Origin of the sequence: Achromobacter sp. D10, from assembly GCF_035282245.1 — a bacterium.
Taxonomy (GTDB): domain Bacteria; phylum Pseudomonadota; class Gammaproteobacteria; order Burkholderiales; family Burkholderiaceae_B; genus Achromobacter; species Achromobacter insolitus.
The window spans coordinates 509,392-566,850 of the sequence record NZ_JAYJLE010000002.1 but is presented as its reverse complement, the minus strand read 5'-3'; the positions used below and the strand labels follow the sequence as shown (position 1 = coordinate 566,850).

The 57,459-nt window shown below is 66.0% G+C and carries 48 protein-coding genes and 1 pseudogene (2 of these 49 cut by a window edge); 21 read left to right on the top strand and 28 right to left on the bottom strand.

Features of this window, described 5'->3' with window-relative positions; genetic code table 11:
* Together VCS63_RS09460 and VCS63_RS09455 are read right to left on the bottom strand one after the other, a co-directional pair.
* On the bottom strand, nt 1-176 hold the 5' end (the start) of the coding sequence (locus VCS63_RS09460) for an NADH-quinone oxidoreductase subunit A (protein ID WP_006217959.1). Its footprint begins 184 nt before the window's first position; the window shows 176 of its 360 coding nt (coding positions 1-176); its start codon is at nt 174-176; its stop codon lies beyond the left edge, outside the window.
* A gap of 290 nt (nt 177-466) precedes the next feature.
* Nucleotides 467-1,579, bottom strand: a complete 1,113-nt coding sequence (locus VCS63_RS09455; protein WP_063959860.1) for a porin — start codon at nt 1,577-1,579, stop codon at nt 467-469.
* 478 nt (nt 1,580-2,057) lie between these two features.
* Between VCS63_RS09455 and VCS63_RS09450 the strand changes: the two genes are divergently transcribed.
* The 3 genes from VCS63_RS09450 to VCS63_RS09440 are packed head-to-tail and all read left to right on the top strand — an operon-like array spanning nt 2,058 to nt 3,546.
* A complete protein-coding gene (locus tag VCS63_RS09450; RefSeq protein ID WP_042797607.1) occupies nt 2,058-2,672 on the top strand; it encodes a TetR/AcrR family transcriptional regulator in 615 nt (204 codons plus the stop codon).
* Complete coding sequence (locus VCS63_RS09445) at nt 2,669-3,112, top strand: PaaI family thioesterase (RefSeq protein WP_042796775.1); 444 nt, start codon at nt 2,669-2,671, stop codon at nt 3,110-3,112. The genes VCS63_RS09450 and VCS63_RS09445 overlap by 4 nt, the downstream gene beginning before the upstream one ends.
* A complete protein-coding gene (locus VCS63_RS09440) occupies nt 3,109-3,546 on the top strand; it encodes an NAD(P)-binding domain-containing protein (RefSeq protein ID WP_042796774.1) in 438 nt (145 codons plus the stop codon). Before VCS63_RS09445 ends, VCS63_RS09440 begins: the two co-directional genes overlap by 4 nt.
* Here the strand turns inward: VCS63_RS09440 and VCS63_RS09435 are convergent.
* The 7 genes from VCS63_RS09435 to axyZ form a co-directional block, all read right to left on the bottom strand.
* Nucleotides 3,517-4,284, bottom strand: coding sequence for a phosphatase PAP2 family protein (locus VCS63_RS09435; RefSeq protein ID WP_063642046.1), 768 nt, complete (start codon nt 4,282-4,284; stop codon nt 3,517-3,519). The two genes, VCS63_RS09440 and VCS63_RS09435, sit on opposite strands and share 30 nt — an antisense overlap.
* A gap of 39 nt (nt 4,285-4,323) precedes the next feature.
* Nucleotides 4,324-5,106 carry a metallophosphoesterase family protein gene (locus VCS63_RS09430; protein ID WP_063642047.1) on the bottom strand — a complete coding sequence of 261 codons (783 nt, stop codon included), beginning with the start codon at nt 5,104-5,106 and terminating at the stop codon, nt 4,324-4,326.
* The gene (locus tag VCS63_RS09425; protein ID WP_042797606.1) at nt 5,103-6,077 is read right to left on the bottom strand and encodes a diacylglycerol/lipid kinase family protein; all 975 of its coding nucleotides are present in this window, start codon (nt 6,075-6,077) and stop codon (nt 5,103-5,105) included. Before VCS63_RS09425 ends, VCS63_RS09430 begins: the two co-directional genes overlap by 4 nt.
* 80 nt (nt 6,078-6,157) lie before the next feature.
* The gene (locus VCS63_RS09420; RefSeq protein ID WP_175199282.1) at nt 6,158-7,957 is read right to left on the bottom strand and encodes a gamma-glutamyltransferase family protein; all 1,800 of its coding nucleotides are present in this window, start codon (nt 7,955-7,957) and stop codon (nt 6,158-6,160) included.
* Nucleotides 7,958-8,098: 141 nt separating this feature from the next.
* A complete protein-coding gene (locus tag VCS63_RS09415; RefSeq protein ID WP_323879434.1) occupies nt 8,099-9,601 on the bottom strand; it encodes an ABC transporter substrate-binding protein in 1,503 nt (500 codons plus the stop codon).
* 212 nt (nt 9,602-9,813) lie between these two features.
* Nucleotides 9,814-10,710: a LysR family transcriptional regulator gene (locus tag VCS63_RS09410; RefSeq protein WP_063642050.1), complete on the bottom strand. Its 897-nt coding sequence runs from the start codon at nt 10,708-10,710 to the stop codon at nt 9,814-9,816.
* A gap of 46 nt (nt 10,711-10,756) precedes the next feature.
* Nucleotides 10,757-11,395, bottom strand: coding sequence for a multidrug efflux transcriptional repressor AxyZ (axyZ, locus tag VCS63_RS09405; RefSeq protein WP_042796769.1), 639 nt, complete (start codon nt 11,393-11,395; stop codon nt 10,757-10,759).
* 227 nt (nt 11,396-11,622) lie between these two features.
* On the opposite strand from axyZ, the gene VCS63_RS09400 reads away from it, so the two are divergent.
* Genes VCS63_RS09400 through oprZ form a run of 3 tightly spaced genes read left to right on the top strand, consistent with a single transcriptional unit; the run spans nt 11,623 to nt 17,357 of the window.
* Nucleotides 11,623-12,834 (top strand): MexX/AxyX family multidrug efflux RND transporter periplasmic adaptor subunit, encoded by a 1,212-nt coding sequence (locus VCS63_RS09400; RefSeq protein WP_323879431.1) that lies wholly within the window; start codon nt 11,623-11,625, stop codon nt 12,832-12,834.
* 6 nt (nt 12,835-12,840) lie between these two features.
* Nucleotides 12,841-15,978: a multidrug efflux RND transporter permease subunit gene (locus VCS63_RS09395; RefSeq protein WP_112966504.1), complete on the top strand. Its 3,138-nt coding sequence runs from the start codon at nt 12,841-12,843 to the stop codon at nt 15,976-15,978.
* Nucleotides 15,975-17,357 (top strand): multidrug efflux RND transporter outer membrane subunit OprZ, encoded by a 1,383-nt coding sequence (gene oprZ, locus VCS63_RS09390; protein WP_175199283.1) that lies wholly within the window; start codon nt 15,975-15,977, stop codon nt 17,355-17,357. Before VCS63_RS09395 ends, oprZ begins: the two co-directional genes overlap by 4 nt.
* Before the next feature lie 4 nt (nt 17,358-17,361).
* Here oprZ and VCS63_RS09385 read toward each other — a convergent pair whose 3' ends face one another.
* The 5 genes from VCS63_RS09385 to VCS63_RS09365 form a co-directional block, all read right to left on the bottom strand.
* On the bottom strand, nt 17,362-18,018 hold the full coding sequence (locus tag VCS63_RS09385) for a helix-turn-helix transcriptional regulator (RefSeq protein WP_042796766.1): 657 nt from the start codon (nt 18,016-18,018) through the stop codon (nt 17,362-17,364).
* A 53-nt stretch (nt 18,019-18,071) separates the two neighbouring features.
* Nucleotides 18,072-19,517: an efflux transporter outer membrane subunit gene (locus VCS63_RS09380; protein ID WP_175199285.1), complete on the bottom strand. Its 1,446-nt coding sequence runs from the start codon at nt 19,515-19,517 to the stop codon at nt 18,072-18,074.
* Nucleotides 19,518-19,532: 15 nt separating this feature from the next.
* Nucleotides 19,533-22,637 (bottom strand): MexW/MexI family multidrug efflux RND transporter permease subunit, encoded by a 3,105-nt coding sequence (locus VCS63_RS09375; RefSeq protein ID WP_280134615.1) that lies wholly within the window; start codon nt 22,635-22,637, stop codon nt 19,533-19,535.
* Nucleotides 22,638-22,653: 16 nt separating this feature from the next.
* Nucleotides 22,654-23,787: an efflux RND transporter periplasmic adaptor subunit gene (locus VCS63_RS09370; RefSeq protein ID WP_323879427.1), complete on the bottom strand. Its 1,134-nt coding sequence runs from the start codon at nt 23,785-23,787 to the stop codon at nt 22,654-22,656.
* A gap of 177 nt (nt 23,788-23,964) precedes the next feature.
* Nucleotides 23,965-25,935: a BCCT family transporter gene (locus VCS63_RS09365; protein ID WP_042796764.1), complete on the bottom strand. Its 1,971-nt coding sequence runs from the start codon at nt 25,933-25,935 to the stop codon at nt 23,965-23,967.
* Between the two features lie 145 nt (nt 25,936-26,080).
* Here VCS63_RS09365 and VCS63_RS09360 point away from each other — a divergent pair, with 145 nt between their 5' ends.
* A complete protein-coding gene (locus tag VCS63_RS09360; protein ID WP_042796763.1) occupies nt 26,081-26,461 on the top strand; it encodes a VOC family protein in 381 nt (126 codons plus the stop codon).
* 18 nt (nt 26,462-26,479) lie between these two features.
* On the opposite strand, the gene VCS63_RS09355 is transcribed toward VCS63_RS09360, so the two are convergent.
* Nucleotides 26,480-27,103 carry a TetR/AcrR family transcriptional regulator gene (locus tag VCS63_RS09355; RefSeq protein ID WP_063642057.1) on the bottom strand — a complete coding sequence of 208 codons (624 nt, stop codon included), beginning with the start codon at nt 27,101-27,103 and terminating at the stop codon, nt 26,480-26,482.
* A 130-nt stretch (nt 27,104-27,233) separates the two neighbouring features.
* Here VCS63_RS09355 and VCS63_RS09350 point away from each other — a divergent pair, with 130 nt between their 5' ends.
* Genes VCS63_RS09350 through VCS63_RS09340 form a run of 3 tightly spaced genes read left to right on the top strand, consistent with a single transcriptional unit; the run spans nt 27,234 to nt 33,048 of the window.
* Nucleotides 27,234-28,430 (top strand): efflux RND transporter periplasmic adaptor subunit, encoded by a 1,197-nt coding sequence (locus VCS63_RS09350; RefSeq protein ID WP_416379183.1) that lies wholly within the window; start codon nt 27,234-27,236, stop codon nt 28,428-28,430.
* Nucleotides 28,427-31,600 carry an efflux RND transporter permease subunit gene (locus tag VCS63_RS09345; protein ID WP_323879423.1) on the top strand — a complete coding sequence of 1,058 codons (3,174 nt, stop codon included), beginning with the start codon at nt 28,427-28,429 and terminating at the stop codon, nt 31,598-31,600. Before VCS63_RS09350 ends, VCS63_RS09345 begins: the two co-directional genes overlap by 4 nt.
* Complete coding sequence (locus tag VCS63_RS09340; protein ID WP_076815860.1) at nt 31,597-33,048, top strand: efflux transporter outer membrane subunit; 1,452 nt, start codon at nt 31,597-31,599, stop codon at nt 33,046-33,048. The genes VCS63_RS09345 and VCS63_RS09340 overlap by 4 nt, the downstream gene beginning before the upstream one ends.
* Nucleotides 33,049-33,105: 57 nt before the next feature.
* On the opposite strand, the gene VCS63_RS09335 is transcribed toward VCS63_RS09340, so the two are convergent.
* On the bottom strand, nt 33,106-33,876 hold the full coding sequence (locus VCS63_RS09335) for an IclR family transcriptional regulator (protein WP_063642325.1): 771 nt from the start codon (nt 33,874-33,876) through the stop codon (nt 33,106-33,108).
* Between the two features lie 257 nt (nt 33,877-34,133).
* Here VCS63_RS09335 and VCS63_RS09330 point away from each other — a divergent pair, with 257 nt between their 5' ends.
* From VCS63_RS09330 to VCS63_RS09290, 9 genes are all read left to right on the top strand, one after another.
* Nucleotides 34,134-35,147 carry a tripartite tricarboxylate transporter substrate binding protein gene (locus VCS63_RS09330; RefSeq protein WP_323879420.1) on the top strand — a complete coding sequence of 338 codons (1,014 nt, stop codon included), beginning with the start codon at nt 34,134-34,136 and terminating at the stop codon, nt 35,145-35,147.
* On the top strand, nt 35,147-36,031 hold the full coding sequence (locus VCS63_RS09325; RefSeq protein WP_323879419.1) for a polysaccharide deacetylase family protein: 885 nt from the start codon (nt 35,147-35,149) through the stop codon (nt 36,029-36,031). Before VCS63_RS09330 ends, VCS63_RS09325 begins: the two co-directional genes overlap by 1 nt.
* Nucleotides 36,028-36,795 carry a polysaccharide deacetylase family protein gene (locus VCS63_RS09320; protein ID WP_076815866.1) on the top strand — a complete coding sequence of 256 codons (768 nt, stop codon included), beginning with the start codon at nt 36,028-36,030 and terminating at the stop codon, nt 36,793-36,795. Before VCS63_RS09325 ends, VCS63_RS09320 begins: the two co-directional genes overlap by 4 nt.
* Nucleotides 36,796-36,934: 139 nt before the next feature.
* Nucleotides 36,935-38,071: a C45 family peptidase gene (locus VCS63_RS09315; RefSeq protein WP_323879605.1), complete on the top strand. Its 1,137-nt coding sequence runs from the start codon at nt 36,935-36,937 to the stop codon at nt 38,069-38,071.
* A 37-nt stretch (nt 38,072-38,108) separates the two neighbouring features.
* Nucleotides 38,109-39,674 (top strand): ABC transporter substrate-binding protein, encoded by a 1,566-nt coding sequence (locus VCS63_RS09310; RefSeq protein WP_323879416.1) that lies wholly within the window; start codon nt 38,109-38,111, stop codon nt 39,672-39,674.
* 424 nt (nt 39,675-40,098) lie between these two features.
* Nucleotides 40,099-40,737, top strand: coding sequence for a GntR family transcriptional regulator (locus tag VCS63_RS09305; RefSeq protein WP_063961072.1), 639 nt, complete (start codon nt 40,099-40,101; stop codon nt 40,735-40,737).
* A gap of 1 nt (nt 40,738) precedes the next feature.
* A complete protein-coding gene (locus VCS63_RS09300; RefSeq protein WP_323879413.1) occupies nt 40,739-41,236 on the top strand; it encodes an ureidoglycolate lyase in 498 nt (165 codons plus the stop codon).
* A 24-nt stretch (nt 41,237-41,260) separates the two neighbouring features.
* Complete coding sequence (locus tag VCS63_RS09295) at nt 41,261-42,187, top strand: allantoinase PuuE (protein ID WP_063642063.1); 927 nt, start codon at nt 41,261-41,263, stop codon at nt 42,185-42,187.
* Between the two features lie 43 nt (nt 42,188-42,230).
* A complete protein-coding gene (locus VCS63_RS09290; protein ID WP_323879410.1) occupies nt 42,231-43,229 on the top strand; it encodes a tripartite tricarboxylate transporter substrate binding protein in 999 nt (332 codons plus the stop codon).
* A 42-nt stretch (nt 43,230-43,271) separates the two neighbouring features.
* Here VCS63_RS09290 and VCS63_RS09285 read toward each other — a convergent pair whose 3' ends face one another.
* The 7 genes from VCS63_RS09285 to VCS63_RS09255 all read right to left on the bottom strand — a co-directional run bounded on the left by VCS63_RS09285 (nt 43,272) and on the right by VCS63_RS09255 (nt 51,183).
* Entirely contained in the window at nt 43,272-44,831 is a 1,560-nt protein-coding gene (locus VCS63_RS09285; RefSeq protein ID WP_042796749.1) for an ABC transporter substrate-binding protein, read from the bottom strand.
* Between the two features lie 175 nt (nt 44,832-45,006).
* Entirely contained in the window at nt 45,007-45,627 is a 621-nt protein-coding gene (locus VCS63_RS09280; RefSeq protein WP_063961070.1) for a GntR family transcriptional regulator, read from the bottom strand.
* Nucleotides 45,628-45,718: 91 nt separating this feature from the next.
* Nucleotides 45,719-47,374 (bottom strand): ABC transporter ATP-binding protein, encoded by a 1,656-nt coding sequence (locus VCS63_RS09275; RefSeq protein ID WP_323879407.1) that lies wholly within the window; start codon nt 47,372-47,374, stop codon nt 45,719-45,721.
* Nucleotides 47,374-48,192 (bottom strand): ABC transporter permease, encoded by an 819-nt coding sequence (locus VCS63_RS09270; RefSeq protein WP_042796748.1) that lies wholly within the window; start codon nt 48,190-48,192, stop codon nt 47,374-47,376. Before VCS63_RS09270 ends, VCS63_RS09275 begins: the two co-directional genes overlap by 1 nt.
* Nucleotides 48,189-49,133: an ABC transporter permease gene (locus VCS63_RS09265; RefSeq protein WP_042796747.1), complete on the bottom strand. Its 945-nt coding sequence runs from the start codon at nt 49,131-49,133 to the stop codon at nt 48,189-48,191. Before VCS63_RS09265 ends, VCS63_RS09270 begins: the two co-directional genes overlap by 4 nt.
* A 58-nt stretch (nt 49,134-49,191) precedes the next feature.
* The gene (locus VCS63_RS09260; RefSeq protein ID WP_042796746.1) at nt 49,192-50,061 is read right to left on the bottom strand and encodes a hydrolase; all 870 of its coding nucleotides are present in this window, start codon (nt 50,059-50,061) and stop codon (nt 49,192-49,194) included.
* Nucleotides 50,062-50,265: 204 nt separating this feature from the next.
* On the bottom strand, nt 50,266-51,183 hold the full coding sequence (locus VCS63_RS09255) for a DUF808 domain-containing protein (protein WP_063642067.1): 918 nt from the start codon (nt 51,181-51,183) through the stop codon (nt 50,266-50,268).
* A 171-nt stretch (nt 51,184-51,354) separates the two neighbouring features.
* On the opposite strand from VCS63_RS09255, the gene VCS63_RS09250 reads away from it, so the two are divergent.
* Entirely contained in the window at nt 51,355-51,663 is a 309-nt protein-coding gene (locus VCS63_RS09250) for a DUF1272 domain-containing protein (protein ID WP_063642068.1), read from the top strand.
* On the opposite strand, the gene ytfE is transcribed toward VCS63_RS09250, so the two are convergent.
* Nucleotides 51,660-52,340, bottom strand: a complete 681-nt coding sequence (ytfE, locus tag VCS63_RS09245) for an iron-sulfur cluster repair protein YtfE (protein WP_063642069.1) — start codon at nt 52,338-52,340, stop codon at nt 51,660-51,662. The genes VCS63_RS09250 and ytfE overlap by 4 nt on opposite strands.
* Nucleotides 52,341-52,492: 152 nt before the next feature.
* Between ytfE and norR the strand changes: the two genes are divergently transcribed.
* Entirely contained in the window at nt 52,493-54,022 is a 1,530-nt protein-coding gene (gene norR / locus VCS63_RS09240) for a nitric oxide reductase transcriptional regulator NorR (protein ID WP_042796743.1), read from the top strand.
* Between the two features lie 6 nt (nt 54,023-54,028).
* Here the strand turns inward: norR and VCS63_RS09235 are convergent, their stop codons facing one another.
* From VCS63_RS09235 to VCS63_RS09220, 4 genes and pseudogenes are all read right to left on the bottom strand, one after another.
* Nucleotides 54,029-54,997 (bottom strand): tripartite tricarboxylate transporter substrate binding protein, encoded by a 969-nt coding sequence (locus VCS63_RS09235; protein ID WP_063642070.1) that lies wholly within the window; start codon nt 54,995-54,997, stop codon nt 54,029-54,031.
* 44 nt (nt 54,998-55,041) lie between these two features.
* Entirely contained in the window at nt 55,042-56,031 is a 990-nt protein-coding gene (locus VCS63_RS09230) for an MDR family oxidoreductase (RefSeq protein WP_063642330.1), read from the bottom strand.
* Nucleotides 56,032-56,109: 78 nt separating this feature from the next.
* Nucleotides 56,110-57,252 (bottom strand): annotated as a pseudogene (locus VCS63_RS09225) (acyl-CoA dehydrogenase family protein); the annotation flags it as partial.
* A protein-coding gene (locus VCS63_RS09220; protein WP_063642071.1) for a CaiB/BaiF CoA transferase family protein crosses the window boundary here: on the bottom strand, nt 57,249-57,459 show its end. 998 nt of this gene lie beyond the right edge of the window; 211 of the gene's 1,209 nt are visible here — the last part of the coding sequence; the start codon falls outside the window, past its right edge; it ends in the stop codon at nt 57,249-57,251. The gene VCS63_RS09220 and the pseudogene VCS63_RS09225, both read right to left, overlap by 4 nt.

Below are 57,459 nucleotides of genomic sequence, written 5' to 3'. Positions count from 1 at the left end.
ACGTCAAACTTCATGCGAGCGTCTTCGAAGGCCTCGAAACCGCATTCGTACGGCGAGAGCTTCTCGGCGTAAGGACGCCGCGGGCCAAGGAGGGAGCCGGCCGTTAGAAGCGCGAACCCGATAAGGGTGGCCACTACGATAAACAGCAGGACGGGAAAATACTGTTGCAGGTTCATTCAGGCGTCCGTCAAATGCGCAAACCTTAGGATTGTAGCATTCGCGCGGTTACTTCTGGCTGAACTCTGTAGCTCGAACAGCAGGCGAAAGACAGCATTCCTCTAATGGAACAATGGCTGCTTTCAGCACCGGTGCGCAAGCATACCGCAGTCCGCCAACGTCCGCACAAACCCACGTAAAAACACAGGCGCAAAAACGAAAAAAACCACCCATGAGGGTGGTTTATACGAACGGGCCGAAGCCCGTTCGTGCACTTTAAATCCAGGCAGAGCTTGCGCCCTGCTTTGGATTAGAAGCGGTGACGGATACCGACGCCGACGGCGGTCGACTTGACGTCTTCGATGAAGGCGTAGTTCTTGGCGTACGAACCGTAAGCGTACAGGTTGGTGCGCTTGGACAGGTCGTAGGTGTAGCCCAGCGAGAAGACGTTCATCGTCTCGTCAGCACCGTTGATACGGTCGTTGCTGGGGTCAACCATTTGCCACGAACCGAACAGCTTGCTTGCGCCGCCGATCGGGGCAGACAGGCCGACCATGTACGAGTTGGCCTTGAAGCCGTCAGCAAAGATGTTGTTGCCGAAGTTCAGGGTACCAGCGTTGGTGCTCGTGCCTTGGCCAGCGAACCAGCCGTCGGTCGTGCGAGCGTAGGCCAGAGCCAGCTTCACGACTTCGAAGTCATACGAACCGCCGATGGCGTACATACGCGGGGTAGCGTCGGTCAGAGCGGTCGGCAGCTTGTTCGAAGCGTTCAGCTGATCGTACGAGAAAGCGACGTTCAGCGGGCCGTTGACGTAGCGCAGACCGGTGGTGATGGCGCGGGTGTTGTCAGCAGTGCGGAAGCCCGATTGAGCGCCGTTGTTGTCGTCAGCGTTGAACGAGTAGCCAACGCCGAACTGGAAGCCGCTGAACGACGGGGTCTGATACATGACCATGTTGTCGTAGCGTTGCGTGTTGGCAGCGCTCATCGAAACGCCGATGTTAGCTTGACCGAAGCCAGCGCCGAACGGGTCGATCGAGCCGAAGTACTTCGACGCGATGTTGGTTTGGCGACCGAAGTCCAGTTGGCCCCAGCTGTCGCTGGCCAGACCGATGGTGGCTTGACGACCGAACAGGCGGCCGCCTTGAGCGGAGTTGCCGTTACCGGAGTTGAAGCCCGATTCCAGTTGGAAAACAGCGCGCAGGCCGTCACCCAGGTCTTCCGAACCACGCAGACCCCAGCGCGAACCGTTCTGGACGCCGTTGATCATGCCGAAACGGCTGCCGTTGATGGCATCGGGACCGCCGCTGATCTTGTTGTAGCCGAGGCCCGTGTCGATGATACCGTACAGGGTGACAGACGTTTCTGCCTGGGCGACACCGGCAAAACCGGCGAGCAGGGCGGCAGCGAGCAGAGTCTTTTTCATTTAAGAAATCTCCGTTGATTTGAGTGACAAGAGCAGCAATCCAGCAAACCAGCCTGCCGCCCCCCTAACTCCGCGAAGGGAAGTTGACGCTATTGCATCAAAAATCAGGGGGGCTGGCTATGGTCGGCGCCAGAAAAGTGCAGGTTTACGACAGCCTTGTTGGGATATTGCAACAACTCTTGGAGGCCCCGGGCGATCGCACTAGGGCTTACCCTTGGTTTTGAGGCCAAGCACCTATTCATGCGACTTTCAGCCCTGCCCCCAATTATTCGGATGAGCTGGATACCATCCCAAGCGGCAAATTTCGGACCATTTCCGGTGCCATTTGGGCATGGCCGCAGCGCAGGACGCAGCACCGCAACCCCGCTTTCCCCCTGACGACGACGGATGGGCCGGAAGCCGTCCGCGCATTTTGATAACGTTGTTATTTATAAAAATCGCCGATATGATCGAATCGTCGATTTCAGCGTTCATCCCCATGCCTACGCCCTCCTCCCGCACCGACCGGTCCGAACGCCTGAACGCGCTGCGCCGCCAACTCGTTCTTGACGCCGCCCAGCGCGTATTCGAGCGAGACGGCCTGGAAAAGACCACGATCCGCGCGATCGCCAAGGAGGCGGGTTGCACCACCGGGGCGATCTATCCCTGGTTTGCCGGCAAGGAAACCATCTATGGGGCGCTGCTGGAGGAATCGCTGGAACGCCTGCACGCCCATCTGTCCGAGGCCGCGACCGGCGGCGCCGGAGCATCGGCCGCGCGCAATGCGATCAACGCGTTCTTCGGCTACTACGCAGAACGGCGAACCGATTTTTCCCTGGGCATGTACCTGTTCCAGGGGCTGGGGCCACGCGGCCTGGGCCGTGAAATGGACGAAAGGCTCAACGCCCGCCTGCGCCAGTGCATCGATCTGCTGGGCCTGGCGCTGGCACGGACCAAATCCTGGGAGGCGGCGGTGATTGCCGTCGAGCAGATGAATCTCTTCACGTACCTGATGGGACTGTTGCTGCTGCTGCATACCCGCCGCCTGAAGTCCCTGGGCCAGCATGCGCAAGCGCTGCTGGACAATTATTGCCTCGCCCTGGAGCAACGATGACCGCAACCGACCTGGACACCCCGGCCGACGCCCCCCTGATCAGCCTGACGGACTTCCACATCCTGCTGGCCGACCAGCATCCCTTTTCCTTGCTGCTGGGCATAGACGTGCTGCGCATTGGCCGCGGCACCGCGCGCGCCGTGCTGCCCGCCCGCGATGCCCACCAGCGGCTGGGAGGCATCGTCGCCGGTCCGATGCTCATGGGGCTGGCCGACCTGACCATGTACGCCGCGGTGGTGGGCGCCACCGGGCAGGCGCACGCGGTAACTGCCAGCCTGACGATCAACTTCCTGCGCAAGAGCCCCGCAGGCGCCATCTATGCCGACGCCCGGCTGCTGAAAGTGGGCCGGCTTTCCGCGGGTGAGGTGATCCTCACCGGCGAAGGCTCGGACGAACCCTTGGCCCATATCGTGAGCACGTGGTCGGTGCCCAAGCCATGAGCATGCGAGTCAGCATCGTCGGCATGGGCAGGACCGGCACGCTGGCCGCGCAACGTCTGCTGGCGGCCGAGCCGGACATCGCACTGACCCTCTACGACATAGAACCCGGACGCTGCGAGGACTTCCGCGGCACCGCCACGCTAGCGACTTCGGCCCGCGAGGCGCTGGAGGAATCGGACACCATCGTGCTGGCATTGCCACGCGAGCGTGAGATCGACCGCACGCTGGAGCGCTTCAGCGACGGCAATGTAACGGCGCCGGTGGCGGGCAAACTGATCGTGGACCTGGAGCCCCCGTGCGCCGAGCGCGCGCGCAGCCTGGACCAGGCCATTGTTGCTGCGGGCGGCCGCTATACCTGCGCGCCTTTGCAAACGAGCGCCGATGCCCCCGGCGCGGAAGCGCGTTTACTGAATGCGCTGGCGCGGGTCGCATGATGCGCGCAGCCGCTGCGCCGCCGCCACGCACAACGCCAGCCAGGCCAGGCTGACCGCGAAGCCCGCCAGCACGTCGCTGGCAAAATGGACCTGCAGCAGGATGCGGCTGAGTCCGATCGCCATGATGAGCGCCGCCAGCAGCGCGATGCCGGGCAGCCGCCAGGAAGGCGGCGCCAAACGCCACAGCAGATAGCAGGCCATGCCATAGACCGCCATCGCCGCCGACGAATGGCCGCTTGGAAAACTCCACCCCGCGGCGCTGGCATAGCCATGATCGTGCTCGGGGCGGACCCGTTCGAACGCATGCTTGAGCAGCCAATTGAGGGCCCCGCCCACGCCGGTGGCGACCGCGCACACCAGCGCCAGCCGCCAGTCGCCGCGCCACAACAGGAACAGCGTCATCAGCACGCTGACGCCCGTCAGGAATTTCCGGTCGCCCAGGTAAGTGAACCAGGACAGCAGCCACAGCAACGGCGTCGACATGGACATGCTCAGGGAACTGGCCAGGGCCCTGTCGAAGGCGACCACTACCCCTTCGCTTTCTATCGCGAAAGCCAGGACCAGAAAGAGCGCCAGCGCGGCGCACGTGCCCGTCATGAAGAAGATCGCGCGGCGGCGGCCGGGCAACCCCAGGCCGCAGCGCGCGAAGACGTACGCCGCCGCGCCCGCCAGCAACGGCAGCGCGAGAAATAGCTGCAAGGCATGCGCCGCAGCCCACGCCGCAAAGGCATCCGTCATGAAAAAGCGCCCGTCACGATGAAGTTCCCACCCCTCTCATTACAGCCCGACCTGCGTCCTGTCCACCGGTGCAAAAGCATGCGCCCCGGCGGCGTAGTCCCAGCGCTCGACATGGCAAGCGCCCTGTTCCTCGCGGGTAATGACATTGACCGAATTGGGTATGTTGCCGCGCACACGGCGCGAGCAGGTCGTCCCCGCCTGGACGATCCAGCCACGAGAGGGAGCGGAAGGATCGAGCGGCAGCACATAGGGCAGATGGATGTGTCCACCCAGGATGAGGTCGACGCCTGCCTGCGTCCAGGCCGCCAGCGCACGCTCGCGCCCGTTCAGCAAATTGGACAGATCGGACTCCACTTTGGCACGCACGGGATGGTGGGCCACCACGATGCGCAACTGTCCCGGCTTGGCTTGGCGCAGCCGCTCCGCGACCCGGGCGATCTGGCCGTCCGATATCTCGCCGTCCTTGCGCCGGCGCGGACGCGTGGTGTTGACGCCGATGGCGAGCAGGCCGGCGTTCTCGTACACGGGTTCGAGCACCGGCCCCAAGGCCCGCTTGTAGTTGCCGTAGGGGTTCAGCGCGCGGGCGAACACATTGAACAAGGGAATGTCGTGATTGCCCGGCACCGTCAGCACCGGCAACGACAGGCGTTCGATGAATTTGCGGGCGGCTGCAAATTGGCCGCGCCGCGCGCGTTGGGTGATGTCGCCGCTGAGAACCACCAGATCGGGCGCAAGGCTGCGGGCCAGGTCCAGCGCGGCCTCGACGACGGGTTTGCGTTCAGTGCCGAAGTGGGTATCGGAAAAATGCAGGATACGGGTCATGAACGGTCCAGATATTGCGAGTCCGCCGGCACCACCAGCGGCAGCCGTTCCTCGGCCACTTTGAATTCCAGCGGCGTATCCATCCAGGAGATTTCGCCGTCCATCGCCACCTTGACCCGCCGGCGTCCGCGCACCGCTACCGTCAGCCGGTCGAAGGCAAAGCTAACCACGTGTTCAGCCTCGCCCAACCTGCTGAACAGGCCGCGCAGGAGCAGGCCGTACAACGCCAGCGTGCCGACCGGCCTTGCAGCCATGGCAATCAGCCGGTTCTGATCCAGTTCGGCGCAATCAATGCCGATGTGTTCCAGTTGAAGCTTGTTGTTGCCCACCACCAGCGTAGGCGAACGCAGGTTGCGGGCCTGCCCGCCGTGATCCAGGAGCAGGCTCAACTGGCGCGGCGCGCGCAGCAGGGTCACCAGACCCGACCATAGCGCCACCAGCCGGCTGCGGCCGTACTTCTGCTTGTAGGCTTCGCGGTCCTCGAGCAGTTGCGGGTACAGGCCAAGGCTGGCATTGACCAGGAACAGCCGGCCGTTGAGCATGCCGACCTGCACCGGCCTGGGCTGTCCCAGCAGGAAGCCGCGCAAGGCGACCTCGGTGTCTTGTGAGATGCCGTAGCTGCGCCCGAAATAATTGAATGTTCCCTGGGGCAGGATGCCAAAAGGCACCCCTTTGCCCAGCACCACGCTGGCGACGGCATTGAGCGTGCCATCGCCGCCCGCCGCGATGACCACGCCCTGCCTCTCCTGCGCGAGCGCGACCGCCGCCTCGGCGGTGTCCGTCAGGCGCGACGGATCTTGCACGGGCATCAGTTCGTAGTGGCGCCCCGCCTCGTCGAGAATGCGGCGGATCGTGTCCTGCAGGATCTGCGCGTCGCCGCGCCCCGATCCTGTATTGAGGACGATGAAAAGGGGTTCTTGTCCCGTCAGGGAGCGGACAGTTGCTGCCGGGTTCTGCTGGGGTAGCGTCATGCGACAAACATACCCCATGCCGGCAAAGCGCCGCAACAAGGCCGGCGGCGGGCGGCGCCAGGCGCGCCCGCCGCCGCCGTTCAGCGGCCGATGGCGTAGGCCTGCATCAGGCGCGGCGTAGCCGCCGCGTGCAGCAGGCCGTCGGGGTCGCGCGAGGCCGCAGTCAGGCGGCCCACCGACCATTCGGGGACTTCCTCGATCTGGTGCCCGCGCTGGCGCAACGCCTCGATGACCTCGGGACCGAAGCTCGCCTCCACGGCCAGATGCCCCGGCTTGCGGTCCCGCGGATAGAAGGACGTCGGGAAATGCATGGTGTGGGACATGGGCAGGTCGATCGCTTCCTGCAGATTCAGTCCATGGTGCACGTGCCGCAGGAAGAACAGCAACTGCCATTGCTCCTGCTGGTCGCCGCCAGGCGTGCCAAATGCCAGGTAGGGCTTGCCATCACGCAGCGCCAGCGATGGCGTCAAGGTGGTGCGCGGACGCTTGCCCGGCGCCAGCGTGCCTGGCAGCCCCTCTTCCAGCCAGAACATCTGCGCGCGGGTGTTCAGGCCGAAGCCCAGTTCGGGAATCACCGGCGAGGACTGGAACCATCCGCCCGAAGGCGTGGCCGAGATCATGTTGCCCCAGCGGTCGATGACGTCCACGTGGGTGGTGTCGCCGCGCTTGGCCGAGGCGCGCATGTCAGCCAGCGTGGGCTCATTGGTGGCGCTGCCGGGCGCGGAGACCTTGGACAGGCGTTCCAGCGTGTCCATGACGCGTTTGACCTGCGCCTCGAAACCCGGCACCTGCCCGGGCAGGAGGTCTTGGGAGGCCGACTCGCCGATGAGCGCGCGGCGTTCGGCGTTGTAGGCGTCGGACAGCAGGTGATCCAGCGGCACATCGACGAAAGCCGGATCGCCGTAATAGGCTTCGCGGTCGGCGAAGGCCAGCTTCATGGCCTCGGTAACGCGGTGCACGAACTCGGCGCTGGTCGGGCTGACGCCGGCCAGGTCCATTTCCCTGAGCAGCGCCAGCGTCTGCAGGAAAACGGGCCCCTGGCTCCAGGCTCCCGCCTTGGCCACGGTGTAGCCGTGATAGTCGTAGGTGACCGGTTTGTCGTAGCTGGCCGACCAGCCCGCCAGGTCGTCGGCGGTGATGACGCCCCGGTGGGTGGTACCGCTTTCGTCCATGACGTCGGTACCGCGCGCGTATCGGTCGATCTCCTCGGCCACGAAGCCGCGGTAGAACGCATCGCGCGCGGCCTCGATCTGGCGCTCGCGGTCGGCGCCGGCGCTTTCGGCCTGCTGCAGCACGCGGGTCCAGGTGCGGGCCAGCGCCGGGTTGCGGAACAGCTTGCGGGCCTCCGGCACCTTGCCGCCGGGTACATATACCTGCGCCGTCGTGGGCCAATGGGTCTGGAAGAAATCCTTCAGGCCCGCGATGGTATTGGAGATGCGCGGCATCAGCGCATGGCCATGCTCCGCGTAATAGATGGCGGGCTCCAGGACGTCGCGCACGCGCATGCTGCCATGGTCGCGCAACAGCAGCATCCAGGCATCGAAAGCGCCTGGAATGACGGTGGCCAGCAGGCCGTTGCCGGGGATGAGCTTGAGTCCTTCAGCGCGGTAGCGCTCCAGCGTGGCGCCCGCGGGCGTGGTGCCCTGGCCGCACAGCACCTCGACGCGGCCAGTGCGCGCCGAATAGAACACCGCGGGCACTTCGCCCGCGGGGCCCACCAGATGGGGCTCGACCACCTGCAGCACGAAGGCCGAGGCAACGCAGGCGTCAAAGGCGTTGCCGCCGCGCTCCAGCAGCGACATGCCGGCCGCGCTGGCCAGCCAATGGGTGGAGGTCACGACGCCGAAGGTGCCGAGAATTTCAGGACGGGTAGTGAACATGGCTCACCCCCTGCCCGCTACGTAGGTACTGTTGTTCAATTGCGCACGCAGTGCGCTGGATGGCATGTCCACGTTCTATCTCACAAAAGGTGTCGGACATCAGGAAGGACCGTTAAAGAGACACCGTCCCTCCTGACCGATTTACTTCTTGGCGACGCTTACGCCCTTCAGGCGGATCAGGCCGTCGGGGTAAGGCACGAAGCCTTCGATCTTCTTCTGCACGCCAAAGGTCCACGGCAGATAGAACAGGTAGATGATGGGACGCTGTTCCTGCATCGTCGCCAGCACCTGGTCGTACATGGCGCGACGCTTGGCGTTGTCGGATTCCGCGCGCGCGTCATTGAGCAGCTTGTCCACGCCGGCATCGCAGAACTTGCCGTCGTTCAAGTTGCCCTTGCAGCTCACGTACTGATGGATATTGCCGCTGGGATCGACACGGCCCGACCAGCCGCTCTGCCCGACTTCGAAATCGCCGCGCGCAAGCGAGGACTGCAGGGAGGCAAACTCCACCGGACGCAGGGTGATGTCGAAACCCGCTTCGGCGCCCATGGCCTGCACCAGTTCGAATACCTGCTGCATGGTGGTGTTGTTGCCAAAGGTGATTTCGAATTTGACGCGGTCAAAGCCCGCTTCCTTCAGCAAGGCCTGCGCCTTCTTTGGATCGCGCCCCTTGTGTTCGAAGGCGGTGTTGTAGGCGAAGCTGGCGGGCGGGAACGGCTGATAGGCCGGCTGGAACATGCCTTCGCCGATCACCTGGTTGAGCACGTCGCGGTCGATCGCGAGATCCAGCGCCTGGCGCACGCGCTTGTCCTTGGCCAGGGGATTGTTGGCGCGCGCGCCATTGCCCTGGTTCACGGAAATGGACTGGAAGCCCAGCCCGGTCACCGGAGCCAGCGCCAGGTTCTTGTCGTCCTTGACAGCCTTGGCATCGCTGGGCGCCACGCGCTCGATGATGTCCAGGTCGCCCGCGCGCAGGTTGTTCAGGCGCACGGTATTGTCGGGAATCGGGGTATAGACCAGGCGGTCGAAATGATAGTTGGCCGCATCCCAGTATTTGGGAAATTTTTCGAGCACGATGCGATCATTCTGCACGCGCTCCTTGAACTGATACGGACCCGAGCACACCGGCTTGCCGCCAGGATCCTTGTCGAAGCTGGCAGGCGACATCATCATCCCGGCACGGTCCGACAGCTGCGAAAGCAGCGAAGCGTCCGGTTCGGACAGGTTCAACACCACGGTGGAGGCGTCCGGCGCCTCGACGCTGGCGACCGTGGCCAGCTCGCTCTTGCGGTTGCTGTCGGGCAAGGTGCGCGCGCGATCCAGGTTGGCCTTGACGGCCGCGGCGTCAACCGGTGTGCCGTCATGGAACACGGCGTCGGTACGCAGCTTGAACGTCAGCACTTTGTGGTCGGGGCTGATCGTCCAGGATTGCGCCAGCTGCGGCACGATCTTCAGGTCCGGCGTGATCTCGACCAGCTTGTCGCACAGGGAGGCGAAGACGATGCGGCCCACGAACGTGCGCGCGCGCACCGGGTCCAGCACATCGGGGTCGTCCTGCAGGCCGATACGCAAGGTGGATTGGGCTTGCGCCAATCCGCTGGCCAGCATTCCCGCCATGGCCATGGCGAGGCAAAGTTTACGCATGAAAGATCTCCGTCGGTTCAGGTCGGCCTGGTTCCCCGCGCGGACGCGCCGCCTGGCATGGAGGAACAGACCCGAGCCGTGCTGCATCGCCGGGTCCATCCCCCGCTGCGCACGTTCTTGTTGGATTCTGCGCCAAGCGCGCGGCGATTGTATAGAGCGGTGGCTGTCGAACGCCTAAATACCCGCCGGGCGGCCGCCTTGCGGACGCGCTGTCAGGGAATGCGGCAAGGCGCGGCGAAATCCACGGCGGCCTGGACCTCGACGCGCAGCTTGCCCACCAGCGGCCGGGCATCGTCGCGCCGGTACTGGAAGGCATAGGGCAAGGCCGCCAGGGGCGGATCCCCCTCCAGCACGCGCAAACTTCCTTCGGCCTGCAGCGCGCTGGCCCAATGGCTGGGGAGCAGGCCGACACCGGTGCCTTCAATGAGGAGGCCGACCACCGCCCCCCAGTTGTTGCAGCAGAGGCGTTCGCCGCCGGCCTCGCGGCCCGCCAGCCAGTCGTCGATGATGCGCGTAGTGCCGGCGCCCGCCGGTAGCGTAACCAGCGGCAGGCGTTCGAGTAGCGCCGGTGTCATGTGCGTGGCGCCGTCGAGCACCGCCGGGGCGGCCACCCAGGAAAAGTGGGCCTGGCCGATGGAGGTGGAGGCGATGTTGGGCCGCGAGGAACGGCCCGCAATCACGGCGAAGTCCAGTTCGCCATCCGCCACGCGCTGCTCCAGCACCTGGCCGATGTCCACATAGGGCTCCAGCACCAGGTCCGGATAGGCGGCGCGCACGCCTCGAATCAGCCGCGGCAGCCAGGTGAGCGCGGTGAGCTCGCCCACCCCGAAGCGGCAGCGGCCGCTGAGCCCCGCGCTCTGCGCCAGCGAGGCGCGGATCTGTTCCGCCGAAGCGAGCAGGTCGCGTGCCTGCGGCAGCAGGCGTTGGCCCACGTCCGTCAGCACCGCCTTGTGGCCGCTACGGTCGAAGAGGGACTGGCCCAGGCCTTCCTCGAGCTCGGTGATGCGCTTGGACAGCGACGACACCGACAGGTGCAGGCGCTCGGCCGCCACGGCGAAACTTGCGCAGGTGGCGGCCCAGTAGAAGGCTTCGAGTTGCTTGAGGGTCATGCCTGGATTGTATGAGGCGTCCGGCTCCCGGCCGACCCTGGGAAAATCAGGCGGCTTTCGGCGTCAACAGGTGCGCGGAAAACCGGAGGGTGTCGATGGCAGCGCGGAGCATGCGCTCGACGCGCGGCCACATATCGCCCTTGAGGCGATCGGACCAGCAGATGCTGTCAAACACCCCGTCGACCAGGGCGTGCAGATAGAGATTGGACAGGCGCACATCCAGTGCGCGCGGCAGGTCTTCGCGCTTGACCGCGGCACGCAGCAGTTTTTCGGAGGTACGCAGGGCATGGCGCTCCCACAGGTCGCGGCGGCGCAGAAGCGGCGCATTCTCATCGCTGTGTTCGCATTTCAGGTACAGGATCTCCAGCACGCGCTGCACGGATCCTTCCTGTGCATAGATCTGGATGTATTGCCGCATGGAGGTATAGAGCGATTCCAGCGCCTCGCCCTCCGTCGACACCTGGGTGAGCGGAGCGGCTTCGCCGAGCGCGCGGTCGCACATGGCGATACAGACGTCGATCTTGTTCTTGTAATGGCCGTAGACGGCGCCCCGGGATACGCCCGCGTGGTCGGCAATGTCGCTCATCGTGGTACCGGCCACTCCTTTGGACAGGAACACGCGCTCCGCCGCATCCAGGATGCGGTCGCGGGTGCGTTGGGACTCTTCTTTCGTCTTGCGGGCCATGCTGGGGACCTCCTTCTTAAAAAAACGGGCTGCAAAAAAACGGCGGCTCCGAACCGAGAAGCCGCCTTCTTCGACACTGTGAATAAGTGTGAAGCGGGGAGCATACTTCTGAACAAAATAATTAATCAAGCATGACGGATTAAATGATAGACTCGCTTCCCCACGCGGGAAAGTCGGCGCCTTTCCCCACATAAGCCCCAGCGCGGGCCCATCACGACACTATAAAAATGAAGCAAAGAGTCCCTCTACGCACGTTCGTCCTATCTGCCGTATTAATTCTTATTACTGGTTGCTCGAAACCGGAAACCCAACCAGCCGCCGACGCCCCGGCGGAGATCGGCGTCATCATCGCGGCGGCCACGCCCACCAGCGTCGCCACCGAGCTGCCGGGCCGGCTTGAGCCCTATCGCGAGGCCGAAGTGCGCGCGCGCGTGGCCGGCATCGTCACGGCACGCCTGTACGAGGAAGGACAGGACGTGGCGCGCGGCGCAGCCCTGTTCCAGATCGATCCCGCGCCCCTGCAGGCCGCGTACGATTCCGAGGCCGCGAACCTGGCGCGCGCCCAAGCGAACCTGTCCGCCGCCGCCGACAAGCTGCGGCGCTACGCCGACCTGGTGTCGGACCGCGCCATCAGTGAGCGCGACCACGCCGAAAGCGTCGCGCAGGAACGCCAGGCTCGCGCCGAAGTCGCCCTGGCCCGCGCCAACCTGCAAAGCGCAAAGCTGAAGCTGGACTATGCGCGCGTTACCTCGCCCATCGACGGCCGGGCACGGCGCGCCCTGGTCACCGAAGGCGCCCTGGTGGGCGAAGGGCAGGCCACGCCGCTGACGGTGGTGCAGCAGATCGATCCCATTTACGTGAACTTCGCGCAGCCCGCCGCCGAGGTGATGCAACTGCAGAAGCAGATCCGCGCGGGGGCCCTGGAAGGCGTGGCGCCCGACCAGGTACAGGTACGGCTGCTGCTGCCCGACGGCAGTGAATATGGTCGCGGCGGCACGCTGTCCTTCGCCGACCTGGCGGTGGATCCAGGCACGGACAACGTGACGATGCGAGCGTTGTTCGAAAACCCGGGCCGCGACCTGCTGCCCGGCATGTACGTGCGGGTGCGGCTGGAGCAGGCGATCAACCGCGACACCTACCTGGTGCCGCGCAACGCTCTGCTGCGCAATGCCGACGGCGCGCACGTGCTGGCCGCCGGCCACGACGGCGAGCTGAAGAAGATCGCCGTCACCGCCGAGCGGCTGCAAGGCCCGAACTGGGTCGTCACGCAAGGACTCACGGGCGGCGAACGCATCGTCGTCGAGAACGCCGCGCACCTGGCGGCGGGGCAGAAAATCAAACCGGTGGAACGGGCGGCGCCCAGCGCGCAACCCCTGGCCCACGGGAACCCGGAAGGCGGCAGCCAGGCAAGGACGCCCGCTCCCGGCCAAAAAGGATAAACCGCAATGGCGCGTTTTTTTATCGATCGCCCCGTCTTCGCGTGGGTGATTTCCCTGCTCATCGTGCTGGTCGGCCTTCTGTCGATCCGCGCGCTGCCGGTGGCGCAGTATCCCGATATCGCTCCGCCGGTGGTCAACGTGGGCGCCAGCTATCCCGGCGCCTCGGCCAAGGTGGTCGAGGAAGCCGTCACCGCCATCATCGAACGCGAGATGAACGGCGCTCCCGGGCTGATGTACACCTCGTCCAGCAGCGACTCGACGGGCTGGGCCAGCATCAACCTGACCTTCAAGCAAGGCACCAATCCGGACCTGGCTGCGGTGGAAGTGCAGAACCGCCTGAAAGCGGTGGAGCCGCGCCTGCCGGAATCGGTGCGCCGCGACGGCGTGCGCGTGGAGAAGGCGGCCGACAACATCCAGCTGGTCGTATCGCTGAAGTCGGACGGCAGCCTGGACGACATCCAGCTGGGAGAGCTGGCCGCCTCCAATGTGCTGCAGGCGCTGCGCCGCGTGGAAGGCGTGGGCAAGGTGCAATCCTTCGGGGCGGAAGCTGCCATGCGCATCTGGCCCGATCCGGCCAAGCTGACTGCCATGTCCCTGACCCCGGGCGACATCGTCTCGGCGCTACGCAGCCACAACGCGCGGGTGACCATCGGCGAACTGGGCAACCAGGCGGTGCCGAAAGACGCGCCGCTGAACGCCAGCATCGTCGCGGGCGAATCCCTGCGCACGCCCGAGCAGTTCGGCAACATCCCGCTGCGCGCGCAGCCGGATGGCGCCACCTTGCGCCTGAAGGACGTGGCGCGGGTCGAGCTGGGCGGCACCGACTACATGTACCTGTCGCGCGTAAACGGCATGACCGGCACCGGCCTGGGGATCAAGCTGGCGCCGGGCTCGAACGCGGTGGACACCACCAAGCGCATCCGCGCCACCATGCAGGAACTGGCCCAGTACTTCCCGCCGGGCGTTACATGGGACATTCCCTATGAGACCTCCACCTTCGTCGAGATCTCGATCAAGAAGGTGCTGATGACCCTGCTCGAAGCCGTGGCGCTGGTTTTCTGCGTGATGTACCTGTTCATGCAGAACCTGCGCGCCACGCTGATCCCCACGCTGGTCGTGCCGGTGGCGCTCCTGGGCACCTTGGGCGTGATGCTGGGGCTGGGCTATTCCATTAACGTTTTGACGATGTTCGGCATGGTGCTGGCCATCGGCATCCTGGTGGACGACGCCATCGTGGTGGTGGAAAACGTCGAACGCATCATGGCGGAGGAAGGCCTGCCGCCACGCGAAGCCACGGTGAAAGCCATGGGCCAGATCAGCGGCGCCATCGTGGGCATCACGGTGGTGCTGGTGTCGGTGTTCGTGCCCATGGCCTTCTTCGACGGCGCGGTGGGCAATATTTACCGTCAGTTCGCCGTGACGCTCGCCGTGTCGATCGCTTTTTCGGCCTTCCTGGCGTTGTCGCTGACGCCGGCGCTGTGCGCCAGCCTCCTCAAGCCCATCGCCGCGGGCCACCACGAGAAGCGCGGTTTCTTCGGCTGGTTCAACCGGGCGTTCGCGCGCCTGACCGCGCGCTATACCGCGCGGGTCTCGGGCGTGCTCGCCCGCCCCGTGCGATTCGGCCTGGCTTATCTGGCGGTCATCGCCGCCGTAGCGCTGCTGTTCGCGCGGCTGCCCTCCTCCTTCCTGCCGGACGAAGACCAGGGCAGCTTCATGGCCATGGTCATCCTGCCGCAGGGATCGCCGCAAGCCGAAACCATGGCGATGGTGAAGGAAGTCGAGCGCTACATGATGGAGAAAGAACCCGTCGAATACGTGTATTCGGTCAATGGCTTCAGCAACTACGGCAGCGGGCCCAACTCGGCAATGTTCTTTGTCACGCTGAAGGATTGGAAGGAGCGCCGAGGCGCTGGCCAGCATGTAAACGCCGTGGTGGAACGCATCAATGCCGCCTTCGCCGACCGCAAGAACGTCATGGTGCACGCGCTGAACTCGCCGCCGCTGCCGGACCTGGGCTCGACCTCGGGATTCGACTTCCGCCTGCAGGACCGCGGCGGATTGGGCTACGAGGCACTGACCCAGGCCCGCCAGCAGCTGCTGACGGCCGCGTCCCGCCATCCCGCGCTCGCGGAGGTCGTCTTCGCGGGCCAGGAAGATGCGCCGCAACTGGAGCTGCGAGTGGACCGCGACAAGGCCCAGGCCATGGGCGTATCGGTGGACGAGATCAACACGGCGCTGGCGGTGATGTACGGGTCTGACTACATCGGCGACTTCATGCTCAATGGCCAGGTGCGGCGCGTGACCGTGCAGGCCGACGGCAAGAGCCGTGTCGACATGGAAGACGTCTCCCGCCTGCATGTCCGCAACCTGCAGGGGCAGATGGTGCCGCTCTCCGCCTTTGCCACCCTGAAATGGTCGATGGGGCCGCCGCAGCTCAACCGCTACAACGGCTTCCCCTCGTTCACCATCAACGGGGCGGCGGCGCCCGGACACAGCAGCGGCGAAGCGATGCGCGCCATGGAGACGCTGGCGGCCGAACTGCCGCGCGGCATCGGCTTCGACTGGTCCGGACAGTCTTATGAAGAAAGGCTCTCCGGCAACCAGGCGCCCGTGCTGTTCGCCCTGTCGGTGCTGGTCGTGTTCCTGGCGCTCGCCGCGCTGTACGAAAGCTGGTCCATCCCGCTGGCGGTGATCCTGGTGGTGCCGCTGGGCGTGATCGGCGCGGTGCTGGGCGTGACGCTGCGCGGCATGCCCAACGACATCTACTTCAAGGTGGGCCTCATTGCCACGATCGGCTTGTCGGCCAAGAACGCGATCCTGATCGTGGAAGTCGCCAAGGACCTGGTGCGCGACGGCCAGGGCATCGTGTCCGCCACGCTGGAGGCTGCGCGGCTGCGGCTGCGGCCCATCGTGATGACCTCCCTGGCCTTTGGCGTGGGCGTGCTGCCGCTGGCGCTGGCCACGGGCGCCGCCTCGGGCGCCCAGGCCGCGATCGGCACGGGCGTGCTGGGCGGCATCGTCACCGCCACGGTGCTGGCCATCTTCCTGGTGCCGCTCTTCTTTCTTATCGTGGGCCGCGTGCTGGGCATGCGCGTCCGCCCCTCGCGTCCGGAAGGCCGCGAAACGCTGGAGACCTCGCCATGAAGGCTATGGCAATGACCCTGCTTGCGCTGGCTTTGGCCGGTTGCTCGCTGGCCCCTAAGTACGAACGCCCCGCCGCGCCGGTTCCCGATGCCTACGGCACGCCCGCCCAGGACGGGCAGGCCGCCGTGCCGCAGGATTGGCGCGCCTACTTCAATGACCCTGCGCTGCAGGCCTGGATCGACGCCGCACTGAAGAACAACCGCAATCTGCGAGTGGCGGCGTTGCGTATCCAGGAAGCTCGCGCCTTGTACGGCGTGCAGCAGGCCGACCGCCTGCCCTCCATCGACGGCACGGGTGAATTCAGCCGCGGACGGGCAGCAGAGCCCGGCCAGCCTCGCATGCCGGTGGCGGACCGCTACCGCGCGGCTATTGGCATCGCCGCTTTCGAACTGGATTTCTTCGGCCGCGTAAAAAGCCTGAGCGATGCCGCGCTGTCGCGCTACCTGGCCAGCGAGGAAGCGCACCGCGCGGCTACGCTGTCGCTGGTGTCGGAGACTGCCGCGGCGTACTTCAATCAGCGCTCGCTGGCGGAGCAGTTGCGCCTGACCGAGAGCACGCTGGCGCTCCGCGAAGCCACGCTCAAGCTCACCCAGCGCCGCTACGACGCAGGGCTGGAAACGGCCGTGGGGCTGCGCACCGCGCAGATGCTGGTGGAATCCTCGCGCGCCACGCATGCCGAGCTGAGCCGGGAGTACCGCCAGGCCGTCCACACGCTGGGTTTGCTGGCAGGTGACTTCACGTTGCCACCGGACACCGATGCCGTCACGCTGGAAAGCCAGAGCTTGACACCGCTGGCCGCAGGCCTGCCCTCGGCCCTGTTGATCCGCCGTCCGGACCTGCGCCAGGCCGAGGATACGCTGCGGGCCGCCAATGCCGACATCGGCGCGGCGCGCGCGGCGTTCTTCCCTTCCGTGCAGTTGACGACCGACATCGGCACCACGGCCGGCAGCTTCTCGGACCTGTTCGGGTCGGGCACGGGCACCTGGACTTTCGCCCCCAAGCTGACGCTGCCCATCTTCAATGCCGGCCGCAACAGCGCCAACCTGTCGCTGGCCGAAGCGCGCAAGGACATCGCAATAGCGCAGTACGAAGGCAGCATCCAGCAGGCTTTCCGCGAAGTGGCCGACGCGCTCTCCGCGCGCGATACGCTGCGCGCCCAGATCGACGCCCAGCGCAAGGTGCGCGACGCCGATCGCGACCGCCAGCGCCTGACCGAAAGGCGCTACGAGCGTGGCGTGGCCAGCTATCTGGAAATGCTGGAAGCGCAGCGCAGCCTGTTCGAGTCCGAGCAGGAATTCATCCGGCTGCAGCAGCGGCGGCTGGTCAACGCGGTGGAGCTATACAAGGCGCTGGGCGGCTGGGAGCAACCCGGCACGTGACCCGTCATTGGGCCTTGTCGATGCGGTAGGCGCAGCGGCGCGCCCCTGTGAGTATGTGTTCTTCGCGCCGGACCCGGACGTCGTCGCCGAGAACCTTGTGGAAGAGCTCCAGTTCACTGCGGCAAAAGCCCATACAGGCTTTTGCCGCGGAACAGATCGGGCAATGGTTCTCGATGAAGAGGAAGTCCGGACCGTCCTTGCGCAGCTCGGCCATATAGCCTTCGGCGGACCGGACTTCAACCAGCCGCTCCAGCCGGTCCTTCAGGCTGCGGGCCCCTTGCATCGCCTGCCGATAGCCGTTGAGCATGGCCGCCTCGCGCGCCTGGATCAGCTTTTCGACGCCCTCTTCGCCAAACACCTGGCGGATGGCGCCGATCATCTGCACCGTCATTTCGGCATGCGTATCCGGGAAGCGGCCATGCCCGGCATCCGTCAGGAACCAGATCTGCGTGGGGCGACCCCGGCCCGCGCTATGGCTTTCCGAATCCACCAGCCCCTCCGCGTGCAAGCGGGTCATCTGCTGGCGCACGGCTTCGGCCGTCACGTCCATGGCCCGGGCGATGACGGCGACAGACTGCGGGCCGCGCGTCTTCAGGGTCATGAGGACGCGGTCCGCAGGTTGGTGCTCCCAGACGACGGGATGGGACGGGCTGTCAGACATGGATGTGGATTCTCCGGATATTCGCCTATGGTGCCACGAACCGCGCCGGCCGGTCAGCCGGCGGCCCCAAGCTGATCCGCCGGCGGCGCTTCCCATCCGCCGCCTAGCGCCTTGTACAGCGCGATCAGCCGGGTATAGGACTCGGTTTCGGCCACGGCGACGGCGTCCTGGGCGCGCAAAAGCGTACGCTGCGCGTCCAGCACCGTCAAATACGGGGCGCTGCCTTCGCGGTAGCGCAATTGCGCCAGCTCTGCCGCCCTGCCGCTATGGGCTGCGGCCTGCACCAGGCTGCCCAGGCGCTGCTGCGTCTGGCCGTACTCCGTCAGCGCGGCCTCTAGTTCCTCGACCGCGCGCAGCACGGTCAGTTCGTAGCTGGCAACGGCGCCGTCCGCGCGCGCCACGGCGCCGCGCTTGCGTGCCAGCGCCGTAGGCAGGTGGAATGCCGGCCAGTTGGCATTGGCCGCCACGCTGAACGCGCGGCTGGCCGACGAACCGAAATCCGCGCCGCGCAGAGCGACAAAGCCCAGGAACCCGCCCAGGTCTATACGCGGATACAGCTCCGCGGTCGCCACGCCCACATCCGCATTGGCGGCTGCCATGCCGCGCTCGGCCGCCAGGACATCGGGACGGCGTGACAACAAGGCGCTCACGTCGCCAATCGGCAGGCGGGTTTCCAGGGGTGCCAAGGCCTTGCCGGCATCCAGTTCGCCCAGTTCCACCGGCCGCAGGCCCGCCAGCACCGCGATCCGGTACTGCGCCAGCCGCCGGGCGGCGATCTGCACCGGCACGCTGGCCTGCACGGTCTCCAGTTCGGCGCGCGCACTGGCCAAGTCGCCCTCGTCGCCGCGGCCGGCCGAGACCATGGCCTGGATCACCCGCAAGCTGTCGCGCTGGCTTTCCAGGTTGGCGCGCGCCACCGCCAGGCGTTGCTCCGCGCCCCGCAGCTCGAAGTAGTTGCGCGCGACTTCCGCGGCCACCACGATACGGGTCTGGGCCAGATCCGCGACCTGCGCCTCGCTACGCGCGGCCGCCCCCTCGGCCGCCCGGCGCAAGCGGCCGAATAGGTCCAGCTCCCAAGTGGCATCAAAGCCCGCCCGGTAGCTCTGCGCCAGGTTGCGCTGGCCACTGGCGCCGGCATTGGCCTGGGAAAGACTGCGCTCGTAGCCTCCTCCCAGCGTGACCGTGGGCAACTGGTCCAGTTCCTTTTCGTCCAGCACCGCCCGCGACTCCGCCAGGCGCGCCTGCGCGATGCGGATGTCCAGGTTGCGGGCCAGTGCCAGTTCAATCAACCGGTCCAGCTGCGGGTCCTGCAATTGTTTCCACCAGTCGCGCTGCAGCCGGTCGGTGGAGAACAGCCCCTGCTCCGGGCTGGCAAGCGTCACCGGCGCGGATTCGGGCTTCTGATAATCGGGTCCGACAGCGCAACCGGCCGTGGCCAGCGCGGCCAGCAGCACGGCCGCGCCACGGCGCACGCGTAGGGAAAGTTTTGAGTGCTTCATGATCGGTTCCTTCGGCTAGGCGGCGGTGCCAGGCACGGCGGCGTCCTCGGCCTGGGCCAGCGCCAGTTCCCGTGCGCGCGGCGTATCGTGGGCCGCGCGGTGGTCGCGGGCGAATACGGTATAGACAGTAGGCAGCACGAACAGCGTGAACAACGTGCCCACCAGCAGGCCCACCACGATGACCAGGCCCAGGCTGTAGCGGCTGTGCGCGCCCGCGCCGCTTGCGAACAGCAACGGGATCAGGCCCATGACCATGGCGGCGGTCGTCATCAGAATGGGACGCAGCCGGATGCGCGCGGCCTGCTCCATCGCAGTGCGCCGGTCCAATCCCTGGTTCACCTGCATCTCGTTGGCGAACTCCACCATCAGGATGCCGTGCTTGCTTATCAGGCCGATCAGCGTCACCAGGCCGATCTGCGTATAGATGTTGACGGTTGCCATGCCCAGCGCCAGCGGAATCAGCGCGCCGCAGATCGACATGGGCACGCTCACCAGGATGATGAAAGGATCGCGCAGGCTTTCGTACTGCGCCGCCAGCACCAGATAGATCACGATGATGGCGAAGATGAAGGTGATCATCAGCGCCGAGCCCTCCTGGCTGTACTGGCGCGCATCGGACTGCCAGTCGTAGCTGAAGCCGGCCGGCAACGCCTGCGCCTGGCGCGTCAGGAATTGCACCGCGTCGCCCATGGTGACGCCCGGCATGGGAATGGCCTGGAACGTGGCTGCGTTGAGCTGGTTGAACTGCGTGAGCTTGTTGGGCTCCACGCCCATGGACACGGTTACGATGTTCGACAGCGGCACCTGCGCGCCGCTGGCGCCCTTGACGTAATAGCGCGCCAGCGATTCAGGCGAAATGCGTTGCTCGCGCAGGCTCTGCGGAATCACGTCGTAGGAACGGCCGTCCATGCCGAAGCGGTTGACGTAGTTCTCGCCCACCAGCACGGCCAGCGTATCGCCGATGGCCTTCATGGTGACGCCCAGGCTATTGGCCTTGGCGCGGTCCACCTTCAGCTGCACCACGGGATTGTTGTAGTCCAGGTCGCTGTCGACCACCATGAACAGCCCGCTTTCGCGCGCCGCCTTCTTCAGCTCTTCCATGGCCTCGTAGACGACCGGATAGTCGGACGCGCTCATGATGACCATCTGCACGGGCAGCCCGCCGGTCGATCCTGGCAGGGACGGCAGCTGGAAGGCGAAGATATTGCTGCCTTCCACCTGGTTGGCCATGGCCTGCATGTCGGCCTGGATCTGGTCGGCGGAACGGTGGCGCTTTTCCCAGGGCACGAAGTCCACGCCGCCTATGCTGTTGGACACACCGTCGGAGCCGTTGATCAGCCAACGCCCCTGCTGTTCAGGCAGGGTCTTCATCACGTCGTCCCACTTGTGGCCGAACTTCTCCACGTAGTCGATGTTGGCATGTTGCGGCGACTTGATGGCGGTCAGCACGGTGGACTGGTCCTCGACCGGCGCCAGTTCGCTCTGCGCGGCGTTGTAAAGGAATGGCAGGCTGGCCAGCACTGCCACGGCGACCAGGCCGGTCACCCAGCGATGGTGCAGCGATATGTCCAGAACGCGGCCGTAAGCGTCGCCCAGGCGCCCGAAGAAATGCTCGGCGCGGCGAGCCATCCAGCCTTCGGAAACGCGGTTATCCAACAGGAACGAGCTCATCACGGGCGACAAAGTCAAGGCAATGACGCCCGACACCACCACCGAGCCCGCCAGCGTGAAGGCGAACTCCTTGAAGAGCGTCCCGGTAAGCCCGCCCATCAAGCCGATGGGCGCGTAGACCGCGGCCAGCGTGATCGTCATCGCGATCACCGGCCCCGCCACTTCGCGCGCGCCGATCAGGGCCGCGCGCACCGGCGACTTCCCTTCTTCTATGTGGCGATGCACGTTCTCCACCACGACGATCGCGTCATCCACCACCAGGCCGATGGCCAGCACCATCGCCAACAAGGTCAGCAGGTTCACGCTGAAGCCAAACAGCGCCATGATGGCGGCCCCGCCCAGCATGGACAGGGGAATGGTCAGCACCGGGATCAGCACGGCGCGCAGAGAGCCCAGGCACAGGAAGATCACCACCACCACGATGGCGATGGCCTCGATCAGCGTGCGCACCACGCCGTCGATGGACGCGCTGATGAAACGGGCCAATTCGAACGGCACCTGCACGCTGGTGCCCGGCGGCAGGTTCTGCTTGATGTTGGGCAGCAACTCGTTCAGGCGCTTCACGATCACCAGCGGATTGCCCACCGGCGTGGCGTTCAGCCCGAAGTACACGGCAGGCTCGCCGTCCATCAGGCCGCTGGAATCCGTGGACGCGGCGCCCAGTTCCACAGTGGCCACGTCGCCCAGGCGCACGATCGCATCGCCCTCGCGCTTGACCACCATATCGCGGAATTCCGCGACGTTGACCAGGTCCGTATTGACCTGGATGTTGGAGACGACATACAGGCCCTTGGCCTGCCCTGGCGCCGCCTGCACGTTGTTGTCGCGCAGCGCTTCGGCCAGCTCGCCCGCGGAGATGCCGCGCGCGGCCATCCGGTTCGGGTCCAGCCACACCCGCATGGCCAGCTTCTGTCCTCCGTACAGTTCCACGCTGGCCACGCCATCGATGGACGACAACTGGGGCTGCACCACGCGCGACAGATAGTCAGTCAGGGCAGCGAGAGACAAGGTGCTGCTGGAAAAGCCCACATAGGCGACCGCTGTCGCCTCGCCGGCAGACTTGACGAGCACGGGATCGTAGACGTCTTGCGGCAAGCGATACTTGACCTCGTTGACCTTGGCCATCACCTCGGTCATGGCCTTGTTGGAGTCGGCGTTCAGCTTCATGCGCACCGTGATCACGCTGCGGCCCTGGGTGGACGAGGATGACAGATAGTCGATGCCTTCCACCGTGGCCACCGATTGCGCGATGGGCTGGGTGACGAAGCCTTGCATCAGGTCGGGCGAAGCGCCCGGGTATTGGGTGGTGATCGTGATGGTCGTGCTTTCGGTCAACGGATATTGCCGTACCGGCAGCCCGCTCAGGGCCTTGATGCCCAACAGCAGGATCAGTGTGCTGACCACCAGCGCCAGCACCGGCCGGCGTACGAAGAGATCGGTGAATTTCATGTGCTTCTCCGCGATCTCACCGGATCTGGGCCAAGGTTTGCTTCGCGGCATCCAGCGCCACGGTGTCCTCGGCGCTGACCTCCACCGCCGCGCCGTTGTGCAGGCGCAGTTGGCCCGACGTCACCACCTGATCGCCCGCTTGCAATCCTTCGGTCACGACGACACGGCCGCGTACCCGCTCCGCCGTCTTCACGTAGGCCTGCCGCACGGTCGGCGCGGACGCTTGCTCGCCCGCCTTGGGCGGATTCAGCACGTAGACGGAATCGCCATAAGCGCTATAGCTGACCGCCGTTTCGGGCACGGTGATCACGTCGGGACGCGCGGGCAGGCCGATCTGGCCCTGGGCGTACATACCTGCCGCCAAGGCGCCGTCGGGGTTGGGCAGGGTCGCCTGCACCCGCACGGTACGCGACCCCGCATCCACCTGCGGCTCCACGGTGCTGACGCTGCCTTCGAAGACGCGTCCCGCGTGGGCATCCACCATGACCGCTACCGGTTGCCCAATGCGCAGCGTGCCCATGGCCTGTTCGGGCAGGATGATGTTTGCGTACATGGAGGAAGCGTCGGTCAGCGACACCAGCGGATCGCCGGCGCGGGCGAATTGGCCCAGATTCACGCGCCGCACGCCCAGCACGCCGTCAAACGGCGCCTTGACGCGCTTTTGTTCGATCAATGCCTGCACCCGCTTGATGTCGCCCGCAGCCTGGTCGTAGTCGGCCTGGGCCTGGTCCAGCTGTTCACGCGTGGCGGCCTGCTGCGGCAACAGGCGACGCGTGCGGTCCAGCAAGGCGCGCGCGTTGCGCGCCTGCGCCTGCAGGCGCGCCAACTCGCCTTGCTCGGGGGCATCGTTCAACTGCACCAGCAACTGGCCGGCCTTGACCTGCGCGCCAGACGCGAACAGGATCCGATCGACCCGGCCGTCCACTTCGGCCGCCACCTGCACCTGGCGCGCCGCTTCCAGCGAGCCGATGCCGCTCAGGGTCACGGGGAAGTCCGCCAGGCGGGCCGTGGCCACCGCGACTTTGGCAGGCGCCATGGCCCAGCCGCCCTTCTGCTGCGCGCCCCCGTACTTCCAGTACAGCCCGCCGCCCACCAGCGCTACCGCCAGCGCCAAGGCCCCCGCGGCCCACGCTCCTGAATTCGCCTTCATGATTGACTCGCTATTTATCAAAGAATGTTCTTGGATAATCCACGATATCGGGCATTTCGTCAAAAGGGTTAATCCAATCCCTGGCATAGCGGCGAACTATGACCCGCAAGCCCCTGCAACGCGTATGGGCAAAAAAAAACCGCCAGCGAGCTGGCGGTGTCATGGGGCGCGGCGCGGTCAGGTCCGCACCATATGCAGGTAATGGCGGTGGCGCTCGTATTGGTCCAGGATGTCGCCGATCACGGCATCGCGGCTCCAGCCCATGATGTCGTAGTCTTGCCCGCCTTCCCGCAGGTGGACCTCGGCGCGGAAGTACTTGCGTTCATCCTCGTCCGCCGCTTCCTCGGGGGTGAGGCTGGGACGCACGAAGGCTTCCGGCTGCACGGCATAGGAAAAATCCAGATGCTCGCCATGCGAAACCTCCATGATCACGCCTTCGTCGTTGCCGTGTTCGCGCACGTCCACTTGATAGCCCTGCTTGCGCAATTCGTCCGCCACGTCTTCGAGCGCGGGGCGCACCACGTCTCCGATGAAGCGCTGCACATGGGCGCGGCGCGGCATCATGACCATGTTGCGCAAGCGCCGCTCCCAGGACTGCCCGCCACGCGCGGGACGCGACAACGTCAGCGACTGGTAGCGGATGCCACGCTTGGTCGCGTCCAGCTTCAGCGCCTTGAAGAGGCCCCACAGGGACAGCAGAAGGATGATGGAGAATGGCAGCGCGCTGGCGATGGTGGCGGTCTGCAAGGCGGTCAGGCCGTCGGCCAGCAGCAGCGCGATCGCCACCGCGCCCATCAGCACCGACCAGAAGATGCGTTGCCACACGGGCGTGCGATCCGAGCCGCCGGACGCCAGCAGGTCGACCACCAGCGCGCCCGAGTCGGCCGAGGTGACGAAGAACACCGCCACCATCGCGATGGCGACGACGGACAACACCCCGCTCCAGGGCAATTGCTCAAGAAAGGCGAACAGCGCCAAGGAAGAATCGGCCTGCACCACTTCGGCCAGGCCCTGCACCTTGTCGACCAGGATCATGTGAATGGCGGTATCGCCGAACACCGTCATCCAGAACAAGGTGAAGCCGGCCGGCACCAGCAGCACCCCGGTGACGAATTCGCGAATGGTGCGGCCGCGCGAGATGCGCGCGATGAACAGGCCGACGAAGGGCGACCACGCGATCCACCAGCCCCAGTAAAACAAGGTCCAGCCACCGATCCAGTCGGTAGGTTCGTAGGCGTACAGGTTGAAGGTCTTGTTGACGATGTCCGACAGGTAGGCGCCGGTGTTCTGCACGAAGGTCTGGAACAGGAACACCGTGGGGCCGACCACCAGCACGAACAGCAGCAGCACCGCGGCCAGCACCAGATTGGTCTCCGACAGGATGCGGATGCCCTTGTCCAGGCCGCTGGCCACCGACAGGGTCGCCAGGCCGCAAGTCACGATGACCAGGATAATTTGCGTGGTCACGCCCACCGGCGTGCCGAACAGGTGGTTCAAACCGCTGTTGATCTGCGCCACGCCCAGGCCCAGGGAAGTGGCCACACCCAGAACCGTGCCGATAATGGCGAAGATGTCCACCGCATGTCCGATGGGACCGTGGATGCGGTTGCCGATCAAGGGATACAGCGCCGAGCGCAAGGTCAGCGGCAAACCGTGCCGGTAACTGAAAAATGCCAGGATCAGCGCCACCACTGCGTAGATGGCCCAGGCGTGCAGCCCCCAATGGAAGAACGTGATCTTCATCGCTTCGCGGGCTGCGACGGCCGTGCCTCCTTCGCCCACGGGCGGCGATATGAAGTGCATCACGGGCTCGGCCACGCCGAAGAACATCAGGCCGATACCCATGCCTGCCGAGAACAGCATCGCGAACCAGGTGAAGTTGCGGTAGTCGGGTTCGCTGTGGTCCGGCCCGAGCTTGATGTCGCCGTAGCGGCTGACCGCCAGGAACACCACCGCGATCAGAATGATGGCTACGACCAGGATGTAGAACCAACTGGCGTTGCCCAATATCCAGCCCTGCACGGATTCAAACAGGCTTTGCGCCGCCTTGGGCGCCAGGATGGCGAATCCGACCAGCAGCAGCGTGAACACGGCCGCGGGAAAGAACACGGGGCGATTGATGGTGGATGATCGGGTTTCTGAAGTCATGCAGCAGCTCCTTTCGCCCGAGGGTTGGAAAATCCAGCGAGCGCCCCCCTCAGTCCGGCCGCGCGCCGCAAGTATTACTATCACGGCGCAAGGCCGTCTGACAATCTGAAACCTCAAACCGGGCCGGCCTCAGGAGAGATATCCCATGATCGATCACCTGGACCATCTGGTCCTGACCTGCACCGACCCCGACGCCACGGTGGACTTCTACACCCGGATCCTGGGCATGCGCCTGGAAACCTTTGGCGAAGGCCGCCAGGCGCTGCGCTTTGGCAACCAGAAGATTAATCTGCACGTCCGTGGCCGCGAGTTCGAACCCAAGGCCCACCTGCCCGTGCCGGGCGCGCTGGACCTGTGCTTCATTGCCGACAGGCCGCTGGACGAGGTGATCGCCCAGCTTGCCCGCGAGGGCGCCCAGATCATCGAAGGCCCGGTGCCGCGCACTGGCGCCACCGGCAAGATCCGCTCGGTCTACCTGCGCGACCCGGACCTGAACCTCATCGAAATCTCGGAACTGCTGGCCTGAGGCTGCCGTCCGGCCACGCTACTGCGGGCTGGATTCGCCAAAGACCACGCTGCGGAAGAAACCGGCCAGCACGGCCTCGGTCATTTCGGGCGTGACGGCCTGCGGGTCGAAGGCATAGCTGAACTGCATGCCATCCGACAGGGCCAGCAGGCCCAGCGCCAGCTGTTCCGGCGGCATGCGTAGCGGCGTACCGACGCGTGCCGAGAACTGGCGGATGTATTCCGTGGTGGCTTCGCGCAGTTCCCGCATACAGGCGGTGAAACCCACCCGGAAATCGGGATCGCGGGCCGCCTGGAGCTTGGCTTCCATCCACAACAGGAAGCAGTCGTTCTCGCGGTAGTGCGTGGAGTAGTACTCCAGCACGCGGGCTTCCATCTGCGGACGCGATTCGCCGTCCTCGAAAATGGCGCGCATGTCGCTCATCACGCTTTCGTGATCGCGCCTGAGCAACTGCAGGAAGAGTTCGGACTTGCTGGTGAAGTTGGAATAGAAGGCCCCACGCGTATACCCAGCCTGCTCGGCGATGTCCTCCACGCTGGTGGCCACAAACCCCTTGGCAAGAAAAATCGATTGCGCAGCGTCGAGCAGACGCTGACGCGTCTGATCACGGCTCTGCTCTCGCGTAAGGCGGACTTTTGACATGGCGGGAGTTTAGCACTGGCGGCCATTTCAGATTCAATATTGAATCTGGATTCATGACTGTATTAGAATCCATGCCGTATCGGGCCGGAATCGGCCCTTGTTCCCGATTTCTCGCGCCGCGAGGTGTTACGTGAATTGCCCTGGCCCTTGCGCGCGCCTTGCCGCGCGCCCCGGCGCGACTGCCCCCGAGGCACCGCCCCCGCTCCCCCCCCGCCTGGTCCGCTGGCCGCGCCTGCTGTCGCTGTCGGCTACCGCGGCCATTGCGTTGCTGATCGCAGGCTGCGGCCGCAACGAGCCGCCGCCGCCCGCGCCGCGGCCCGTGGTCGCCATGCCGGCCCATGCGGACGAACGCCTGCCGGCCTGGACGTTGCCTGGCGAAGTGCAGGCGCGCTACAGCACCCCGCTGTCATTCCGGGTGAGCGGCAAGATCATCGAACGCCAGGTCCGGCTGGGCGATGCCGTCGCCCCCGGCCAGATCGTTGCGCGACTGGATCCGGCCGACGCCGCCAAAAACGCGGCAAGCGCCCGCGCGCAGTTGACGGCCGCCCAGCACCAGCTGGACTACGCGCGTCAGCAACTGGACCGCGATCGCGCCCAGGCCCGCGAAAACCTGATCGCGGCGACCCAGCTGGAGCAGACGCGCAACGCCTACGCCGCGGCGCTGGCGCAACGCGACCAGGCGCAACAACAGGCGGCGCTGGCGGCCGACCAGCTGAAGTACACCGCTTTGCAGGCTGACCATGCCGGTGTCATCACCGCCGAACAGGCGGACACCGGACAGAACGTGGCCGCGGGCGAGCCGGTCTACAGTCTGGCCTGGTCCGGCGACATCGACGCGATCTGCGACGTTCCGGAAAGCGTGCTTGCGGGGCTGTCCATCGGCCAGCGCGCCAGCGTCAGCCTCGGCCCCCTGCCCGGCCAGACGTTTGCCGCGGTGCTGCGCGAGATTGCGCCTGCCGCGGATCCGCAAAGCCGCACCTACCGCGCCAAGCTCACGCTGGAAGCCCCCACGCCGGATGTGCGCCTGGGCATGACGGCCAACATCAGCTTCGACAACCGTTCCGGCGAAGGCCTGGCCACCTATACCGTGCCCGCGACCGCGCTGTTCCACGACGGATCCGCCCCCGCGGTGTGGATCGTCAAGGCAGGCGACGACACGCTGGAATTGCGCCGGGTCGAAGTGCTGCGCTACGACGCCCGCACCGTCACCCTGTCCAAAGGCCTGCAGGCTGGCGAGCGCGTGGTGTGGCAGGGCGTGCATGCGGTGGCCGCGGGTGAAAAAGTCCGCGCCGTGCCGCCGTTGCATCCCGAGGACTTTGCCTCATGAATGGCGTGCAACCGGATGCCGTGGCCCAGGGACGCCGCGACGAGGAAGGCCGATTCAACCTGTCGGCCTGGGCGCTGCGGCACCAGCCGCTGGTCATTTTCATCATCACGCTGATCACGCTATTCGGCGTGCTGTCCTACTCGAAACTGGCGCAGTCCGAAGATCCGCCCTTCACCTTCCGCGTCATGGTCATCAAGACGCTCTGGCCTGGCGCCACCGCGCAACAGGTGCAGGAACAGGTCACCGACCGCATCGCCAAGAAGCTGCAGGAAGCCCCCAACACGGACTTCATGCGCAGTTATTCGCGGCCCGGCGAATCCCTGATTTTCTACACCATGAAGGACTCCGCGCCCGCCAGCACCGTGGCCGAGCAGTGGTACCAGGTGCGCAAGAAGGTCGGCGACATTTCGGCCACCCTGCCCCCGGGCGTGCAAGGCCCGTTCTTCAATGACGAGTTCGGCGACGTCTACACCAACATCTACACCCTGCAAGGCGACGGGTTTTCGCCCGCCCAGCTGCGCGACTATGCCGACCGCCTGCGCACCGTGCTGCTGCGCGTACCGGGCGTGGCCAAGGTGGATTACTTCGGGGATCAGCCCGAGCATATCTACATCGACATTTCCAACACTCAGCTGACTCGGCTGGGCGTGTCTCCGCAGCAGATCGCGCAAGCCATCAATGGGCAGAACGCGGTAGCCAACGCAGGCACGTTGACGACCGCCGACGACCGCATCTTCGTACGGCCTACCGGCCAGTACGCCAACAGCCAGGCCCTGGCGGACACATTGATCCGGATCAACGGCAAATCGATCCGGCTGGGCGATATCGCCACCATCCGCCGCGGCTACCAGGACCCGACCGTCGAACAGATGCGCCCGGGTGGCGGCCCCGTGCTGGGCATAGGCATCACGATGCAGCCGGGGCGCGATGTCGTGCACCTGGGCCGCGCGCTGGGCGCCAAGTTCGATGAGCTCAAGGCCCAGCTACCCGCCGGTCTAATGCTGAAAGAAGTCTCCAGCATGCCGAAGGCCGTATCGCACTCGGTGGACGACTTCCTGCGATCCGTGGCCGAGGCAGTCGCCATCGTGCTGGCCGTGAGCCTGGTGTCGCTGGGCTTGCGTACCGGCATGGTGGTGGTCATTTCGATACCGGTGGTGCTGGCAGTCACGGCGCTGTTCATGGACATGTTCGGCATCGGGCTGCACAAGGTATCCCTGGGCACGCTGGTGCTGGCGTTGGGCCTGCTGGTGGACGACGCCATCATCGCCGTGGAAATGATGGCCGTGAAGCTGGAACAGGGCTGGAGCCGCGCGCGGGCCGCCGCGTTTGCCTATACCAGCACCGCCTTTCCCATGCTGACGGGCACCCTGGTCACGGTGGCGGGCTTTCTGCCTATCGCGCTGGCCAAGTCCAGCACCGGCGAGTACACGCGTTCCATCTTCCAGGTGTCCGCCATCGCACTGATCACCTCGTGGTTCGCCGCCGTCGTGCTGATTCCGCTGCTGGGCTACCGCATGCTGCCCGAGCGCAAGCGCGAAGCGCATCTGCCGGACGACCACGAGCACGACATCTACGACACCCGCTTCTACCAGCGCTTGCGCGGCTGGGTGGGCTGGTGCGTGGACCGCCGCTACCTGGTGCTGGGTGGCACGGTGCTGGTATTCGTGGTGTCCATGGCCTGCTTCCGCTTCGTGCCCCAGCAGTTCTTCCCCAGCTCCGACCGCAGCGAACTTTTGGTGGACGTGCGCCTGCAGGAAGGCGCCTCGTTCGCGGCCACGCTGCGCCAGGTCGAACGCCTGGAAAAGGTCTTGGAGGGCCGCCCCGAGATCGATCATTCGGTCAGCTTCGTCGGCACGGGCGCGCCGCGCTTCTACCTGCCGCTGGACCAGCAGCTGGCCACGCCGAACTTCGCCCAATTGGTCATCACCACGCATTCCGTCGAAGACCGCGAGAAGCTTGCCCAATGGCTGCAACCCGTGCTGCGCGAGCAGTTCCCGGCCATCCGCAGCCGCCTGTCCCGCCTGGAGAACGGTCCACCGGTGGGCTTCCAGGTGCAATTCCGCGTCAGCGGCGACAAGATTGCGGACGTGCGGGCCGTGGCCGAGCAAGTGGCGGCCGAAGTACGCGCCGATCCCCGCTCGACCAATGTGCAGTTCGACTGGGACGAACCCTCCGAACGCTCGGTGCGTTTTGAGATCGACCAGCAGAAGGCGCGCGAACTGGGTGTCAGTGCCAGTGACGTGTCGGATTTCCTCGCCATGACGCTGTCGGGCTATGCCGTCACGCAATACCGCGAACGCGACAAGCTCATCACCGTCAGCCTGCGCGCGCCGCAGGAAGAGCGGATCGACCCCGCGCGCCTGACCACCCTGGCCATGCCCACGCCCAACGGCGCGGTGCCGCTGGGCAGCCTGGGCCACCTGCGCTACGGGCTGGAGTACGGGGTCATCTGGGAACGCGACCGCCAGCCCACCATTACGGTGCAGGCGGACGTCGCCGCCGGCGCGCAGGGCATAGACGTGACCCGCGCCATCGACGCCAAGCTCAACACATTGCGCAGCGGATTACCGGTCGGCTATCGCATTGACGTGGGCGGTCCGGTCGAGGAAAGCGCCAAGGGGCAGTCCTCCATCAATGCCCAGATGCCGCTGATGGCCGTCGCCGTGCTGACCCTGCTTATGCTGCAGCTGCAGAGCTTCGCCCGCGTGCTGATGGTCGTGCTGACCGCGCCGCTGGGATTGATCGGCGTGGTTGCCGCATTGCTGCTGTTCGGCAAGCCATTCGGCTTCGTCGCCATGCTGGGCGTGATCGCGATGTTCGGCATCATCATGCGCAACTCTGTCATTCTGGTGGATCAGATCGAGCAGGACATCGGCGCCGGCCACAAGCGCGTGGACGCCATCGTCGGCGCCACCGTGCGGCGCTTCCGGCCGATCACCTTGACCGCCGCCGCCGCCGTACTGGCCCTGATTCCGCTCTTGCGCAGCAACTTCTTCGGCCCCATGGCCACCGCCCTCATGGGCGGCATCACGATTGCCACCGTGCTGACGCTGTTCTTCCTGCCAGCGCTATACGCGGCGTGGTTCCGCGTCCGCCACGACGAACGCGACGAGCCCGAAGGCGTGCCGCCTGGCGCCAACGCCGGCGACACGGCGGAAAGGGGAGCATGACGATGCGCAGATTTCCACGACACCTGGCCGTCCTGCCGTTGACGCTGGCGCTGGGCGCCTGCGCCTTCGCGCCCAGCAGCAAGCCGCCTGCCGTCGCGCCACCGGCGCAATATGGCGTGGAAGCCACGCCCGCCGCGAGCGCCAACGCCCAAGGCGTGGCGCAGCGCTTCGAACAAGGCGCACGGCCCGTGCCGCAATGGTGGAAGCGCTATGGCTCGGACGCCCTGAACGCGCTGGTGGCCGAAGGCCTGGCCAACAGTCCGGACCTGGCGGCCGCCGAACGCAACCTGGCAGGCGCGCGCGAGCAACTGCGCGGCCAGGTGAATTCGTCCTTGCTGCCTTCGGTGGATGCGGGCGCGGATGTCTCCCGCCGGCGCGCGCTGACCATGCCGAACCTGCCCGAACCGACCGCGCAATACAACGTGTTCACCGGCCAGATCCACGCCAAGTACGACCTGGACCTGTTTGGCGCGGCGCGCTTCGCCAACGACTCGCTGGCGGCGCAGGTCGAGCAACAGGCCTTCCAGCTGGAATCAGCGCGCCGTTCGCTGGCCAGCAATATCGTGACAGGAGCCATCACGGCCGCCGCGTTGGCGGAGCGCGTCGCGCTGACTGAAAAGCAGGTGGTGCTGGCGCGGCAGGTGGCGCGCGATACGCAGCGCCGCTACGAACTGGGTTCGGCATCGCAGAACGATGCCCTGGACGCGGACCAGGACGCCGCCACGCTGGAAGCGTCCCTGCCGGGCCTGCGCGCCCGCTGGCATGCCACGCGGCATGCGCTGGCGGTGCTGTTGGGCCGCAATCCCGATCAGGCGCCGGCCGACCTGGCTTTCAGCCTGTTGGCCGTGCCCGAGCAGGTACCGGTGGTGGTGCCGTCCGAACTGCTGGCCGCGCGTCCGGACATCTTGTTCGCCGACGCGGTGGTCCAGGCCGCCGCGGCCGACGTGGGCGTCGCCACCGCGCAGCTGTTTCCCAGCCTGTCGCTGTCCGCGTCCATGGGCAAGGGCGGTTTCAACTGGCCGGCGGCAATGTCTGGCGCAGGTGCCATCTGGGCGATCGGCGCATCGCTCACGCAACCCATTTTCCATGGCGGGGCGTTGCTGGCTGAACGTGACGCGGCCAAGGAGCGCTACGAGGCCGCCTTGCTGCAATACAAGCAGACCGTGCTGACAGCCTTTCGTGATGTGGCCGACACGCTATCGCGACTGGACGCCGACGGGCAGGCGTTGGCCTCGGCCGAAGCCTCGCGCCGCGCCGCGGAGCAGTCCTACCGCAACACCGCCAGCCGCGTACGGCTGGGCGCACTGGCACCCTATACCGAGTATGCGGCCGAACAGCACTACGTGGCGGCGCGCTTGCGCGAGATCGAATACGCCAGCGCCCGCCTGACGGAAACGGCCGCGCTGTTCCAGGCGATGGGATCACCGGCAGACGCGGCACTGCAATAGACGCGCGGGGCCGCGCGCGGCTGTGACGATGACGGCCTGGCGAGCAAGCCTTCGCGCTCATGGCGCGGGGGCCAGTTCCTTCATGCGGGTAGCCAGCGCCAGGGATTCGATGCGGCGGGCGGCAGACTGCAGCAGGGACGCGGTCTTGTCCTGCGCGATGGTGTTGAGCCGGGTGGCAAGAAAGGTGACGGTCAACGCGCCGAATACGCGACGGTCTTCCTGGAACACCGGCACCGCGATGCCCGCCCGCTCCGGCGATATCTCGCCTACCCCAAGATAGAACCCCTGTACCCGGATCCTGTCCAGATAGCCGGTGAACTCGGCCTGCGTCCCGCCCAGGCCGAGGTCGCGGATTTCGTCTGCATGCGCGTCGTACAGGCGGCGCTGATCCTTGCGCGGCAGGAAGGCCACGATGGTCTTGGCCGTGGCGCCGCGAAACAGAGGATGGGCGCGCCCGCGGCCGTGCGGAATGCCCAGTTCGTCCGGCCCGCGCTCGTGGTGGATGTTGAGAATGCGCAGGCCGTGGATCACGCTGAGCAGCACGTCCCCGCCCACCTGGTCCACCACCTCGCGCATGATCGGCCGCGCCACGCCCAGCACCGGATCGCCGTCGATGATGAGGTGGTCCAGTTCGATGATGCGTGGCCCCAGCTTGTAGCCCTCGCCCGTCACGCGCAGCAGATACCCCAGGTCCGTCAGGTCGCGGATGTAGCGATAGCCCGTAGGCGCCGAATACGACAGGCGCGAAATGATTTCTTCCGCCGACAACACCGGGGTTTCGAGGCTGAAGAGGTCAAGAATCGCGAGGGCTCGCTTCAGGGTGGACATGGCGGTCGTGGTCGGGAACAACGCGGGATCGGGCGCAGCGTATCACACGGGTCCGGGGACTCCCGCAGGCATCATTGAGCAAGGCTATCGCCCCTCGCAAACCTACAAGTCCACACCTATCATTTTCTGTATTTTTATCATTTATAGATAAAAAATAATTGGATAAATTAATTTTTTATCGAATAATGATATTCACGAACCTACCTGCTTGATAGGAAAAACGGCTTGAACGGGCAATAACACCGAGGGGAACATCCATGAAACAGTCATTCAGTACCAAAAGCGGCGTCAGTCGCCGGCATTTCCTGGGCGCATCGGCCGCCACGCTGGCCGCCGCGGCCCTGACCCGTCCTGGCCGCGCCTGGGCAACCGGTTATCCGGCCGAACGCGCCCTGCAGTTCATCGTGCCCTTCCCGGCCGGCGGCGGCACCGACCTGGTGGCGCGGCCCCTGGCCCAAGGCATCGGCGAAGCGCTCAAGCAAAGCGTGGTGGTCATCAACAAAGGCGGCGCCGCGGGCAACATCGGCACTCAGCAAGCAGCAAGGTCCGCGCCGGACGGCTACACCATCGCCCTCGGATCCACCGGCACTCACACGGTGAACCAGAGCCTGTACGAAAACATCGGCTACGACCCCGTCAGGGATTTCGAGCCGGTATCCATGGTCTGCTACTACAACAACGTGCTGGTGGTGCATCCGTCGTTTCCCGCCCGCACCCTGCAGGAGCTGGTGAGCATCATCAAGGCCAATCCGGGCAAGTACTTCTACGGCATTACGCAGAACGGCAGCTCCGCGCACCTGGCCATGGAACTGCTCAAGGCGACGGCGGGCCTGGACCTGCCCGGCGTGCCTTACAAGGGCGCGGCGGCGGCGGTCAATGACTTCCTGGGCGGACAATTCCCCATCCTGATGGACGTGGTGGTCAACCAGCAGCAATTCATCCAGGGCGGCAAATCGCGGCCGCTGGCGGTCACGTCAGCCCAGCGCGCACAGGCCCTGCCCGACGTGCCGACCGTCGCGGAGTCGGGCTTCCCCGGGTATCAGGCCATAGGCTGGAACGGCGTATTCGTGCCCGCTGGCACACCCGCTTCCGTCATCCAGACGCTCAATGGCGCCGTGCAAAGCGCGCTCAAGCAGCCGGCCATGGCGCAACTGACCAAGAACGGGCTGGAACTGCATGGCAGCACGCCTCAAGAGCTGGGCCGGTTCGTCGCCACAGAAAGCGAGAAGTGGCGCGCGCTGATCAAGAACGCGAACATCAAGGCCACCTGATGCAACGAATACCCTATGGCGTCCCGCTGGACGCGCAAGCCAACCCCTGGCTGCCGCTGGACGGCGAGCTGCGCGCGCAAGGTCTGCGCGCCCCGGGCGCTGCCACGGTGCGCGCGGTGGTTTGCGTCACCGTACACGTGGACGGCCCGGCTGTGGAGGTCGGCCGCAAGCAGTTCCCGGCCGGACCGCATACCGCTGGCCGCTATGCGGTCCGGCGCGGCGTCCCCAGGCATCTGGAAATCCTGGCGCGCCACGGCATGCCAGCTACATTCTTTGCCTGCGGCTACGACGTCGAGCACTACCCCGCCACCTTCCACGACATCCTGGACGCAGGCCATGAGATCGCGGCGCACGGCTATCTGCACGAAGCCTGGGATCTGGGCGAGGACGAGCCGGCCCTGCTGGAAAAGACCCACCGCATCATCCAACGCGAGCTGGGTGTGACGCCGGCAGGCTGGTGTTCGCCCTCCGGCCGCAAGAGCCATCGCACCCTGCCCGCGCTGCGGAGACTGGGGTACTGCTACGACGCCAGCGAAAAAGACCAGGACCGTCCCTACGTGCCCGCGGACATGGCGGATTTCGTCATGCTGCCCAACAACACCGTGTCGCTGGACGATTACCCCTTCTATTTCTCGGGCCACAGCCTGGCAGCTGAAGCCTATGACAACTGGGTGCAGGAGTTCGAGGCGCTGCGCCAGGCCGAAGGCTATGTACACCTGACCGTGCACCCCAAGGCCGCCGGCGGTTCCGGCACACCCGCCCGCGCCGCCGCACTGGACCGCTTTCTTGCCTATGTGGCCGCCCAGCCCGATGTGCACGTCATGACGCTGGAAGCATTGGCGCGTCACTGCCTTGCCCGTCCCGACGCCTGGAGAAGCGCATGAGCGCCGACAAAACCGTACTGGTCACCATCAACGTGCAGGGCATCGGCCCCGAAGCCGCGACCCAACCCGAAACCTCGCTGCACGGCCGCGACGCGCATGGCCGCTACACCTATGGCGGCGGACTGGCTCGCTTGCTGGACATGCTGCGGCGCCAAGGCATCCGCGCGACGCTGTTCTGGCCGGTGTTCGAAGCCGAACGCTGCCGCGATCTCTTGGAACAAAGCCTGCACGACGGCCACGAGGCCGCGTCACAAGGCAATGCTTTCGAAGACCTGCCTTCGTTGGGCGCGCGCGAAGGCGAGGTGCTGGAACGGGCGCGGGACCGATTGGCGGAGCTGATAGGCTCAGCGCCGCAAGGCTTCCGCTACCCTGGCGCGTTCAGCGCCAACACCGTGCCCCTGCTGCGCCAACTTGGCTATCGCTACGACAGCAGCGCGATCGACGACGACGCTCCTTATGCGCTGGACGCGGACGGCGGCGCCGGCATGGTGGAACTGCCTTGGAGCGAAGGCCTGTGCGACGCGACGCACTTCAGCCGCCGCGTCACCCAGGACCGCGCCTACGCGCACTGGGTGGAACAGGGCGATGCGCTGCTTGCCGCCGAAGGCTATGCCTGCCTGACCCTGCACCCGCGCGCGGACAACGGCGTCGGGCGCGCCGCGCGGCTGCAAAAGGTGGAACAGTTGCTGGAGCGCTTTCGTGCCGCGGGCGCCGCGTTCAAAACCTGCTCGGAACTGGCCGCCGCCCACGCGCCAGCGCGCTGAACCCAAGGCGGCAGTCCCACTGCACTGGTAAACCCTGAGCAATATTGGCGCCAAAATAAGCTAACATTTTTTCGCCACGGAATTTCCGATTCAGATTTTCACCCACCGATTGCACGGCGCCCGGCGCCGGCCCATGTCCATGACCCAGATCACCCAATTTCCCTTCGTATCGGTTTCGGGCGCGCCCGAAGCCCGCGGCCGCTCGTATGGCCAGCAAGCCGCGGACCGCGTGCGCAAGAGCGCCAGGATGTATGGCCAAACGCTGGTCGACCTGGGCTATGACGCCATGGCGCGCACCGCGCTCATCAACGGCTTCGCCCGCGAGATCGAAAACTTCGCGCCGCATTACCTGGAAGAAATGCGCGGCATCGCCGCCGGCGCGGATGTGTCCTTCGAAGACATCGTGATGGTCAACGCCCGCACCGAAGTCATCGCCAAGGCTCGCGCCGAGAAGAAAAAAGCCGCCGAACTGGAGCCCGGAGACGGCTGCACCGGCGCGCTGATCCTGCCGACGCGCTCCGCCAACGGCCGCCTGATCCATGGGCAGAACTGGGATTGGCGCGCGGAATGCGCCGAGACTGCCATCGTGCTGCGGGTGCGCAACGACAACGGCCCGGACATCCTCACCTTCGTCGAAGCGGGCGGCCTGGCGCGCAGCGGCCTGAACAGCGCCGGCGTCTCCATTACCGCCAACTACCTGGAATCCGACCGCGATTTCCGCCAGTTGGGCGTGCCGCTGTCGCTGATCCGCCGCAAGGTGCTGGAACAGGAACATTTTGCGCTAGCCATCAAGGCAGTCGCGACCACGCCCAAGTCCTGCTCCAACAACATCATGATCGGCATGGCCGCGGGCTTCGGCGTGGACTATGAGTGCACCACCGACGAAGCCTTCCCCATCTATCCAGGCAGCGATGACCTGATCGTCCACGCCAACCATTGGGTCAGCGAAGTAGCCCTGACGAAGCTGCGCGATACGGGCCGCGCCAGCACACCGGAAAGCGCCTATCGCGATTGGCGCGTGCGCCGGTTGCTGAACGAGCAGACCAAGCTGACGCGCGAAGACCTCAAGCGCGCCTTGTTCGACGACTTCGGCTCGCCCTACTCCGTCTGCCGTCCGCCGCGTCCTGGCAGCCATGACAACCTGTCCGCCACGGTCGCGATGGTCATCATGGAGCCGGAGGCCGGGCTGATGGAAGTCGCGCCCCTGCCGGCGCTGAATCGCAGCTTCACCCGCTACAACCTGAACGCGGAACCCGAACTGCTGGCTGCCGCCTGAAGCGGCGCGCGCCAACGCTATCCAGGAAGACGTATCGATGAAAAAACATCTGTTGGGCGCCGCGGTTACGCTGGCGCTGGGCGCCATGGCGGGCACGGCGTGGGCGCAATCCGCCCCGCCGCTGCGCATTTCGTTCACGGCCGACATCCGCTCCACCGAGCCCGGCGTCAACCGCGACAGCAACAGCGACGCGGTAGTGCTGCACATCGTGGAAGGACTGGTGGCCTATGGCGAGGACGCGGAAGTGCGCCCCCTGCTGGCCAAGTCGGTGGACATCAGCGCCGACGGCAAGACCTATACCTTCAAGCTGCGCGAAGGCATCAAGTTCCATAACGGCAAGCCGATGACATCGGCCGACGTGCTTTGGACCTGGCAGCACTACACCGCGGCCAATTCGGGCTGGCGCTGCGCCAGCGAATTCGATGGACGCGGCACGGTCAAGGTAACGGGTGTTGAGACGCCCGATGCGCAGACCGTTGTCTACCACATCGAAAAGCCCAGCAGCCTGTTCCTGGCGACGCTGGCTCGCGCCGACTGCGGCGGCACGGGGATCCTGTCCAAGGATTCGGTGCGCGCGGACGGCACTTGGGACAAACCCGTCGGCACGGGCCCCTTCGAGCTGGCGGAATGGAAACGCGGCGAGTACGTGCGCCTGACCAGGTTCGCGGGCTATTCCAACCTGGACGGCAAACGCGACGGCTATACGGGTTCGAAGCGGCCGCTGGTGGACGAGGTGCGTTTCCTGATCGTGCCGGACGATTCCACCGCCAAGGCAGCCTTGCAACGCGGCAACATCGACATCATCGAGGACGTATCCAATAGCGACGTGCCGGTGCTGCAAGGCACGCCCAATGTCAAAGTGGCGCATGCGCCGGTAATGAGCATGACCGCGCTGCTGATACAGACCAAGGACCCGGTCCTGTCGAACGCCAAGATGCGCCAGGCGCTGGCGCATGCCATCGATTATGCGCAGCTGGCCGCGGCAGTGACCGAAGGCCTGGCCCAGCCCAACAACTCCATCGTGCCGCTGGTCTCGCCTTATCACGATGCAGCGCAAAAACAGGGCTGGAACTACGACCCGGCGCTGGCGCAGAAGCTGCTGGGCGAGGCCGGCTACAAAGGGCAGGAGCTGACGATCCTGACCACCAAGCGCTATCCGCAATCGTATAACTCGGCCGTCATCATCCAGGCGATGCTGCAGGCGGTGGGCATCAAGGCGCAATTGTCCGTGGTGGAATGGGCGACGCAGCTGGATCGTTACAACGCGGGTACTTATCAGATGATGACGTTCCCGTACTCGGCGCGGCTGGATGCGGCGCTGAACTACGAGATGGTCACCGGGGACAAGGCAAAGCAGCCGCGCAAAGTCTGGGACAACCCGGAAGCCGTGAAGCTGATCGAAGCGGCATCGTCGGATACGGATCATGCGAAGCGGCAAGCTTCGTTTGATCAGCTGCACAAGCTGTTCCTGGCGGATGTGCCTAGCATCCCTTTGTATAACGGGCTGGATATCGGGGCTTATCGGTCGGATATCAGGGGGTATCAGCCTTGGGCGGTCAAGAAGCCGCGGGCGTGGGAGGTGGAGCGGGTGGTGGCTCCTTGATGTTGTTTTTGTTGTTTTTGTTGGTGCCGGTGTTGTCTTCGTAGGCGCCCGGCGGCGCGGGCCTTGAGGCTGCTCGCGCCCGCGATTGCGGTCCGGAGCGTTCGCTCCGGACTCCCCCCTTCGTCATCTTCGTCGCCGCCTTCGGCGACTCCTTCAGATTCCCTCGGGCGCATCGAGCTTGCTTGCGCGCTGGCGGGGGTTGTTGTTCCTCTACTCGCAGTTTTCCCTCCCCGCAGTTTTCCCTCCGTTTTTTCTTCTTCTCCCCGTCTCACTCCTCTCTGATTGGCTGGCAGCATCACGCCTGCCTATTAGGGATACTACTGGTATCTCTTTGGGATACCAGCGGGGTACCTTCTCTTCCATTGCGCGGCACGGCAATTTGGAGTCTCTGTCGTTCGCGCCTTTTTCTTACGCTGCAACACACATGAACGCTACGCAACGCACCTATCAGACCCTGCTGGACCAGATCGTTTCACGCCGGATTCCGGCGGGGGAAGTGTTGGAGGAACGCCGGCTGGCGGATGAGCTGGAGGTATCGCGCACGCCGTTGCGGGCAGCCATGAACCGGTTGCTGGGCGAAGGGATGCTGGAGCGGCTGTCCAATGGGTCCATCGTGGTGCGCTCGTTTGGCGTGACGGATCTGCTGGAGCTGCTGCAGATCCGCAGCCTGTTGGAAAGCGAGGCGGCGGCGATGGCGACCGGGCGGATTCCGGCGGAGCCGTTGGAAGGCCTGCGGGCGCGGCTGCAGGCCTTGCTGGATGCGAAGACCCCGGACGAGAAGTCGGATTGGGAGGTCGATAACGCACTGCACGATCTGGTGGCGGCGTACTGCGGCAACCGGAATCTGGCGACGATGATCACTGCGGCGCGGCGGCAGGTGCGGATGTGCGACGTGGAGCGCTTGCCGCAACGGCAGGTACAGGCGCGGGAAGAACATCTGGCGATCGTGGAAGCGCTGCTGTCTGGCGAATCCTCCCGAGCGCGGCAAGCGATGGCGGCGCATCTGGAGAACGTGCGGCGCAGCTATGTGAATTCGCTGGGATATCTGAACCATGGCGCGTGACATGAAGGATTGTCCGCGCGTGATCCGCCCTCGGCCACTCACGCCCGAGGCCTTCGCGCCGTACGGCGAGGTGATTGCACACCAGGGCGCGGAACGCCGCCACTATCTGACCGAACCCATGCGGCATGGACCCGAAGTGGTTCGGCAGGCGGGCTGGGTCAGCCGGGTGCAGGCCGCGCCTGCGGGGCCGATCGAGATCCGGCTGATGGAACGCCACCGCCATGCGGCGCAGAGCTTCGTGCCGCTGACAGCGTCGCCCTATCTGGTCGTGGTGGCGCCAACCGGTGCCGACGGCCTGCCCGACATGGCGCGGCTGGAGGCCTTTCTGGCAACCGGCAGCCAGGGCGTGTGCTACCGCGTCGGCGCCTGGCATCACGGCCTGACCGTGCTGCAGGGGCCGGCGGAATTCCTGGTTTTGATGGGCCAGACCGGTCGCGGCGATGACGATGAGTTCTGGCAGGCGCCGGCTCCGCACGCCGTGGTCTCGCTTTCCGATTGATTTCTCACCGATGACCAGCCTGCTATGACTACCGATCATCCGCATTTGCGCCGCGACTTCGTCGGCTATGGCGCCACCCCGCCCGATCCCAAGTGGCCGGGCGGCGCGCGCCTGGCGCTGAACCTGTGCATCAACTACGAGGAAGGCGGCGAGCCTTCGGTGCCGGACGGCGACGCTGAATCCGAGACCGGCCTGACCGAAGGCGGCGCGGGCGGCTTCACGGGACGCGACCTGGCGGCCGAATCGATGTTCGAGTATGGCAGCCGGATCGGCTTCTGGCGCGTGCACCGGCTGCTAAGGGAACGCGGCATGACGGCCACCATTCTGGGATGTGGCCTGGCGCTGGAACGCAATCCGGCCGTCTGTGAAGCGATCAAGTCGGCCGGCTATGACGTATGCGCGCATGGCTGGCGCTGGGAACGCCATCAGAACCTGACATTGGAAGAGGAACGCGAACGCATCCGCCGCACCGTGGAATCAATCACCCGCACGGTGGGCTCGCGCCCGTTGGGTTGGTACTGCCGCTACGGTCCCAGTCTGAACACCCGCGCCCTGCTGGCCGAGGAAGGCGGTTTCCTCTACGACTCCGATACCTACAACGACGAGCTGCCCTATTGGACCGAGGTAGGCGGCAAACCCCACCTGCTGGTGCCTTACGGACTGGCCAACAACGACGCCAAATTCATACGCGGCGGCATGGCCACGGGACAGGACCTGTTCGAGTACCTGCGCGACGCCTTCGACATGCTGTACGAAGAGGGCGCCACCGCGCCCAAGATGATGTCCGTGGGCCTGCATCTGCGACTGGTCGGCCAGCCGGGCCGCGCGGCGGGCCTGGCGCGCTTCCTGGACCATGTGTCCGCTCACGACGACGTCTGGGTGTGCCGGCGCGCCGACATCGCGCGCCACTGGCATGCGAACCACCCTGCCGCCCAAGGCGCCGCGCGCTGATTTGTTTTCTGCATCGCCCACGTTTTCTCATCAGGAGAGCAGCATGTCGAAGTACCAGAAAATCAATCGCCGCGGCCTGCTGGCCACGGCCATGGCCGGGTTGCTCGCGCTGGGCCTGAGCCCGGCGGCCGCGCTGGCCGAGGCCTACCCCAGCAAGCCCATCCGCATCGTCGTGCCCTTCCCGCCCGGAGGGGCGGCCGATACGCTGGCGCGCGCGTTGTCGCAACAGTTGAACGATACGTTGGGCAAGCAGGTCATCGTGGAAAATCGCGCCGGCGCGGGCGGCACCATTGGCACCAACGCCGTGGCCCGGGCAGAGCCGGACGGCTATACGCTGCTGCTGGGCAACGTATCCACGCTGGCGATCGCGCCCAGCCTGTATCCGAACCTGAACTACGATCCGGTGAAGGATTTCACCCCCATCACGCTGGTGGGCAAGAGCCCGCTGGTGTTCGCCATCAATCCCGGCCTGCCCGCGAAGAACCTGCCGGACCTGATCGCCCTGGCGAACAAGGAACCCGGCAAGCTGACCTTCGGATCTTCGGGCGCCGGCAGCATCACTCACCTGACGGGCGAAGTGCTGAACCTGGCCACGGGCGGCAAGCTGGTGCACGTGCCTTACAAGGGCAGCGCGCCGGTGCTGCTGGCCGTGGCCTCGGGCGAATTGAGCATGGGCGTGACCCAGGTGGTGGAAATGCTGCCGCAGTACAAGGGCGGCCGGGTCGGCGCCGCGGCGGTGACGGGCGCCGAAAAGTCGCCCGCCCTGCCCGACGTATCGACCGCGGCCTCGCAAGGCGTGAAGGGACTGGAGGCCACCACCTGGTACAGCCTGATGGCGCCTGCGGGCGTGCCTGCGGAAGTGGTCCAGCGCCTGCACCCGGCGCTGGAGAAAGTGCTGACCAATCCCGATCTGCGCAAGCGCTTTGCCGATGAAGGCCTGATTCTGGCTCCATCCACCCAGGCCGAGCTGGGCGCATTCCTGGGCAATGAAGTCCGGGACTGGGCCACGGTGATCAAGCAGGCGGGTGTAAAACTCGACTGAAGGCAGGTAGCGGGCCGCGCTGGCGGCCCTGCCTGAGCGGGATTACTTGCCGTCCCGGACCTTGGTCTCCCAGGCGCGCGGCTTGCCTTCCCAAACCGAGAATCCATCCACGCGCTTGCTGGACGCCCAGGCGTCGGCGCCGTTGTACAGCATCAGCATGGGCGTCTGCTCCAGCATCAGGGCGTGCAGCTGATCGAACAGTGCCTGCCGCCTGGCCGGATCGGATTCCAGGAAACTCTCATCGATCAACTTCTGCGCCGCGGGGTCATCCCAGACCTTGCGGGGCTGCTTGGCTTTGTCGCCCGAGAACTGCTCAAAGCTCAGCGACGGGTCCAGGCGCGACGAGAACGAAAACGAGCTGATCTGGTATTTGCCCGTGTTGTAGCGGTCCAGCTGCGTGGCCCACTCCAGGACCTCGATCCTGGCGTTGATGCCCACGGACTGCATCATGGCTTGCGCGATCACCGCCACCTGATAGCTGGGCACATGGGCACGCTTGTTGGCGTAGATGACAACGGGCTCGCCCTTGTAGCCGGCCTCCTTCAGCAATTGCTGCGCCCGGGCTGGATCGTACTTGTAGCCGCGCTTTTCGGCGTCCTTGTAATAGGCGGAACCCGCGTAAACGGCGGAGTTGTTCAGTTGACCCAGGCCTTCGGAGGCCGCGGCCACGACCTGCGGAATGTCCAGCGACGCGGCGATGGCCTGGCGGACCTTCACGTTCTTCAGCACCGGATCCTCGGTCTGGAACAACAGCACGTGCTTGACGGCGTCATGCGGGCTGAACACGGTGAGGTTCTTGGCATTCCTGAGTTCGCCGACGTCGGTATTGGTGATCTGGGCGGCGTCGATGGCGCCCGACAACAGGCCCGCCTTGGAGGTCGACGGATCCGGCACCACCAGGAACTTGACCTCTTCCACCAGCGGGCGCTTGGAACCCACGTAGCCATCCGGCTTGTCGCCAGCGGGCGAAACGTAGTCCTTGAAAGCCGACAGCAGCGTGTATTCGCCCCGCTTCCAGTCCTTGAACATGTACGGACCGGTGCCCACCGGCTTGATCCAGGAACCATCCGCCGCAACCGAATCCTTGGAGATGATGGCTGTCATGCCGCAGTCGGTGCGGGCCAGCGAATCCAGGAACACGGCGGACTTGCGGTCCACCTTCATCACCACCGTCTGCGCATCGGGCGCGGACACGTCCGTCACCTTCAGGCCGTTACGGCCATCGAAGTCGCTGCGGCAACGCCAATCCGTCTTCGGATCCATGTAGCGTTGCCAGTTCCAGATCACGTCGGCCGAGGTCAGCGCGGCGCCGTTGTGGAACTTGACGCCTTCACGCAGCTTGAAGGTATAGGTCAGACCGTCTTCCGACAGGTCCACCGATTTGGCCAGCAAAGGGCCCACCGTGCCGTTTTCGCGGTAGCCGACCAGGCCTTCGACAATGTTGAGCACCACGCCGTCGGTGGTGTTGTCGCGGTTGACGCCGGGGTTGGTCGAGCGAATGTCGGCCGGCTGGGCGATGGTAAGCAGCGCGGCCTGGGCCGAGCCGGCGGCGGCCAGCGCCAGGCTGAGCGCAAGCGCTCTGGGTACGAAAACGTGGTGCATGCAAAGACTCCCCGGCGTGCGGCGCGAAATTCACGCATATATTGGCGCCAAAATTAGCTGCTCATTATGGGCGGAATGCGCCACGCCGCTATCGGGGGTATCCCTGAAAGGCGCCGGAATGAAAAACGGCGGCCCGGAGGGCCGCCGCAAGCAGATGCGCCAGATGCCGGACGCGTCAGGAAATGTCCTGGCCTACGTGTTGCGCGATGATTTTCTGCAGGCGTTTGACGTCGCGCGCTTCCAGGGCGTCCACCATGTCGAAGTGCTCGCGCGCGGAAATCTCGATGCGCGAGCGCGTGACCCATTCCTTGGCGGGGGCCGCGGGACCGCGGGCGCGGGTTTCGTGGATCAGCGCCACCAGTTCGCGGTTGCGGCACAGATCGTACATGCCGGCATGGAAGGCCAGGTTGACCTCGTACTGTTCCAGCAGCGTGCCATCCTGCAGCAGCTTGGCGAAACGTTCGGCCAGGGCGCGCAATGCCCGAACCTTGGCCGGCGTCACATTGGGCATCAGGTCCGCCGCGGCGCCAGTTTCCAGCAGAATGCGGATATCGCGGATCTGCAGGTGCTGATCCGGATCCATCGCATAGACGTGATAGCCCCGGTTGGGGATGTGCGCGATCAGCCGCTTGGCGGCCAATTGGTCTAGCGCCCGCCGGACGTCCAGACGCTTGGCGTCGTAGCGTTCCTGCAGGTCGATCTGTTTCAGCCAGGCGCCGGGACCGAACACGCCCGCTTGAATATCATGGGCAATGCGATCAACCAGGCCGGGCTGTGCCGTTGCCGCTTTCGGCATGGACCACTCCCGTCTATCAAATCCGAAGCGCGTATTTTATGCGTAAGTATCCAGGGGGATGGCGCTGGCACCCCCTGGGAAACCCGCCCCCTCAGGCGCTGGCCCGCAGCGGCTCCTGCTGGTCCAGCCTCCAACGCAGCCGCACGCCGCCGGTGTCGGTGGATTCCAGCGCTGGAATCGCCGACAGCAGGCTGCGCGTGTATTCCTCCCGCGGCTGGTCGAACACGGCGTCGCGCGAACCTTGCTCAACGATGCCGCCGTCGCGCATTACCACCACGCGGTCCGCCACCTGCTCCACCACGCCCAGGTCATGGCTGATGAACAGGCAGGAAAAACCGTGGCGTTCCTGCAGGTCGGCAAACAGGTCCAGCACCTGTGCGCGCACGGTCACATCCAGGGCGGACACCGGTTCGTCCGCAATGACAAAGGCCGGACGCCGCACGATGGCGCGGGCGATCGCGACGCGCTGCCGCTGACCACCGGACATTTCGTGGGGATAGCGTTTCGCGTATTCGGATCCCAGTCCGACTTCGGCCAGCACCTCGTCCACGCGGCGGCGCTTTTCCGCCGCAGGCATATCTTCCAGCATGCGCAGGCCCTCGCCCACCAGCTGGCCGATCGTCATGCGCGGGTCCAGCGAGGAATACGGGTCCTGGAACACCATCTGGCAATTCAAGCGGTAGTCCCGCCAGGAGGCGGAGCGCCGGTCCACCTGCTGGCCACGGAACAGGATCTGGCCCGACGTGGGCGCCAGCAGCCCCGCGATGGCGCGGCCCAGCGTGGTCTTGCCCGAGCCCGAGCCGCCCACCACCGCCACCACTTCGCGCGGCTTGACGTGCAGGTCGATGCCATCGAGCGCGCGCTTGGCGCCGGTGCGCGAGAACAAGCGCTGGTGTCCGGCGTAGTCCACCACCAGGTTCTTGACCTCGACGATGGGCGCCTCCTTGCCCAGTTGGCGCGCCGGCAGCCGGCGCGGCATGGCGTCCAGCAGCTTGCGCGTGTAGGGATGCTGAGGCCGTTCCAGGATGGCCGCCGTGGCGCCGGTTTCCAGTACCTTGCCGTGCTGCATCACGACCATGCGCTCGGTGTAGCGCGCCACCATCGGCAGGTCGTGGCTGATCATCAGCACGGCCGTATGGTGTTCGCGGGTCAGGTCCACCATCAGTTCGAGCACGTCGCGTTGCACCACCGCGTCCAGCGCGGTAGTGGGTTCGTCGGCGATCAGCAACGCGGGCTCCAGCAGCATCACGGACGCCAGCATCATGCGCTGGCGCATGCCACCGGAGAACTCGTGGGGCCAGGCTTCCATCGCCCCTTTGGGGTCCCGGATGCCGACCCGGCGCAGCATTTCCAGGATGCGTTCACGGCGCGCGGAGGCGGACAGGTCCTTGCGGTGCAGCCTCAGGCCCTCCTCCAGTTGCCGCCCGATGGGCATGGACGGATTGAGCGAGGTCATCGGCTCCTGGAACACCATGCCGATGCGCGCGCCGCGCAGCTTGCGCAGCGCCGCGGGCGCCGCCCGCGTCACATCCACGCCTTCGAACTTGATGGAGCCGCCCGCGACCACCAGCGGCGCGGGCGTCAGGCCCAGGATGGCGCGCGCGGCCTGCGTCTTGCCGCTGCCCGATTCACCGACGATGCCGACCATTTCGCCTGGCGCTACCTCGAAGGACACTCCGCTCACGATTTCGCGGCCGCCGGGGCCCACGGTCAGCGACAGATTGGATACCGATACCAAAGCGCTCATTACACGCCCCTCATGCGGGGATCGAGACGGTCACGCACCGCGTCGCCCAGGAGATTGATTCCCAGCAGCGCGAGCGCGATGGCCAGGCCGGGAAGTATGGATAGATAGGAGGCCTGCGCCATGAACGGCCGCGCGGCGGCCAGCATGTTGCCCCACGTCGGCGCGGGAGGCGGCACGCCCAGGCCCAGGAAAGACAGCGCGCTTTCCGCCAGGATCACCCAACCGAACATGGACGTCGCCAATACCGTCAGCGGCGCCACGCAATTGGGCAGCACATGGCGGAACATGGTGTAGAGCTCGGAATTGCCCAGCACGCGCGAGGATTCGATGAACTCTTTCTCGCGCAGAGACAACACCGTGCCGCGCACGATGCGCGTCACCGACGGTGTATAGGCCAGGCCCAGCGCTAGGATGATGCCGTACTTGTTGGCGCCGACGACGGCCAGCAGGCCCAGCGCCAGCAGCAGTCCCGGGAAGGCCAGCAGCGCATTGTTGAAGGCCATGATGACGCGGTCGGTCCAGCCCCGCACAAAGCCCGTCAGGGTACCGATGATCGTGCCCGCGATGATGGCAAAGCTCACCGTCAGGAGGCTGATCCAGACGCTGCTGGACGCGCCGGCAAGCAGACGCGACAGTTCGTCGCGGCCGAATTCGTCCGTGCCCAGCAGGAACTCTCCGCCGGGCGGCCTGAGCCGTGCCACGAAGTTGATCTTCAGCGGATCATGGGGGGTCCAGAAAGCGCCCATGACGGCCGCCACTATCATCAGCGCCACGATAGCGCCGCCCAGTAGCGCGTTGGCTGCGATTCGCTTTTTCATTCGGCGGTCACTCTCGGGTCGAAAATGGGATAGCAAAGGTCGATGAACAGGTTCACGATCACGTAGACCACGCCCACGAACAGCAGACAGCCCTGGATCACCGGGTAATCGCGGGCGAAGATGGAGTCCACCAGCAGGCGTCCCAGCCCGGGGATGGTGAACACGGTCTCCACCACGGCGATGCCGCCCAGCAAGTTGCCCAACACCAGGCCGATCAGCGTCCAGGTGGGGCCGAATGCATTACGGAAGGCATGGCGCATCAGCACCGCGGATTCCGACAGTCCTTTGGCGCGCGCATGGGTGATGTAGTCCAGCCGCAGCACTTCCAGCGTGCTGGCCCGCGCCATGCGCATCAATACGCCAATTTCGTGCAGGAACAGCGTCAGGATGGGCATGGCCAGGTACAGCAGGCCGGCCTTCCAGTCTTCGCCAATGGACACATAGCCCACCACCGGCAGCCATTGCAGCTTGAGGCCGAAGAAGATCAGCAGCAGCAGGCCCAGCCAGAAGGTCGGGATCGACACCAGCAGCGTGGCGGTGCCCACGAGGAACAGGTCCGGCGCCTTGTTCTGCTTCCAGGCGGCGATCATGCCGGCCGGCACCGCCACCAGCGCGGCGAAGAACACGGCCACCAGCACAACGCGGCCGCTGATCAGGAAACGGTCCCACACCAGCGGCAGTACCGGTTGCCCGGTATTGATGGACGACCCCAGGTCTCCGTGCAGCATGTTGCCGAACCAGATGCCGAACTGGGTGAGCCAGGTCTGGTCCAGCCCCAGCCGCGCCCGCAGGTCGGCCAGCGCGGCCGGCGTCGCCAGGTCTCCCAGCAGCAATTGGGCGGGATCGCCCGGGATGAGCCGGATCATCACGAAGACCGCCACCGCCACGATCAGCAGGGTCGGTATGGCCATGACGATACGGGATAGCGCGAAACGCAGCATGGCCCTCTCCTATTCCTCGGCGCGGACTCGCGGAAGCCCGCGTCCGCTGCCGGTGGTCTCAATTGCGTTCATGTCGCAGCTTGCGCAAGGCGGCAGCCAGGAAGTCCTGCACCTGGCCCACGCATTTCAAGCCGTCGTGCGGCACGTTTTCCACCACGTCCAGCACCGCGGAAACGCCGGCGGCCTCGAACGAGCGCCGCAGCGACTCCAGGCGCTCCGGGCGGGTCTTGCCGGCGGCGTTCGCGCCGGGCATGAAGAACTTGCCACCTTCGCGGTGGGTGATTTCCCAGGTCTCCAGGTCGGCCTTGCCCACGATCATGTGCACGGCCACCTGCTTGAGCGCTTCGATATCGACGCGCTTGCCAAAACGCGCCTCGGCGTCGCGCACGCCCACCCACCAATCCTGATTGGGATCCAGCAGCGTCACCGAGCCCGGCGCTCCGATCGACACGGCCCACAGGCTTTCGGGGTGCAGGTACGCGTAACGGTTGACGAATTGGCCGCCGCCCGAATAGCCGAACAGGCCGAATTTCTTGAACTCGCGGCCGAACTTCTCGCCGACTTCCGCCACCATGTCCAGCAGGATCTGGTCGTAACGGATGTCGCCTTCCCGCAGTTGCTTGAAGCCGTCGCGGTTGCCATCGCCCAGCGGGCTCACCGGGAACAGGGGGCACAGCACGATGCAGTCGTTCCAGCGGGCGAACTCCGCAAACGCGTCGCGGTATTCCACGAAGGCGCGGCCCGTACCGTGCATGATCACCACCAGTTCCATCGGATGCCTGGCGGAATCGATATGCGGCGGCACGTAGGTGCAATAGGAAAAGCGTGGATCGGAGCGCGCGGCAAAGACGGTGCTATGTCCCAGGTCGTACATGGCCCGCGCGCGGGCGGCGTCGGGCTGGATGGCAAGTGCTGCGTTGGACTGCATGGTTTCCTCGTTTCCATGGCCGCGCGGGCGGACGCATGGCGTGTACCGGTGGTCGAAATAATGATCACATAAATTGGCGCCAATTTTAGGCGCACGCATTCCGGCACAACAAGGCAGGGGATTCCCTAGGAAACGCGCGGAAACGGGCGGCGCCGCGCGCGGCTTGGCGCGGGCGCGCGTATCAGCCGAGGCCGCGCGCCTGCCTCAGCCCTTCTTGAACAGGCGCTTGATGAGGCTGACCGCCCCCAGCACTACCGCTCCGGCCACGATGCCGAACAAGGCGTTGAGCAAGGTGGCGGTCAGCGCCTGCACCACCCCGCCGCCGCCCACTGCGGCGGCGGCCTGGTCGACGGCGGCCTGCACCGGCGGGATGCCGTGGGTCAGGATGGCGCCGCCCACCATGAACATGGCGGCGGTGCCGACCACGGAAAGCGTCTTCATCAGATAAGGCGCCGCGCCGACGATACGCCGGCCCAGCCAGGCCACCCCCTGCGAGGACTTGCGGCTCATGTAAAGACCCAGGTCGTCCAGCTTGACGATGCCGGCCACCAGCCCATACACCCCGATCGTCATCGCGATGGCGATAACGGACAGCACCAGCACCTGGCGAGTGAAATCCGCGTCCGCCACCGCTCCCAGACTGATGACGATGATTTCCGCCGAGAGGATGAAATCCGTGCGCACCGCGCCCTTGATCTTGTCGCGTTCGAACGCCACCATGTCCACCGAGGCATCCTGCAGGGCTTCGGCGCGCGCGGCATGGTTGCCTTCGTCCGAATCGCCATGCGGCAGGAACTTGTGCGCCAGCTTTTCCACGCCTTCGTAGCAGAGAAAGGCCCCGCCCACCATCAGCAAGGGCGTGATCGCCCAGGGCGCGAATGCGCTGACGAGCAGCGCTGCGGGCACCAGGATCAGCTTATTGATGAAAGAGCCCTTGGCCACTGCCCATACGACCGGCAGTTCCCGGTTGACCGGCACGCCCGTGACCTGCTGGGCATTGAGAGCCAGGTCGTCGCCCAGCACCCCGGCCGTTTTCTTTGCCGCCACCTTGGTCATGACGGACACGTCGTCCAGTATGGTCGCGATATCGTCGAACAGTGCGAAGAAGCTGCTTCCGGCCATCAAGAATCCCCTAAGCCTTATAAGGTTTCCCGAGTGTACAGGCCGCCGCCATCCGGAAAATGGCGCCTGCCTGGCCGTTTTCACTTCTTTTCTGTCCGTAACCTCCATGGCGCCGTCCAGCCGTCCGGCCTACCCTGTCGCCTGGACTCGTCTCTCGCCCCAGGAGGCCACATGCTTGCCTTGCGACCCAGTTGCGAACACTGTGATGCGGCGCTGCCGCCGGACTCCACCGCAGCCCGGATATGCAGTTTTGAATGCACCTTCTGCGCCGCTTGCGCCGAGGAACTGCTGGGCAATGTCTGCCCCAACTGCGGCGGCGGCTTCGCGCCGCGCCCGATCCGCCCGGCCAGCGACCGCAAGGGCGGGAATTTCCTGGGCAACTATCCCGCCAGCGCCGAGCGCAAGCACCGCCCGATCGACCTCGCCGCGCACGAGGCGCTGCGGCGCAGCCTGGACGGCGTTGCGCCAGAACGCCGCTAGCTGCGCGCGCGCGCCGCCGGACTGGCGGCGTTCTCGAACAGGATGTTGTTTTCCAGGTGGATGTGCGCCATCAGGTCCTCCTTGAAGGTACGCAGGCCCAGGTACAACGCGCGCCAGGTGTTGCAGGCGGCGCGCGGCAGCGTTATGCCATGGGTCAACGCCAGCAGCCGTTCCAGCGCCACGCCGTGATCGTCATGTTCGGCGCGCATGACCATGATGGGCATGCTGGCCATGGCCCCATGGCCGCGGGCCAGCATCGGGAACAGCACCTGTTCCTCCTTCTGCATATGGCTTTCCAGCTCCTGCTGCATCACGCGCAAGTGATCGGCCAGGCCTGTCGGGCAGTCCGGGCTGTCGGCATGCACCTGTTCCACCTTCAACGCCAGACGGATCAGTTCGGGTAGCTGCTGGCGATGCACCTCGTGATAGCGCGCCAGGATGTGGTCGACCAGTTCGGCGGCGGAGACCTGGCTCCAATCCGTTTCGTGGGACGGCGCGCGCGCCAGTTCAATCAGGCGGGCCTCGATCTGCCCCGCGTCCAGCGAACGCTGGGCCGCCGCCTCTGCCAGGCTCTTCTTGCCGCCACAGCAGAAATCCAGCTGGTACTCATGAAACACCTGGGTAGCGCCAGGGATGCTGCGGGCCAATTGCCCCAGGGATTGCTCGACCATGCTCATCGCGTCTCTCCATAGTTCGTGACGGGTACTGGAACAAACGCGAAAACCGTGCCAGGAAAAACTTGCTATTTATCAATAGATTGCAAATTAAAGGGTGAATATCACCCTGAAGAATGACGGTTCTATGCACCCCGAACGGTAAAATTCACCCCATGCAAAACCTCTTGCTGGCCGATCTGGTTGCCGACCTTCCCCCCGCAGTCCGCCTGCAGCGGCTGGTGTCCAGCTTGCGCACGCACTTCCGCTGCGGCGCGGTGGCGCTGCTGCAATTGGAAGAGGATCATCTGCGACCCATCGCGGTGGACGGACTCACCCAGGATGCGCTGGGCCGCCGCTTCGCCGTGCAACAGCATCCACGGTTGGCGGCCATCCTCGCGCGGCGCGGGGTCACGTGCTTTCACCATGACAGCACCCTGCCCGATCCCTACGACGGTCTAATCAACGGAATGGCGGGCGAGCCGCTGCCGGTGCATGACTGCATGGGCACCAGCCTGCATATCGAAGGCCGGCCATGGGGCGTGCTGACCCTGGATGCGCTGGAGGTCGGCACCTTTGACGCCGAGGCCCAGTCCGACCTGCGCGATTACATCGTGCTGCTGGAAGCCGCCTTGCGCACCACGCGCCTGGAGGCGGAAATCCGCGCGCTGCGCGTGGCGCGCGGCCCGGAACCCGCCGACAGCGCCGTCGCCGACAACAACGAGATCCTGGGGCAAAGCGAGGCCATCGGCCGTCTGCTGCACGAGATCCAGGTGGTGGCGGACTCGGAACTGCCCATCCTGCTGCTGGGCGAAACCGGCGTGGGCAAGGAACTGTTCGCGCATCGCGTGCACCGCCTTTCGCGCCGCCGCGACAAGCCGCTGGTGCATGTGAACTGCGCCGCGCTGCCCGAATCGCTGGCCGAAAGCGAATTGTTCGGCCACGCCAAGGGCGCCTTCTCGGGCGCGGTCGCCGACCGCCCGGGCCGCTTCGAGGCCGCCAACGGGGGCACGCTGTTCCTGGACGAAGTGGGTGAACTGCCGCTGCTGGTGCAGGCCAAGCTCCTGCGCACTTTGCAGAACGGTGAAATCCAGCGCCTGGGCGATGACCGTCCGCGCCGTGTGGACGTGCGCATCCTGGCCGCCACCAACCGCAGCCTGCGCGACCTTGTTCGCGCCGGCGATTTCCGCGCCGACCTCTACCACCGCCTGTCGGTCTACCCCATCCCCATCCCCCCGCTGCGCGACCGCGGCAATGATGTGCTGCTGCTGGCCGGCCGCTATCTGGAGCTGAACCGCGCACGCCTCGGCCTGCGCAGCCTGAGACTGTCGCCGGAGGCCGAGGACATGCTGCGCCGCTACCGATGGCCCGGCAATGTGCGCGAACTGGAGCACGTCATCAGCCGCGCCGCCATCAAGGCCGTCAGCCATGGCGCCAGCCGCAACGAGATCGTGACACTGGGCGCGAAACTGCTGGACCTGTCCGACGGCGACATGCCCCTGCTCTCGCCGCAGGACGATGCCGACACGCCCGCGCCCCTGGGCCAGGACCAGACGCTGCGCGAAGCGGTGGACATGTGCCAGCGCCAGGCCATCCGCCGCGCGCTGGACGCACATCAAGGCAACTGGGCCCACGCCGCGCGAGCGCTGGGCGTGGACCCCAGCAACCTGCACAAGCTGGCGCGGCGCATCGGGCTCAAGGGCTGAGGCGCCCTATTCGATCTTGATGCCCGTGTCCCGGATCAGCTTGCCCCAGCGCTGCGATTCGGCCTGCACGCGCTGCTGGAATTGCTCCGGCGAGCTGGACACGATATTGAAGCCGCCCTGCTCCATGCTGTCCCTCACCTGCGGCGTCGCCAAGGTGTCGCTCAAGGCCTGCTGCACGCGCTTGCGCACCTCGGCGGGCAGGCCGGCCGGCGCCAGCATGCCCACCCAGGAATAGGCCTCGAAGCCGGGTACCAGCGTGGCGATGGGCGGCACGTCGGGCAGCGCCGGTGCGGGCTGCGCCGTGCCGATGGCCAGCGCGTTCAGGCGCCCGCCCTGCACGAAGCCGACGATGGTCGGCAGGCTGGCGATCACCACGTCCACCTCGCCGCCCAGGACCGCGTTGAACATCGGGCCGCCGCCGCGATAAGGCACGTGCGTCAGCTTGATGTCCGTGCGCGCTGCCAGGGCCGCCAGGTTGAGATGATTCGATCCGCCCACGCCCGAGGAGCCGTAGTTCAGCTGGCCTGGATGCGCGCGCGCGTAGTCCAGGAACTGCTGCAAGGTGGTGATGCCGGTCTTCTTGGCTGTCAGCAGCACCGCAGGCATGGTGCCGATCAGGCTGATGTAGTCAAAGGACTTGATGGTGTCGTATGACAGGTTCTTATAGAGTGAGCCGTTGACCGCGTGCGAGTCGAACGCCAGCATCAGCGTGTAGCCGTCGGCTGGGGCGCGCGCGAGCTCGGCGGTGCCTATGGTGCCGGAAGCGCCGCCCTTGTTGTCCACCACCACGGTCTGGCCTAGCTTCTGCGACAGAACGGGCGCGATATTGCGCGCCACGTAGTCCACCGAACCGCCAGGCGGAAACGGCACGATCAACCGCACCGGCCTGTCCGGATACCCCTGTCCCCATGCCGCGCCGGCGGCGGCGCAAAGCGCCGCCGCAGCGATGGCGGAACGCCATCGTTGCTTCATCATGCCCAGTCTCCTTTGGTGGTGTGCGGGCCGCTATGCTGCGGCCCTTATCGGTTCACATCGACGACGATGCGGCCGCGTATCCTGCCCTCCAGCATGGGCGTCGCGGAGGCCGCGATTTCCGACAGGCCCAGCTCCCGCGTGTTGGCCTCCAGCATGCCGCGCGGCAACTCCACAGCCAGCCGGCGCCAGGCCTCGGCACGCAGCGCCATGGGCGCATAGACGCTGTCCACGCCGACCAGCGTCACTGCGCGCAGGATGAAGGGAGCCACCGTTGCCGGCAGGTCCATGCCTTGGGCCAGGCCGCAGGCCGCCACCGGCGCGCCGTAGCGCATGCCGGCCAGCACATTGGCCAGCGTGTGGCTACCGACGCAATCGACGGCCGCCGCCCACGCCTCCTTCTGCAGGGGCTTGCCGGGCGCCGACAGCGTGGAGCGATCCAGAATGCCGCTGGCGCCCAGGCCGCGCAGATAGTCGGCTTCCTGCGGACGCCCGGTGCTTGCCGTAACCGTGTAGCCCCTGCCCGCCAGCAGCGCGATGGCGACCGTGCCGACTCCGCCATTGGCGCCCGTCACCAGCACCGGCCCCGCCTCAGGCGTGGCGTTGTGCCGCTCCAGCGCCATCACGCACAACATGGCCGTGTAGCCGGCGGTGCCGATGGCCATGGCCTGGCGTGCGTCCATCCCGGCCGGCAAGGGCAGTAGCCAGTCTGCCCGCACACGCGCGGCTTGCGCCAAACCGCCCCACCGCGTTTCGCCCAGGCCCCAGCCATTGAGCAGCACCGCATCGCCCGGCTTGAAACGCGGATCGGCGCTGAGGCGCACTTTGCCGGCAAAATCGATGCCCGGCACCATGGGGAAGCTGCGCACCACCGGCGACCTGCCGGTAATCGCCAGCGCATCCTTGTAGTTCAGGGACGAATACTCCACCTCCACCAACACCTCGCCTTCCGGCAACTCGTCTTCGGCGATCTGCGCCAGGCGCGCCTGTGTGACCCCGTCTTCGCCTCGCGTCAGCTTCAATGCCTGATACGACATGCTTTCGTCCCTGTGGATGGCGGCCCCCGCCGCGATGGTTCGCGGCCCCCCGGCAAAGCGCTGGGCCAGTCCGGCCGCGATGCGCTCATTCATCATTTCAGTGGTGCCATCGGCGAAGCACAGCGCCTTGGCCGCGAGCAGCCGCCGCGCCATGCCTTGGGCCGGCAACAGGCCGCTGGCGCCCAGGACCTGCACGCAGGCGGAAATGGCGTCCAGGCACTCCTCACCCGCGTACTTCTTGGCCATGGCCGCGGCCGGTACAGCTTCGTCCGAACCGGCATCGATCAGGCCCGCGGCGCGGTCCGTGAGCATGCGCAGGATCTGCAGCCGCATCGACACGTCGGCCAGCGACCAGCGCAAGCCTTGCTGCTCCATGATGGGACGGCCGAAAGCCTGCCGCGTCGAGGCGTGGCGCACCGCCTGCCGCAGCGCGCTGTCGAGCAGGCCCGCGGCCATCGCGGCGATGTGCGTGCGCGCCTTGTTCACACCGGCCAGGGCCATCTGGAAGCCCTGGCCTGGCGGGTACAGCACGTCGCTATCCTCGGCCGCGTAGCCGTTCAGGCGAATGCCGGCGATGCCGGCCGCGCCCAGCCCTTCCAGCGGCGCGCCTGTCACGCGCTCGCATTGCGGCGCGCGCAGGTCGACGATGAAGCAGGCGATGCCGGCCGGCCCCCGCGCCGCATCGGTCTGCGCGAACACCAGCGCCAGTTCCCCGCCCGCGGCGTTGGCCACCCAGGCTTTCTCGCCATCCAGGATGAAGCCCCCGCCATCGCGGGGCCGCGCCAGGGTGGAGATGGAAGCGAAATCGCTGCCCGCGCGCGGCTCCGACATGGCGGTGCCACCGACGAGATCGCCGGCCAGCAATCCGGGCAGGTAGCGCTCGCGGGCGGCGGCGCTACCGTGTTCCGCGATGCGCAAGGCCACGTTGTGCTGATTGATGAAGGCGAAGGCAAACGCGAAATCCGTGGCGGCCAGCGTCTCCGCCGCCCGGGCCCGCATGTAGTACGGCAAGCCCAATCCCCCGCAATCCGCCGGGATTTCTATACCCGCATAGCCCAGCCGGCAGGCCTCGCGGATCTGGGCGCCGGCCCAGGCCTGGTCGCCGCAGCCCGCCGCCGCCAGTGGCGCCACCGCCTCCTGCGCAAACGCCGCCAGGCCGTGCAGCAGCCCGCGCTCGCCCTCGTTCAAGCCCAGGTCGCGATCGTCCGCCGCCGCGCTCATTGCATGGCTCCCGCCGCCGCGCCGGTGCGGATGACGCCCGCCGCCTCCAGGGCGGCCAGGCTGGCGTCGTCGTAGCCGGCCATGGCGCGCAACAGCGCCGCCGTGTCCTGCCCCAACGCGGGCGGGTAGTCCAGACGCGGCTGCCCGGCGAACTTGAAGGGATTGCCCAACATGCGCACGGTCTCGCCATCCCGTGGCCTGGCCACC

Coding starts and splice junctions, on each gene's coding strand:
- VCS63_RS09455 (WP_063959860.1), bottom strand. CDS start 1,579: ATGAAAAAGACTCTGCTCGCTGCCGCCCTGCTCGCCGGTTTTGCCGGT.
- VCS63_RS09450 (WP_042797607.1), top strand. CDS start 2,058: ATGCCTACGCCCTCCTCCCGCACCGACCGGTCCGAACGCCTGAACGCG.
- VCS63_RS09445 (WP_042796775.1), top strand. CDS start 2,669: ATGACCGCAACCGACCTGGACACCCCGGCCGACGCCCCCCTGATCAGC.
- VCS63_RS09440 (WP_042796774.1), top strand. CDS start 3,109: ATGAGCATGCGAGTCAGCATCGTCGGCATGGGCAGGACCGGCACGCTG.
- VCS63_RS09435 (WP_063642046.1), bottom strand. CDS start 4,284: ATGACGGATGCCTTTGCGGCGTGGGCTGCGGCGCATGCCTTGCAGCTA.
- VCS63_RS09430 (WP_063642047.1), bottom strand. CDS start 5,106: ATGACCCGTATCCTGCATTTTTCCGATACCCACTTCGGCACTGAACGC.
- VCS63_RS09425 (WP_042797606.1), bottom strand. CDS start 6,077: ATGACGCTACCCCAGCAGAACCCGGCAGCAACTGTCCGCTCCCTGACG.
- VCS63_RS09420 (WP_175199282.1), bottom strand. CDS start 7,957: ATGTTCACTACCCGTCCTGAAATTCTCGGCACCTTCGGCGTCGTGACC.
- VCS63_RS09415 (WP_323879434.1), bottom strand. CDS start 9,601: ATGCGTAAACTTTGCCTCGCCATGGCCATGGCGGGAATGCTGGCCAGC.
- VCS63_RS09410 (WP_063642050.1), bottom strand. CDS start 10,710: ATGACCCTCAAGCAACTCGAAGCCTTCTACTGGGCCGCCACCTGCGCA.
- axyZ (WP_042796769.1), bottom strand. CDS start 11,395: ATGGCCCGCAAGACGAAAGAAGAGTCCCAACGCACCCGCGACCGCATC.
- VCS63_RS09400 (WP_323879431.1), top strand. CDS start 11,623: ATGAAGCAAAGAGTCCCTCTACGCACGTTCGTCCTATCTGCCGTATTA.
- VCS63_RS09395 (WP_112966504.1), top strand. CDS start 12,841: ATGGCGCGTTTTTTTATCGATCGCCCCGTCTTCGCGTGGGTGATTTCC.
- oprZ (WP_175199283.1), top strand. CDS start 15,975: ATGAAGGCTATGGCAATGACCCTGCTTGCGCTGGCTTTGGCCGGTTGC.
- VCS63_RS09385 (WP_042796766.1), bottom strand. CDS start 18,018: ATGTCTGACAGCCCGTCCCATCCCGTCGTCTGGGAGCACCAACCTGCG.
- VCS63_RS09380 (WP_175199285.1), bottom strand. CDS start 19,517: ATGAAGCACTCAAAACTTTCCCTACGCGTGCGCCGTGGCGCGGCCGTG.
- VCS63_RS09375 (WP_280134615.1), bottom strand. CDS start 22,637: ATGAAATTCACCGATCTCTTCGTACGCCGGCCGGTGCTGGCGCTGGTG.
- VCS63_RS09370 (WP_323879427.1), bottom strand. CDS start 23,787: ATGAAGGCGAATTCAGGAGCGTGGGCCGCGGGGGCCTTGGCGCTGGCG.
- VCS63_RS09365 (WP_042796764.1), bottom strand. CDS start 25,935: ATGACTTCAGAAACCCGATCATCCACCATCAATCGCCCCGTGTTCTTT.
- VCS63_RS09360 (WP_042796763.1), top strand. CDS start 26,081: ATGATCGATCACCTGGACCATCTGGTCCTGACCTGCACCGACCCCGAC.
- VCS63_RS09355 (WP_063642057.1), bottom strand. CDS start 27,103: ATGTCAAAAGTCCGCCTTACGCGAGAGCAGAGCCGTGATCAGACGCGT.
- VCS63_RS09345 (WP_323879423.1), top strand. CDS start 28,427: ATGAATGGCGTGCAACCGGATGCCGTGGCCCAGGGACGCCGCGACGAG.
- VCS63_RS09340 (WP_076815860.1), top strand. CDS start 31,597: ATGACGATGCGCAGATTTCCACGACACCTGGCCGTCCTGCCGTTGACG.
- VCS63_RS09335 (WP_063642325.1), bottom strand. CDS start 33,876: ATGTCCACCCTGAAGCGAGCCCTCGCGATTCTTGACCTCTTCAGCCTC.
- VCS63_RS09330 (WP_323879420.1), top strand. CDS start 34,134: ATGAAACAGTCATTCAGTACCAAAAGCGGCGTCAGTCGCCGGCATTTC.
- VCS63_RS09325 (WP_323879419.1), top strand. CDS start 35,147: ATGCAACGAATACCCTATGGCGTCCCGCTGGACGCGCAAGCCAACCCC.
- VCS63_RS09320 (WP_076815866.1), top strand. CDS start 36,028: ATGAGCGCCGACAAAACCGTACTGGTCACCATCAACGTGCAGGGCATC.
- VCS63_RS09315 (WP_323879605.1), top strand. CDS start 36,935: ATGACCCAGATCACCCAATTTCCCTTCGTATCGGTTTCGGGCGCGCCC.
- VCS63_RS09310 (WP_323879416.1), top strand. CDS start 38,109: ATGAAAAAACATCTGTTGGGCGCCGCGGTTACGCTGGCGCTGGGCGCC.
- VCS63_RS09305 (WP_063961072.1), top strand. CDS start 40,099: ATGAACGCTACGCAACGCACCTATCAGACCCTGCTGGACCAGATCGTT.
- VCS63_RS09300 (WP_323879413.1), top strand. CDS start 40,739: ATGAAGGATTGTCCGCGCGTGATCCGCCCTCGGCCACTCACGCCCGAG.
- VCS63_RS09295 (WP_063642063.1), top strand. CDS start 41,261: ATGACTACCGATCATCCGCATTTGCGCCGCGACTTCGTCGGCTATGGC.
- VCS63_RS09290 (WP_323879410.1), top strand. CDS start 42,231: ATGTCGAAGTACCAGAAAATCAATCGCCGCGGCCTGCTGGCCACGGCC.
- VCS63_RS09285 (WP_042796749.1), bottom strand. CDS start 44,831: ATGCACCACGTTTTCGTACCCAGAGCGCTTGCGCTCAGCCTGGCGCTG.
- VCS63_RS09280 (WP_063961070.1), bottom strand. CDS start 45,627: ATGCCGAAAGCGGCAACGGCACAGCCCGGCCTGGTTGATCGCATTGCC.
- VCS63_RS09275 (WP_323879407.1), bottom strand. CDS start 47,374: ATGAGCGCTTTGGTATCGGTATCCAATCTGTCGCTGACCGTGGGCCCC.
- VCS63_RS09270 (WP_042796748.1), bottom strand. CDS start 48,192: ATGAAAAAGCGAATCGCAGCCAACGCGCTACTGGGCGGCGCTATCGTG.
- VCS63_RS09265 (WP_042796747.1), bottom strand. CDS start 49,133: ATGCTGCGTTTCGCGCTATCCCGTATCGTCATGGCCATACCGACCCTG.
- VCS63_RS09260 (WP_042796746.1), bottom strand. CDS start 50,061: ATGCAGTCCAACGCAGCACTTGCCATCCAGCCCGACGCCGCCCGCGCG.
- VCS63_RS09255 (WP_063642067.1), bottom strand. CDS start 51,183: ATGGCCGGAAGCAGCTTCTTCGCACTGTTCGACGATATCGCGACCATA.
- VCS63_RS09250 (WP_063642068.1), top strand. CDS start 51,355: ATGCTTGCCTTGCGACCCAGTTGCGAACACTGTGATGCGGCGCTGCCG.
- ytfE (WP_063642069.1), bottom strand. CDS start 52,340: ATGAGCATGGTCGAGCAATCCCTGGGGCAATTGGCCCGCAGCATCCCT.
- norR (WP_042796743.1), top strand. CDS start 52,493: ATGCAAAACCTCTTGCTGGCCGATCTGGTTGCCGACCTTCCCCCCGCA.
- VCS63_RS09235 (WP_063642070.1), bottom strand. CDS start 54,997: ATGATGAAGCAACGATGGCGTTCCGCCATCGCTGCGGCGGCGCTTTGC.
- VCS63_RS09230 (WP_063642330.1), bottom strand. CDS start 56,031: ATGTCGTATCAGGCATTGAAGCTGACGCGAGGCGAAGACGGGGTCACA.